Raw genomic sequence first — 57671 nt, 5'->3', positions numbered from 1 at the left:
CTCGTCCAAAGTTTTCAGCCGAGGCATGGCTTTGGCTGTAACCGCGGCGCACTTTTGGAGGATAGCCGCCTGTTTGTGCAAGCATTCGGGGAGCTCCTGGAGCTGATAGACCACGATGAGGTTCCCGGCTTCGTCAATCAAATCCATGCAGTCATCGAGCCGGTAAGCCAGTTCGCTGAGGTCGTCGCGATCCAGGGGGGTGACGAAAGTCTGGTTAATTTTGTTCATGAACGCGTGGGTCAAATCATCGGAGGAATTCTCTACCGCGTGTAAGTCGTTGCGCTCGGCGTCGCGCTGTTCGGGCGGGAGCGCCATCAGCTTTGCCAAGATATAGGCACCTTCAATCAGGTTACCGGCAATTTCGGTGAGCTGCTCGAAAAATCCCTCGTCTTTGGCGCGATGGAACAGGCCCATTTTTCACCCTTCTTTGTGATGGATTCGGCAAACCTGGCGACCCGGATAGACGGTTTCGATAGTCCCGGCGGGGCCTTCCTGGTTACCTCTGTTTACTCTATCCGTTTGGAACCAACATTGTAAAAACGGTGTAAATTCCTGGGTAAAGTCAGGGTCGTAAACGGTGGTGCCAGGAACTTTGTCAGGTTAAAGGGGAGTTAAAAAGTAAATTAAGTAAAATCTCGAGACAACGTCTTGCTGGTGTGGTAACTTAAATATAAGACATCGATGTCCGTAGAAGCCCCGGGCTCCATATACTGCCGCTACGAGCGGCCTTCGCGCCGACAGGCGCTTTACGGTTTCGGTGTCGTTGAAGGCTCCGCACGTCGGAGCCTTCAAAGTTTAACCCTCTCGGAACCGGTGAAATGGGCTGTTCCTGAGAACTGCCGAACTTATGAGAGAATCGGAACATGACTTCCCAGCCCAACGCGGAAATACCGGACCCTTCGCTGACCGATACGGTAAAAATTACGCGCCGCGTGCGGCGGGAGGAACACCAGGCCGAAAAGATTGAAAAGCTACCGAAAGTTCCCGAGTCCCTGATGGGGCGAGTTATCTGTGCCCACCCCGAGATTATTACCGCCCTGGCTGCTCTGGGGATGTCCCTGATTTTTGTGCTTCCTTCGGATTTCCTGACCGTAGCTGCGGCCATCGCGGTAGTGTGTTTCGCTTTTGGCTGGGCGCACCTGGCGCATCTTCCTGCCCCGCGGGCATCTTTCATCCTGTTGACCATCTTCGGGGTGTTGGCTTTGCTGACGGGGAGAATCTTTGAAGATTTCTCGATAGTGGCTGAAGTCGTGGGCTTGGGAGTCATTGGGGCTTTCATCGCGGAAATGGTACGTCGCCCCCGGCAGGATTTGCTGAACTCAGCAGCGGGTAACGCGGCCGGAATTCTTATCGTCTCCACCGCCGGGGCTTGGGTCATGCTGGAGTCGGAAGCGCTGTGGTATTTCCTGTTGGTGCCCGGGGCAGTTACCCTCATCGGAGGGTGTATCGGCATGGCGATGAGCGCCAACTGGCAGCTGAAATGGAGAGTTTTCGCGGGAATTCTGTTCTCGGTAATTTTCGGTTTGGCAGCCGGGGCAGCCATCCTCGTGATGGAAGGAACCGCGCGGGATCAGATGGTGCTCTTCGCGGGAGGACACCTCCCCAGCTTGACCGTGGCTCTGGTTTCCGGGCTGCTGTTGGGAGTGGTGTATGGAATCGCGTTCTCGTCACTGACCGTACTTTTCAGCGGTGACCTGGCTCCGTCAACAGTTTCGGCCGCGGTGAGTCAGGCTTTCATTCCGGTTTTGGCTGCGTCTGTCCCGCTCTATATTCTGGCGCGGCTTTTAGTAGGGGAGGGCCCTACACTTGCTTGAGGGATGTTTCTCACGTTTGCGTCCAAAGCGGTGAATAGGGGGTAAAAATGCAGGTGACGTACCCGAGTATCGAACGGACCTGGCCGGGAGCGGCCTTAGATGCGGGCTGGAATCATGGCCTCGAACTGCTCGAAGGCAGTGGCTACGCCAAGATTCCCTTGGGAGTGTTGAAAGTTTCCGGGTCGGATCGCTGGGCTTGGCTGAACTCTGTCAGCACCCAGGACTTTTCCAACTGGGAGCCTGCGGCGCCGCGTGAAGCCCTCATTCTCGACCCCACCGGACACATTGAGTTGAGCTTTTTCGCCGTCGATGATGGTAGTGCCGTGTGGATTTTGACTGAAGAGCCGGGGGGCGCCACTGAGTTTTTCCGCTCGATGCGGTTTCGTTCCCGCGTTGAGATTGTCGATGTGAGCGCGGACTTTGCGGTCTTGGGCTATCTGAAAACCGGGGACGAGGATTCTCGAGCAGCCCGGTTCTGGAGCGAACACAGTCGCGTGACTTGGGTTGATCCGTGGCCCGGTCCGGTGGGAAACACGACTGTCTTTACCGCTGCGGGCGTAAGACATCCGGGAGACGACCCCGCCGCCTCGCACCGCGAACTGGCGGTGGTTTCACGTTTAGACCTCCCGACGCTAGAGGCAAAAGCAACAGCGAGCGCGCTGGTGGAAGCAGACTGGGGTGCTTGGGAAGCCGTGAGAATTTCCCTGTGGCGCCCCCGTTTGGGCCGCGAGGGCAAGCCGGGGACCCTCCCTCATGAGTTGGACTGGCTGCGCGTCGCCGTCAGTTTGCAAAAAGGCTGCTATCCCGGTCAAGAAACCGTGGCGAAACTGACCAACCGGGGTCGTCCTCCGCGCCGACTCACATTCTTGGATTTAGATGGGTCACGTGAGGAGCTGCCGCCCATAGGTTCCCCCCTCACATTGGAGTCTGACGGCTCCGAAGTTGGGGTGCTGACCTCGGCGGCGTACCACCCTACGGACGGTCAAATCGGTCTGGGCTTGGTCAAACGCCAGGTTGACCCCGCGGAAATGTTGCTGGTGGAGGGGATGCGCGCCGCCCAAAGCGTCATCGTGGATCCGAGCGGGGAAAACCCGCGCCGCCTGGACGACAGCCAACTGGGCGGTTTACTGGGATTGAAAGCGAGGAAACAATAGAATGTCGACAATTTTCGCGACCATAAACTCGGTGCAAACGGTGCTGGTGCTGGGATTGGTCCTGGTCGTGGTGGGAATGAGCCTGTATGCCTTGATACACGCCCTGACCACCCCAGCCCAAGCTTTTCCGGCGGAAGGCAAACGAACTCGCAACTTTTGGGCTTTGTTGAACCTGCTGGCGCTGGTGATTTCCTTCCTGGGGCTGACGCCTAACGCTTTCGTCGGCTTGTTCGGGGTCCTGATGGCGCTAATCATTCCGGCCGTTTACCTGGCCGATGTGCGTCCCGCCGTGGCTTCGTGGCGCCGGCGGGGCAAGAACTCGCGAGGAACCGGCCAACGCCCCCCCACGCCCTGGTGAACTCGGGACAGACCGGACAAAACGGCACAGAACAGGAAAGGGAAAATCAATGCGGGCAGTGATTCAGCGTGTCACGGGCGCAAAGTGCATGGTTAACGGGGATGTTACCGGCGAATTTACGGGTCCCGGGCTGGTGGTGCTGTTGGGGGTCACGCATACCGATGGCACGGCACAGGTCGAAAAAATGGCGCGCAAGATTGCGAATCTGCGCATTTTTGACGCTCCCGGTGCTTACGATCCGGCTGGTGGGTCTGAGAAACTTTCCCAAGCGCGTGGCGCGGAAGTGTCCGCGATCCAGCTGGGTCTGCCGGTGCTGCTAATCAGCCAGTTCACGCTCTACGGAGACGCTCACAAGGGCAATCGACCCTCGTGGGTGGCGGCGGCACCGGGAGAGGTGGCCCAACCGCTGGTTGACGCGGTGGGGGCGGCACTACAGGACCAGGGTATGCGGGTAGAACAGGGAATTTTCGGAGCGGACATGAAAGTCAGTTTCACCAATGACGGGCCTTTCACGATTCTGTTGGAAGTGTGAATTAGCCGGTAGTGAACACGGTCGCGTTTTCGCGGCGCGGGGGCATAAATTGGTAGCGAGTATAAAAGGGAGTGCGTATGTTTGAAAGATTTACCGACCGAGCCCGCCGGGTGGTGGTGTTAGCCCAAGACGAGGCCCGCCGACTGAACCAAAACTACATCGGTACCGAGCACCTGCTGCTGGGTCTAATCCACGAGGGTGACGGTATCGCGGCGCGGGCTTTGGAAACGATGGGTATCTCGCTGGAGGCCGTGCGCGCTCAGGTCATTGAGATTATCGGTGAGGGCGAGCAGCCCACCACCGGCCATATCCCCTTTACTCCGCGCGCCCGCAAGGTGCTGGAGTTTTCTATGCGCGAGGCTCTGCAGCTGGGACACAACTACATCGGTACCGAACATATCCTGCTGGGGCTGCTGCGGGAAGGCGACGGGGTCGCCGCCCAAGTCCTCATCAAACTCGGTGCTGACCTGAACAATGTGCGCCAGACTGTAATCGAACTGCTCTCCGGTTACCAAGGCGGCCAGACTCAACAGAGCGGTCGCGATACTGTGGGCGTCGGTGGCGGACGGGCGGATAACCCCAACGCTGGGGGTAACTCGGCGATTTTGGACCAGTTCGGACGCAACCTCACCCAGGCAGCACGCGAGTCCAAACTTGACCCGGTCATCGGGCGCACCAAGGAAATGGAACGTGTCATGCAAATCCTGTCCCGGCGCACCAAGAACAATCCGGTCTTGGTCGGCGAACCCGGCGTGGGCAAAACCGCCGTGGTGGAAGGCCTGGCCCAGGGCATTGTCCGCGGCGACGTACCGGAAACCTTGAAAGATAAACAGATTTATTCCCTGGATATGGGTTCGTTGGTGGCGGGTTCGCGCTACCGCGGCGACTTCGAAGAGCGTCTCAAGAAGGTGCTGAAGGAAATCCGCACTCGCGGGGACATCATCTTGTTCATCGATGAGATTCATACCCTGGTTGGCGCGGGTGCGGCGGAAGGCGCGATCGACGCTGCCTCGATTTTGAAACCGATGCTGGCGCGCGGTGAGTTGCAGACTATCGGCGCCACCACCATTGACGAATACCGCAAGTACATTGAGAAAGATTCCGCTCTGGAACGCCGTTTCCAGCCAGTAAAGGTCGAAGAACCCAGTGTGGAAGAGACCGTTGCCATTCTCAAGGGGCTGCGGGACCGCTATGAGTCCCATCACCGGGTCATGATTACTGACGCGGCCCTCGCTTCCGCGGCGCAGCTCGCTGACCGCTACGTGTCAGACAGATTCTTGCCGGATAAGGCGATTGACCTGGTTGACGAGGCTGGGGCGCGTTTACGTATCAAGCGGATGACGGCGCCCCCGGAGCTGAAGGAAGTTGACGAAAAAATCGCCAAGGCGCGCCAAGCGAAAGAGGCCGCCATTGACGCCCAGGACTTCGAAAAGGCTGCGCAGCTGCGTGACGAAGAAAAGAATCTGACCGAAGAACGCGCGGCGAAGGAATCCCAGTGGCGCCAAGGCGAAGACACCTCCGAGTCGGTAGTTGACGAGGAACAAATCGCCGAGGTTTTGGCGATGGCCACCGGCATTCCGGTGTTCAAGCTCACTCAGGCAGAATCCTCGAAGCTGCTGCGGATGGAAGACGAACTGCACAAGCGCATCATTGGCCAGGACGAAGCGGTCAAAGCGGTGTCTCAGTCCATTCGCCGCACTCGTGCTGGTTTGAAAGACCCGAAGCGTCCCGGCGGCTCGTTTGTGTTCGCCGGCCCGACCGGGGTGGGCAAAACCGAGCTCGCCAAGGCACTGGCGGAGTTCCTCTTTGGAGACGAGAACGCCCTGGTCCAGCTGGATATGTCAGAGTTCTCGGAGAAGCATACGGCCTCTCGGTTGTTCGGTTCGCCTCCGGGCTACGTCGGCTACGACGAGGGCGGTCAGCTCACCGAAAAGGTGCGCCGCAAGCCCTTCAGCGTAGTGCTGTTCGACGAAGTGGAAAAGGCTCACCCGGACATCTTTAACAGCTTGCTGCAGGTGTTGGAAGAGGGTCACCTCACCGATTCGCAAGGTCGCCTGGTCGACTTTAAGAACACCATCATCATTATGACCACAAACCTCGGCACTCGTGAAATCAATAAGGGTGTGCTGACCGGTTTCCAGGCCAGCGGCGAGCTGTCCACGGACTATCAGCGGATGAAGGGCAAGGTTCAGGAAGAGCTGAAACAGCACTTCCGGCCCGAGTTCCTCAACCGTGTGGATGAAATCGTAGTGTTCCCGCAGCTTGAGAAGGGCGAAATCCTCCAGATTGTTGATTTGATGGTCGCCAAGCTCGACGACCGGATGCTGGATCAGGGCATGGCTTTACAGCTGACTCCCGCAGCGCGAGCTCTGCTGGCGCACAAGGGCTTCGACAAGACGTTGGGGGCTCGTCCGTTGCGTCGGGCGGTACAGCGCGAAATCGAAGATGTCCTGTCTGAAAAGATTTTGTTCTCTGAACTGCGCGAAGGTCAGACCGTCACGGTTGACGTCGAGCCGAAGTTCATCAAGCACGAATCTGCGGACAAGGTCAACGGGACGGATTGGGAGTTCACTGACGATGCCGAGTTTAAGTTTACCGGCGAGGACGGTCTGCCTGAAGGGCGGGCGCAACAGCGCCGCAAGCTCGAAGACGTGACCGCGGCAACGATTCGGGAAGCTGAACTGGCTGCCAAGGAAGCGGAAGAATCCCCGGAAAAGGAACCTGCTTCCTAGACTCTTTCGAAACCAACTCGCGGGTCCGCCTCGGCGGGCCCGCGAGGCGTTTAACCCCAACTTCGGGTCTGGTTCTTTTAGATTCGAATCAGTGATGGGTTCATGGTTGAGCGCGTTACGGGGTATATTCGTATGAGTTAACTATTTCGTTGCACAGCGTCAAGGGAGAGGCCGAACCTATGTCCACCGCTATCCACGATGAACAGTGGTTTGAGCGGGTATTTGCTGAACACAGCACGGCTATAGTGCGGTTCCTTTATCGACGCGGGGCCTATAGTGATGCCGAGGACTTAGCCGCGGAAGTTTTCACCGTGATGTGGAAGAAAAAAACCGAGGTTCCCGATGGCGCTGAACTGCCCTGGCTGTACAAAACCGCGGGCCTGACTTTGGCTAATTGGTATCGCAAAAAGAAATCCCTGCCCATGGGAGATAACCAGGAAAACCTGGACTCCACCGATTTTTCCGATCCGGCTCAACTCGTCGTGGAGGACCATGGGATGCGAGCGGCTCTGCTGAGCCTCAGTGAGCGCGATCGCGAGATTATCTTGGCGGTTGCTTGGGAAGGTTTGAGCGGCAATGCTTTGGCACAGTACTTGGGAGTGAGTCGTTCGGCAGCGGATGCGGCGTTATCGCGAGCACGGAAACGGCTGGAGGAAGCGATTGAAAAAAATACTTCTTAGGAAAGTGTAAGAAACGCCAGGCCGGTTACATGTATAGGTTGCAAGGTCGAAACTGCGCCGGGCCTGAGGACGGTTTCGACCAGCCAAGTTTTAATAAATAAGAACGACGAAGCGCGGTGATCACAACGATTATCGCTCAAAAAGAAGGACAGGGAAGTGGAAAACCACAAAAACGAGATGAGCGGGCTGGAAGCTCTGCGCTCACTCGACCCTGCCCAAAATCTGCCCGTAGATTTGGATTCTTTGCGCGCTAAGGTCGCTGCTCAGATGGAATCCGAAGGGTTGACGTTTGCAGTCCAACCGCCTGCACACGTGGTTGCGGTGGAAACCGCGGATACCCAAGCCCCGGTGGCGGAAGTCGTGTCTTTGGCGATGCGTCGTCACACGCTGGCAGTGCGGCGCAACTGGCTGGTTGGTTTGAGCGCGGCCGCGGCTGCGACGGTGGTTGGTTTCACTGGGTGGAGCGTGCTTTCCCCCGGCGAACCGGGTGAAGTGCCCAATCAGGACGACGGTGTCGTGATTACGGATGGGCCGATTATTACCGCCGCGGGTTCTGAGATTATGGTGCCCGGAGCTAGTCAGCGCTTGGAAAAGGTCGGCGATGTTGAGTTTGTAGCGGCGGGCAATTTTTCCACTGTTCCCACCAAAGCCCCGATTTCACGGGTGGGTAAGGGAGCCAGCGTTTCCGCTGATCAAGTTCAGAAGGTCGCGAATTCATTGAGTATGCGAGGTTCCGTTAAAAGGAACAGCTCCGGCTTTACCGTCACTGACACTAAAGGGGCGACTTTGACGGTCACTGTGGGGCAGCTGACCTCTTTGAGTTTTGATAACCCCTCCGCGGTGCGGATGGAATGTGTACCGGTGAAACCCGGAGATGGCACGGTGGAGTTGCCCAATCCCGACGCGACCCAGAATCCGACCGGGAACTCTACTCCCGACTCCGGCAAAACTCCGGCTCCGAATACCCCGACCACTCCCAGTACCACGCCGTCGGAACCTAGTGACCCGACTGAGCCGACCTCTACGCCGACTCCGAAGTGGACCCCAACTCCAACGGAGACCCCGACCGAGACTGTTCCCCCGGCGGTGCGCCCGGACAGTCCAGAACCGAGCCCTTCCAATACAAAAGGAGCTACACGCAACGTCGACACCGCTGACACCACCAACTTGCCTGGCGCAGTGGTAGAGATTGGTCAGCTGCAAGTGCTGGTGATAGTGACCCAAACCACGGATTCTTCCGGATCTTCGCCGGCAGAATCTGTCGATCCGCAGGCGACCAAGAATCCCTCGCCCGGCCCGACTCCTTGTGTAATGAAAGTGGCAGGAAACGCCCCCTCTTCTGAGAAAGCTATCGCCCAAGTTGAGAAAGTAGCGGCTTCCTTGGGAGCCACCGTGATGAGCAGTGCGGCGGGAACCACTCAGAAAGACGGTCTGACCACGGTGAGCGTCCCGGTTAAGATGCCCGGTCAGTCGCAGGCACAAAACTGGAAGGCTGTCGTTTCAGAATCCGGGGTGGCTTCGATTCGCGCCAATCTGGGTAAAGAAACAAAGATTGGCGAGTACAAGGTCATCTCTGAGGCTCAGGCTGTTCAGCGCCTCAATGACCCGAAGTATGGTCCTTTGGATGTGCGCAACCAGCAGGGGCTGCCAGCTACGATTGACGGTCGCATCGACTTGGTCAGTGCCCGGCTGATTAGCCAGCCAGTCAAGCAAAAGGACGGTTCCATCCTGGACATGCCGGTCTATCTGTTGACCGACGCCCAAGGGCGGGTCTGGACCGTCTCGGCAGTGGCGGAATAGGCCTCATACAAAACCTTTTATATCTGTTCCTTTCATTCAGCAGGTTCCTCTACCGTTTTCGGGAGGGGAACCTGCTGTGTTTTCCCGCATCCCCGTTTCACAGCACGGCTAGGGGGATGATTCAACCGGTGAGGACGTAATCGTACCCGGGCTTGGAACGCGGCTAGACCTGTGAGGGGACGCAAATAGGGCGGTGTGAGTGAGGAAGGAAATATTGCTAGGATAGTTTTGGCGCGTAGTGCGCAGATTGTTTCGAAAAAGTTGGAGGCTTAACACATGCCCAAATTCGTTTACCGTTTTGCAGAAGGCAACAAGGATCAAAAGGACCTGTTGGGTGGCAAGGGTGCAAACCTGGCGGAGATGAGCAACCTCGGGTTGCCGGTACCCCCGGGATTTACGATTACTACCGATGCCTGCCGGGCTTACCTGAAGGAAGGCAAAGTCCCGGAGGAAACTACCGTGCAGGTCACCAAGGCTTTGCGTGAGGTGGAAGAAACCGTTGGCCGTGAGTTGGGGGCGCCGGAGTATCCGCTGTTGGTATCGGTGCGTTCCGGCGCAAAGTTCTCTATGCCCGGCATGATGGAAACCGTTTTGAACGTCGGTCTGAACGACAAATCCGTGGAAGGCTTGGCAAAGATTGCCGGTAGCGACCGTTTCGCTTGGGACTCTTACCGTCGCTTGATTCAAATGTTCGGCAAGACCGTACAGGACATTGATGGAGACCTGTTCTCTGACGCGCTGGAAAACATGAAAAAGAACCGCGGAGCTAAGGCAGACACCGACTTGAATGCCAGTGACCTGAAAGAACTCACCGCGCAGTTCAAAGAAATCGTTGAGGAGCAAACCGGCAAGCCGTTCCCGCAGGATCCGCGCACGCAGATGGACATGGCGATTGAAGCCGTGTTCCGTTCCTGGAACTCTGAACGGGCCCGTATCTACCGTCGCCGCGAGCGGATCCCCCACGACTTGGGCACCGCAGTCAACATTGTGACCATGGTGTTCGGCAACATGGGCGAGGACTCCGGCACCGGGGTGTGCTTCACCCGTGACCCCTCCTCGGGCCGTCCAGGGGTGTATGGCGACATCCTCATGAACGCTCAAGGCGAAGACGTGGTGGCCGGTATTCGAAACACCGAAACCCTGAAAGACCTGGAGGGACACGACAAAAAGTCCTATGACGAACTGTTGGGTATCATGCGGAAGCTCGAAACCCACTACGAAGATATGTGCGATATCGAGTTCACCATCGAACGCGGCAAGTTGTGGATGCTGCAGGTGCGTGTGGGCAAACGTACCCCGGCCGCGGCTTTCCGAATCGCCACGCAGCTGGTTGACGAAGGCTTGATTACCACCGATGAAGCCCTGCTGAGGGTCACCGGTGAACAGCTGCAAAACTTGATGTTCCCGATGTTTGACATGTCCGGTAAGCCGGAGGTGTTCACCAAGGGCATGGCGGCGTCTCCCGGCGCCGCAGTGGGCAAGATTGTGTTTGATAACGATGCTGCCGAGGCCTCCGCTGATGCGGGAGTGCCGTGTATCCTGGTGCGTCGCGAGACGAACCCCGACGACCTGCGGGGCATGGTTGCGGCTGCGGGCGTTTTGACCAGCCGCGGCGGCAAGACTTCCCACGCCGCTGTGGTGGCTCGCGGTATGGGCAAGACCTGTGTGGTCGGGGCGGAAACCATCGTGGTTGACCAAGCCGCCAAGACTGCTACCGTAGGGGACACTGTCCTGCACGAGGGGGATGAAATCTCCATTGACGGCGGTACCGGCGAGGTGTTCCTCGGTGCTGTTCCGGTGCAGGATTCGCCTGTCACCACTTACCTTTCTCACGGTCTGCAGGCCGGTTTGGATGCTTCGGCCACCGAAGATGAGAAAGACTTGATTAAGGCAGTCGACCGCTTGATGACCCACGCTGATGAAGTTCGCCGCCTGGTGGTGCGCACTAACGCCGACACCCCGGCGGACACCCAGCGGGCTTTGGACTTTGGTGCGGAAGGCATCGGCTTGTGCCGTACCGAACATATGTTCCTCGGCGATCGTCGTCCCCTGGTAGAGAAACTCATTCTCTCCCCAGAAGGGTCCGAGGAACGTCAACGTGCCCTGGACGCCTTGGAGCCGCTCCAAAAGGGCGACTTTAAGGAAATGCTTAAGATTATGGACGGCAAGCATATGACCGTTCGTCTCATTGACCCGCCGCTGCACGAGTTCCTGCCGGACTTGACGACTCTGGAAATTAAGAACGCGGTGGCGAAAGCTCAGGGCGGGGCGCTCTCGGAGGAAGACCAACATATGTTGGAGGCCGTGCGCCGGATGCATGAGGAAAACCCGATGCTGGGTCTGCGCGGCGTCCGCTTGGGTATTTACCTGCCGGGCTTGTTTAAGATGCAGATGAAGGCGCTGGTTTCGGCGGCTTGTGAGCTAAAGAAAGACGGCTTGAATCCGCATCCTGAGATTATGGTTCCGCTGATTGGTTCCATTCGTGAGCTCCAGCTGGTGCGCGATGAAGCCGAAGAAATCATTGCCCAGGTTCAGGGCGAATACGGCGTTACCTTTGATGTTCCGGTGGGTTGCATGATTGAGCTGCCGCGCGCCGCCATGACCGCTGACACCATCGCCAAGGAAGCCGAGTTCTTTAGCTTTGGTACCAACGACCTGACCCAAACCACTTGGGGATTCAGCCGTGACGACGTGGAAGGCGTGTTCTTCCCGCAGTACGTGGAAGCCGGAATCTTCGGGGTCTCCCCGTTCGAATCCATCGATACCCACGGGGTGGGCCGCGTTGTCGCCGAAGGCGTGAAGCGCGGACGTTCCACCAAGCCGAATCTGCCGATGGGTATCTGTGGTGAGCACGGCGGCGATCCGATTTCGATTCACTTCTTCCACCAGGTCGGACTGGATTACGTGTCCTGTTCGCCGTTCCGGGTACCGGTGGCGCGTCTCGAGGCGGGTCGTGCTGCCGCGGAGCATCTGAAGTGGGACGAGTCCGCTACACAGGGCGTCGAGTAGTCCGTAGCATCCCTTTTAAATAAACCGCATTTTTGGTGCCGGGTTCCGTCAAGGGCCCGGTACCAGCGGTTTTAGTGAGGATGGGTTTTAATAACGCAAGACAATTGTTGAAAAAAGATTTTAGCTAGGTTAGGCTTAGTTTCGTGAAATTGTGTGAATGTCCTGTTGGGGTTCCCATGATTATGGTGGATTTGGGGTGCGATACCAGATTCTGTGGGCGGATTCACGAGCTGGGTCTGCGTCCGGGGACGCGTTTCACGGTCACGCAAAAGGGTGCTTTCGGGGGTCGTGTTTTGTTCGTACGCGGAACTCGGTTGGCGGTAGACCGCGGTTTTGCCCGGTCCGCCTTGGTGCGGCCCTGTATCCAGTTTGCGCAGAAGCTCGGTTTGGACCAGGAAAAGGCCGCCCTCGAGGCCGCGTTGGCTCTCCACGACCTTTCGCCGCAGTTCGAGCCACGTTTGGCGGTCTGCGGTATCACCGCAAACTGTGAGGGCTCCCCGAAAGATATCCCCGCGGCGGAAAACGGAGAGTAAACATCCGATGAGCTGCCCCAAATGTAATCCGCTGCCGCCCAAATCTGCTGATGGCTCAACCGCAACAGCCGCCACGCACGCACATCGTGTCTACCTGCCCAAGCGCGATACCACTAACGTGGTCTTGGTAGGAAACCCCAACGTGGGGAAATCTTCGCTGTTTAACGCCCTGACCGGAATGCATCAAACGGTCGTAAATGCGCCCGGAACCACGGTGGAAGTCTTTACCGGTTTCAATAAGTCGTTGGGCGTGCGGTTTATCGACACTCCCGGAACATACTCGCTGGTGCCCAACTCTCCTGACGAGTCTGTGGTGGTACAAACGCTGGCGGGACAGCCCGGTTCGATAACCGACATCGGACGCGACGACGGAGGAATCGACCTGGTCGTAACCCTCTTAGATGCCAGCGCGTTGTCGCGCTCCTTGTACCTGTTGGCTCAGGTAGCCCAGACCGGTCTGCCGGTTGCGGTCATCCTGACCATGCAGGACGTCGCCACTCAAAGCGACGAGGCTATTGATGCGGATAATCTTTCCTGTCTGCTGGGAGTCCCCGTGGCGACGGTGAACCCGCGTACCGGCGAAGGCCTGCGTGACGCGACGCAGCTGATTGCGTTGGCGTTACGGAATCCGACTTACCTCAGCGGTTTGCCCTGGGATAAACATGCTCCCGGCTATAACCCGGCGGCAGTCGTGGCGGCGAAAGCCTCGCTGTCCCAGACTTCCGAGTCGGTTGAGGCCAATGCGGAAAGTGGTTTATCGGTTGCCAATCTCTCCAACCCCTGCGGCGGGACAAATTGTCAACCGTGTCAACCTTCGGGTCGCCCTCTTCCAGAGCTAATCACCAAACCGATAGAAGAAACCCAGCGGGCGGCTTTGCTGTTTGATTGGATTGAAAATATCGAATCCGGTCTGCGTCAAGAACGTATCGAAGTTCCGCGGGCGACGCGTTCGGACAAAGTCGATCGAGTGCTGCTCAATCCTTTATCTGGAACACTACTTTTCATGTTGGCTATGTACGTGGTGTTCTGGCTGGCTAATACGTTCGCCGCGATTTTCCAAGACCCCCTGGAGGGGATTTTCGATGCTGTCGGCGGTTGGGACTTCACAATTCCTGCCAGATTGCTAAAGCTGCCATTTACCTCCATCGGAGTTCCCGGCCAGGATATTACAGTGTTTCATGCCCCGTCTCTAGCCGATGGGGTGTTGACTTGGTTGACGTGGATGGGCTGGGATAACCCGGTTCTGCAGGGTTTATTGGTAAACGGCTTGCTCACCGGCGTGGGGGTCGTACTATCTTTCGCCCCGCTGATGCTGGTCATGTTCGCTGCCATAGCCGTCATGGAGGATTCCGGCTATATGGCTCGTGTCGCTTTCCTGGGCGACCGCATGATGCGTGCCATTGGCTTAGACGGACGCGTCATTATGCCCTTCATCGTGGGCTTTGGCTGTAACCTTCCCACTTTGGCGGCGCTGCGTACCGTTCCGGATTCCCGTCAACGCATGATGGCGGTCATCCTCACCCCCTACATAACCTGTTCGGCACGCATGATTGTCTATATGTTTATCGCGCAGGTGTTCTTTGGTACTCATGCCACCGAAGTGGTGTGGTTGATGTACTTCCTTTCTATAGTCATGGTGGTCTTGGGAGGGCTGCTGCTGCGTCCGCTGTTCATGCGCGACTCTACCGGCGCGCCGCTGATGCTGGTTCTCCCCGCCTACCAGACTCCCCGAGGCATCATCTTGGCTCGTTCGGCTCTGCAGCGCACCTGGGCTTTCATCAAGGGCGCAGGCAAGGTCATCGTAGTGATGACCATCGTGATTTGGTTCCTAATGGTTACGCCCGTTACTGGCGAGGGCCGCTTCGGGGATTCCCTGCCGGCCAACGAATCTGCCTACGGAGTGGCGGCTTCGACAATAGCCCCAGTTTTTGCTCCCGCCGGTTTCGGTGACTGGCACCTAACGGGATCGCTGATAACCGGATTCGTCGCGAAAGAAACTATGCTGGGCGCACTAGCGGCCACCTACACCGATGCGGATATTTCCGACCAAGACGTAGCCGCCGCTCAAGACGAGGGGAATCCCACTCCGACGATGCGTGAACTGACCCGCGAAACGTTCATCGATTCCGCGGGCTCCGCAGCGGCGGCCCCCGTGGCCGCTCTGGCATTCCTGATTTTTGTTTTGACCTATACCCCCTGCCTGGCTACTGTCGCCGAACAGTGGCGTCAGCTCGGGGCGCGACGCGTCCTTGCGGCGGTAGGAGGACAACTGGTCATCGCCTGGCTGCTCGCGGTAGCAGTGTTCCAAGTTGGCCGCATTTTTGTCTGAGGTAAGCTTATGAACAGCGCCGATGGCCCTAAATCCCCAACGCCCGCTGCGGGCGGAGCACCACGGAGCGCACCCAGTGAATCTCGTGCCGCAATTTTTATCGACTCCCTGTGTCAAGGTTCCACGTTCCTAGCTGCGGTGGGACGCAGTGGGCTGAGTAGAGAACACGGACAGTTGCTCTTGGAGCATCTGCGCCGCACTGGACTGTTGGCAGACCGAAATAACTCGCTAAACGTGTCTTGTGCTCAGGGGGCTTGCGCACCGGGGGACCTGACCGCTGTGAGCAACCAGCAGCGCCTCCGCTGTGTCGGCTGTCCCTTAAGTCTGATTTAAATAAGGATATCTATCCAGGTAGTAAGCATCTGGGTGCAGATTTGCTTATTTGCTGAGGATGCCGGAGCGAGCTATCCAGGCTGCGACTTCCGCGAAAAACTCGGCGCGTTCCAAAGGCTGGGACAGGGTCAGGTCATGCAAACCGGACATTTGACGCAGCGTTAATCCGCCGCCCACCTGACCGTAGAGGGTATTAATCCGTTCTTCGATGAGATTGCCATTCAATACCGTGTCGGTGTGGCGAGCCGCCTCACTCCAGTCTACAAGTGCAGTTTTATAGAGGGTTTCCTGCTCAGAAGCATTGCCTTTGCCCAGAATAGCCTTTGACATGGTTGACCAATATAGGCGGTGTTTTAACAGGTTCTGATGCAGAGCTGACATTCCGGCAGATTTCCGTCTCTGAGCCATTAGCTGGTCAACCCGGGCAATCTCAGGATGATAAAAATCGTCCGGGTCATGCGCTGCGGTCAGGCACAGCACCGGCTGGTTGGAAAAACTAGCATGATCCACCAACCACTGCTGGGTGCTGAGGATGGCAGAGAGCCATCCAAATAGAATGGGTGCACCGTTGTTAATGCGCCATTGCGGGTTCGTCACCCAACCGTGCACCGACGGATCGTTTCTAAATGGAACCAAGCGACGAGGCAGGGGAGAACCGATAGTGGCATATCCCATCAGAGAATCTTGGTAAACCGTAGACCCGGGGCCGAGCATCGGTACGTGCAGTCCCCGCAGATACTTCGCAATGATGTTGCGCACCGTATTCCCACCGGGAATTCCCGATACGTCTTGCACTACCCAGGGAGAGATAAATATGAGGCCGTCATAGGCATTGTGGTGCCGGGATGCCCACCCGGAAACTACCGCACCCCCGTTGGAATGGCCCATCACGACTACAGGCAAATCAGGATGCTCCTGACGGGCGGTGGCGATGGCCCAATCCAACTCCCGGTCGTAGGTGGTGTAATCGTCCTCGTAACAGTTGAAGGGAATAATGCCCGACTGACGCGGCATATTGCGACCGTAACGGTGCAGGTCAATCGCGTAAAACGCGGCACCTAGATGGGCCATCATGCGGGCTAGGTGGGCTTGATAAAAATAGTCATTCCAGCCGTGGACATAGACGGCAATAAATTGCGGAGCTGAGGGTGCATCAAGCTCATCAACAACTTCAATTTCGCGACCCCGCAGCTCGGAAGTTAGGTAATCCTGCAGGTAATCCAGGTTTCGAGCGGGTGAATCGTCCCACTGTGCCGCCGCGTCAAAATGATTGTGGTAGCTCCCGGCACGCTGCTGCGGGCTAGCTGAGGGCGGGAGGATCCGGAAACTGCCTTGATTGAGACCCCCACCTGGTTTCACGTTAACCGGAACTACGCGGTCGGGCAACTGTGATTTTGGATCCTCTGCGGGAGTGTAGCGCACCAAGGTAGCAGAGCGCGGGGAAATCTGATCAGGTTCTAACTGGAGTTTAGCGGCGCCAAATCCGGGTCCCAGTACGTCAGGCAGGTATCGCATTCTCAAATTCTAACGCGACCGGTGTGGCGCGGCGGGACAATGGCTGATTTCCCAAGGCTGTGGCGCTAACACATTGTGGCCGAAGCGTTAGCTGACAGGGCGCTGAGTCAGCCCATCATTAGCCAGAGGAGTGACCTAAGCGGCGAGGAACTCACCGATGGCCTGGCCGACAGGTTCGTTTTCAATCAAGAAACCATCATGACCGGAATCGGAATGAATGATGACCGCCTCGCTGCGACGAGTCAGACGCGCCAGCTGCTGCGTTTGGGAAGGGTAAAACAGCCGGTCAGAGTCTACTCCCAAGGCCAGGACGCGAGCCTGCACCCGAGAGAGCGCGACTTCTAAACCGCCCCGGCCTCGCCCCACGTCGTGAGTCAGCATTGAGCGAGTCAGCGCCAGGTAGGACCCGGCATCAAAGCGTTTCGCCAACTTCACCCCGTGATAGTCCAGGTAAGACTGCACAGCCAAACGGCCTCCCGAGAGCGGATCTTCACGGTAGCCCGGATCGCGCCCGAACCGCTCCTGCAGTTCCTTGGGTGAACGGTACGTAGTGTGTGCCACTTCCCGCGCCAAAGCTAACCCACGGAATGGCCCCTGACCGGGGGGATTATCGTAATAGTCGCCGTTGCGAAAATTCGTGTCCAGTTCCAGCACGTGCATCTGCACATGGCACCAAGCAGCCTGTTCAGCGGTGGTGGCGCAGCCGGTAGCCACCGCCACCAGCCGCTCCACCTGTTCGGGATAAGTCACCGCCCACTCCAGTGCCCGGTGTCCCCCGTGCGAACAGCCGATGACCGCAAACCAGCGAGGAATACCGAGCTGATCCATGAGGATTTTTTCCGCCGCCACCTGATCGCGGGTCGTCAGCAGGGGAAAACGTGACCCCCAGGCGCGCCCGTTCGGGGCCAAGCTGGCGGGGCCGGTCGAACCTTGACAACCACCTAAAACGTTGGGACAAACCACAAACCACCGATTCGTATCCACCGCGGCACCGGGCCCGACGACCTCGTTCCACCATCCTGGTGTGACGTGGCCCGGCCCGTCTTCACCGTACACATGAGAATCTCCGGTGAGAGCGTGATTGATGAGGATAGCGTTGGACTTGTCCGCATTCAAAGTGCCGAAAGTTTCAAAGGCGAGCCGAGCGCCTGGCAGGGCTGACCCGCCCTCCAGCTTCAGCATTCCCAGTGCCGCAAACTGGCGGTTTCCTTTGGGGTCAGTGGGTTTCCAAGCTCCACTGACCGGTATCAACTCACTCGTTTCGGGCATCGCTATCCTTAGGCTCGACGGTTTTCAGGTTCAGGCTTCGAGTTTCGTGCGCACCGCCTTCGCGGCTCCGACCAGGTTCTCTAAGGTGGCCACCGTTTCGGGGTAGGCGCGGGTTTTCAACCCGCAGTCCGGGTTGACCCAAACTTGGTGGGGATCCAAAGCGGCGACAGCCTTTTCCAGCAGACCCACTTCCTCATCGAGTTTCGGCACCCGCGGCGAGTGAATATCCCAAATCCCCGGCCCCAGCCCGCGCTCGAAACCGTGCTCGTGCACTGCCGGCAAAATATCCATCTTGGAGCGGCTGGCCTCAATCGAGGTGACATCCGCATCCAGGTGATCAATCGCGTCCACTACCACGTTGAACTCGGAATAGCACAGGTGAGTGTGGATTTGCAGCTCTTTCGGTGCCCCGCCGGTGGCCAAACGGAAAGCCCCCACTGACCATTGCAAATATTTCTCCCGCCCGGCTGCGCGCAGCGGCAACAGCTCGCGGATGGCCGGTTCATCCACCTGCACGATTTTGATGCCAGCCGCATTGAGGTCGGCGATTTCAGCGCGCAGTGCCAACCCCAGCTGATCCGCAACCTCCGCACGAGACTCGTCGTCGCGAACAAAAGACCACGCCATGATGGTGACGGGGCCGGTCAGCATCCCCTTCATCGGCTTTGCGGTGAGGGATTGGGCATAAGTCGACCACTCGACTGTCATGGGGTGGGAACGCGTGACGTCCCCCCACAGAATCGAGGGTCGAGTACAGCGCGAACCGTAAGACTGCACCCAGCCGTGTTCCGTGGTGGCGAAACCTTCTAGGTTTTCGGCGAAGAACTGCACCATGTCGTTGCGTTCAGCTTCCCCGTGTACCAGCACATCCAAACCGAGATCTTCCTGCAGCTTCACGACCCGGGCTATCTCATTGCGGATTTCCTCATCATATTGAGCCTCGTCGATTTCGTGACGGCGGAACGCAGCCCGTGCCTGGCGAATCTCGGTGGTTTGCGGGAAAGAACCAATCGTGGTGGTGGGCAGCAACGGCAACTGCAGGATCTCGGCTTGTGCCGCCAAACGCTGCGGATAGGGGGCACGCGTCCGGTCAGCCGCCGTCACGGCCGCGGTAGCCTGACGCACCTCGGCTCGTTTCACTCCCGGATGGTTGGCGCGGGAAGCCAAGATTTCGGCATTTTCCGCCAACTCAGCGGCAATGGAACTGGGATCTGCCAAGCCTCGCGCCAAAGTCTGTACCTCGGCAATCTTTTGGTCCGCAAAAGCCAACCAGGAACGCACTTGTGGGTCCAGGGACGTTTCTCTGATCGCGTCGTGGGGGACGTGTTGCAGCGAAGTCGAGGTGGACACGCTGAGGCTCGGGACGACCAGGTGAATCGTCTGTAAAGTCTCGAGAGCCTGGTGCAAGTCGGTACGCCACACGTTGCGACCCGAAACGATGCCCGCCACCAGAGTTTTGTTCCCGAGAGTCTGCAGGTCCTCGCTGCTAGGTACCGGGCCGGCGACCAAGTCCAGACCGATGGCTTCCACATCGGTGGCGCTCAGCACGTTCAGCCCATCGAGACCCAGCGGCCCGTAGGGGGCGTTGACAATAATTTGGGGGCGATTGGTCAGTTTGCTCAGGAATTCGTAAGTCTTACGAGCCGCCGCCAGCACTTCCTCGCGGGAAGTGGACCAGGTGTCACACACCAAAGCCGGTTCATCAAGCTGCACCCAAGTCACTCCGGCCGCCGCGAACTGTCTGAGGAAAACCTCGAACACAGCCAACACCGCGTCTAGTCGCTGTAGCGGTTGGAAATGTGCCGGAGCGTCCGCACTGGGTTTGGCACCCAACAGGTAGGTAACCGGACCGATGAGGACTGGACGCAGCGCAGGGCCCCCAGCCTTGACCTGTTCCAGCCATGGATTAGCTACGGCGGAAATCTGAGTGTAGGGGCCGATTTCAGGAACCAGGTAGTGATAATTCGTGTCGAACCACTTGGTCATTTCCAAAGCGGGCTTATCATCAATACCCCGCGCCAAGGTGAACTCTCCGTCCACGTCCAGAGAACCGTCGGGGCGTACCAGGTTACCAAAACGCTGGGGTACGGCTCCCAGGGCGCAAGTCAGCGTCAGGACTTGGTCATAGAGCACAAAGTCTGCGGGATTTGACCCCGGTTCGTTCAATCCCAAATCTTTCAGGTGGTTGATTCGGGTCGCCAACTGTTGCTTTATCTGGGCATCGAAAGTGGCGCGGTCGATTTTTTGAGCCCAATAGTGCTCTAGGCTCCGCTTCAGTTCGCGGTTCGCGCCAATTCGTGGGTATCCCGCAACAGTCGCGGCGGGAAAAGGCTGCTTTTCAGTCATTTTCTAAAATTCCCTTCAGTAGGTTCTAATGTGTGTTTTCGTTGTTAAGTTCGGTTCGGTTGGTTTCATCGGGTTCTCCGTCTCAAGGGGAGATGCGGTGCATGGCGGCGTTCATCAGGCCGAGCAGGTCGTGTGAATCCTCCTGGTCCACGTGAGCAAAACCGCGAGAACGCAGGTGTTCCACCAGGTCCAAGACCGGCCGGGGCCGATTGAAAGTATAGAAGTGAATGCCGGGTGAGTTGGCTTCGATGAGGTCGTTGACGAAGTCCAGGGTAGCGCCCAAGCTCTCCAAGATTCTCTCGGCGGGATCGGTGATATTCGCTATGGTCTTAATCCTTTCCGGTACCGGGACCCCGGTGAGACCTTCCAGCCGCTGGAGGCGGCTGACATCTGTAAACGGAATAATTCCCGGAACAATGGGTATCGTCACGCCCTGGTACGTTGCCGACTGAACCAACTCGGCATAGTCCTGGGCTCGGTAAAACACCTGAGTGATAGCAAAATCGGCGCCGGCCGCCTGCTTTTCCACCAGAGCCTGAACCGCATCCGTGCGGGTTTGGATGCTGCCTGCCGGATAGGCGGCCACCGCGATACTGACGGCGTGAGCATCCCCGAGGTAATCGGCGGAAACCTCTCGAATCAGCTGCACGAGTTGGAACGCTCGGTCAAATTCGTCTGGTTCCGGTTTTCCCTGCTCATCCTCAGGCATATCGTCCCCGCGCAGCGCGAGGAAATCACGCACACCCAAGTCCATCATGTCCCGGATGATTCCCACCAGGTTCGCTCGGGTCTTTCCCACGCAGGTCAGATGGGCCAGGACGGGCCGTCCCGAACGCTTCAAAGCGTGCCACAGGACAGATTGTGAAGCGTCCGGTGATGTACCGCTCGTTCCAAACGTGACCGAGACGTAATCGGGACGAGAATCTAACAGCCGGTCTATGCCCGCCCATGCCTGGGAAGTTGGTCGGGCATTGCGCGGCGGGTACAGCTCATACGACACCCGCAGGTCACGCCCAGACCCGGCCTCGTGAGGCGCAGCGTTGTCCCCCCGAGGAGGCGAGACAGCGTGGCCAGGAGCCGCATAGAGGTCTTTGATAGTCATCAGTTTTCCTAAGCGAGTAATAGTTTCCTCCAGTTACGCGGCATTCGCCTGCCGTGCCGCGGCCAGACCGCGCTCAATGTCAGCCACGATGTCCTGGGGATCTTCAATGCCAATCGACAGCCTGACGGTGCCGGGGGTAATGCCCTGTGCCAGCAGCTCAGCTGTAGTCAGCTGGGCGTGAGTCGTGGAGGCCGGGTGAATCGCGAGGGAGCGCACGTCTCCGATATTAGCGACATTTGCCAACAATTCCAGGGAATTGATGAACGCTTTACCGGCTTCCAGACCGCCAGTCAGATCAAAGTTCAGCAGGGAACCGCACCCCTTCGGAGTATATTTTTGCGCCAAGGCATAGAAGGGGGAGGAGGGCAGCGAGGACCACCGCACCGTCTCTACTAAGCCACCGCCGACCTGGGACTCCAGGAATTCAGCGACTCGACGAGTGTTGGCAATGTGGCGTTCCATCCGCAAGCTCAACGTATCCACTCCCAGTCCTACTGCCCATACCGCGAAGGGCGAAGCTACGAAACCGAGGTCGCGCTGGCCTTCTACCCGCGCCTTCAAAATAAACGCCAGGTTCGCCCCCAACGCCCCTTGAACACCGAAATCACGGGCATAAACAACGCCGTGATAGGAGGGGTCGGGAGTGTTGAAACCGGGGAAACGCGGGGCCGCTTTCGCCGCGGCGTAATCGAAACGACCGGAATCAACCACGATACCGAGCATGGCTGAACCATGTCCGCCCAGATACTTGGTGGCGGAGTGCACCACGATATCCGCCCCGAACTCGATGGGACGGCACAGGTAAGGGGTGGGAACCGTATTGTCGACAACGAGTGGAACCCCGGCTTGGTGCGCGGTTTGAGCCAAGGGCTCCAGATCCAGCACGTCGCCCTGCGGATTAGGCACCAGCTCCCCGTAGTAAGCCGCCGTGTTCGCGTCCGTACGGGCCGCCCACTGGCTAATGTCACGAGGATTATCAACAAAACGTACCTCGATACCCAGGCGTTCCAAAGTGTGGCCCAACAGGTTGAACGTGCCCCCGTAAATCGAGTTTGAAGCCACCACATTTTGACCTTTCGATGCCAAAGTCAAAATAGCTAGCGTGATGGCAGCTTGCCCCGACCCGGTGGCAATCGCCCCGACCCCGCCTTCCAGTGCGGCAATCCGGGCTTCCAAAGCATCGTTGGTGGGATTGCCTAAGCGAGAATAGATGGGCCCCAGTTCCTGCAAAGCAAAACGGGCAGCCGCCGATTCCACACTCGGGAAGTGAAACGCGTTCGTGGCATAAATAGGCACCGTTTGCGTGCCCGTGGTCGGATCGCCGGTGTAGCCGGCATGAATTTGCAGAGTATCGAAGCCCCATTCGGGGTGGTCGACCCAGTTGGGTCCAATAGTGGTTTTAGACATCGTAGTTTCCTTTGCGTGAGTTATGGCTGTACAAACTTGTCCCCAAAAGATTTTTGGCTCTGACGGGCACGCAGGAACATGAAGATACGAATGCTCAGTACCGGACGCGGCACTGGACGTTTAGAGGCTGACGTGCACGTCAGCGAGGCATTCGTTTAGTCATGCTGTGATTGTAGCAACCTCGCGAACAAAAAGCGAAACCGGTGTTTCAAGATGCGGAATCAGACGATTCTAGTTGGTGGGAGCTTCCTGATTCGGTGGTGCGGCGCCAGCGGGAGGGGCAGTGGGAGGCTGGCTCTTTGGGTCGACGTTAGAGAAAGAGGTTTTCGCGCCGAGCAAACCGTTGATGAACATCTGTTTTGCTTGGATACTGGGACCGCCTTGAGAGTCAGGATAACCAGAGATGACCAGGGCATAAATAAACTCCTGATTATTGCGCACGAATGTCCCGGCCAGAGAATTCGTAATTCCTAACGTGCCGGTTTTACCGCGAACCACACCCGCGGCCAGGGTTCCCTGGTAAGCGTGCTCCAAAGTGCCATCTGTCCCCGCCACGGGGACATTGGTGGTAACAGAGTGCAGTTCAGGATGGTCTTTACGCATGGAAATCCGCAACACATCCGCAAGGACTCGGGCAGGTATCCGCGTGTCATAAGACAACCCTGAGCAGCCTTTCAGTTCAGTTTTGCCCAGGTCCAAGCCCAACTCTCGTAGCGACTCCATAACCGCTGTTCCAGAGGCGGCAAAAGTCGGTTTTGCGTTGCGGTGCAGCGCTACCAGCCGACCGAGGTTCTCTGCCAAAGTATTATCCGAAATCTTTAACATTTGCCGCTCCACCTGGGCGAGCGGGGCTCCTTGTGCGTAGGCAATCGGGGTCGGACCGTGACTGGTGGCAACCTCCGTGTTCACTTCCGGTAAAGGAGAGAGCGGGTCGAGGAGTTTCTTCGAGGCCAGTCCCGATTTCCCCACCTCGACTTTTGCTGGTCCCGCCCCGCCTAAACGGCCCAAGGCTTGCGCAAAAACCTGACCCGCGACCCCGGCCGCGTCCGGGTGATATCCCCTATTAGCGTTCGGATCAATCAGACCGGTATCGATGGCCATGCCTTGGATGGGACCGACCCAGCGGTTATCCCCCTCACGCCAGAAAGGAGAGGCTGTTTCAGAGCCAAACCAGGAGGTGTCCAATACCAACGTGTAGGGTTTGCCGTTCAGCAGGCTGCCCGTAGGGGATTTGTCTCGAGAGGCTGGTGCTTTGGGAGCAGAGGTTTTCCGTTCCTTGGTGGGGGAGGGCTGATGACCTGCGCTGGCTCGCTCAGATTCCCCTGGAGTTTGGGAGGAAAGTGCCACTATCGTGTCCGCCGCGAGAGTGTCTAGGCCGGCGTAGCCTTTGATGGAACGCGGGGCGTCCGCTCCCGACCCCAGCAGCACATCCCCGCCGGCGATTAAGTACAGTTTCCGCTTATCGTTGTCCCAGGCTACGACCGTGCGGGCCCGCGCCTCCGGGCCGAATTCGTGCAATGCTGCCACCGCGGTGAGCAGTTTTGTCGTAGAAGCGGCAGTTAGTGCGCTCTGAGGTTCGTAAGAGGCCAGTTCCACGCCATCCCGGTCGCCTACCCAAAAGGACAGCTTAGCGTTTGCGAGGCGGTAATCCGCGGCAAACTCACGCACCAGGGCTTTATACGTATTGGCGTCGAAGTTGGTGGATTTGGCAAAGAGCGGAATTTCGGCAGGTTCGGGGCTCACGGTGGGAGAGTCAGGGAAGGGAACCACTCGCGGCAGGGGGGCTTTGAAGGTCAGGAACCCCGGCACCAAGTCCGCTCCGTCAGCACCGACATAAGCGCCGCTAAGAACCAGGGCAACGGCGATTACCGCTGCTTTTGCTCGTCTTCTGGTGTGCACCGACCCCCCCGTCACACGGTTCTGCTATCTGGAAACAACCCTATCTAGTATAGAAGATGTCGCTTAGGGGTGCGGGTGTGGCACAATAGTTTACAGCGATGTTCACCAAAGCAGGTGACATCGTTGCAAAGCAACGCCAATCCGGAGACACCGGTGGCACAAAAAGTAAGGATGCCGAAGAAAATAATGGCTGAAGATTTTTTGACGTTCAATGTGACCATTGAGATTCCGAAGGGGAACCGAAATAAATACGAAGTCGACCACGAGACCGGTCGTATTGTTTTGGATCGAATGCTGTTTACCTCAACTCGCTACCCCGATGACTACGGTTTCATCGATGATTCCCTAGGCATGGATGGCGACCCGCTCGATGCCCTGGTTTTGCTGGAAGAACCAACGTTCCCCGGATGCGTCATCAAGTGCCGGGCGCTGGGGATGTTCCGCATGACTGATGAACACGGCGGCGACGACAAAGTCTTGTGTGTCCCCGCTACTGACCAGCGAGCCGCATGGCGTACCGAGCTGGAGGATGTTTCGGAGTTCCATCGCCTGGAAGTCCAGCACTTCTTTGAGGTTTACAAAGACCTGGAACCTGGCAAGTCAGTGGAAGGGGCTAACTGGGTCGGCCGGGAAGAGGCGGAGAAAGAAATTCAAGCCTCATGGAAGCGTTTCCGTGACAAAGAAGGCCCCGACGCGCATACTTACATTCACCTGTGAACGAATCACAGTGAGACCGGTCAACAGTTCGTTGGCCGGTCTGATGTTTTAGCTAACTTGTTTCGGGGGCGGCACCAAAGTTAGGTGACCGTGGCGTTTCCCCGGGGTGTCGGGTGCTCCGGGTGCGGTATCCCCCAATCCCGGCTGAGGTTCCCTCCTTAGGGGACCGCGATAGCCTTCGGGATGCACGCTCTGGCGGGGGGCGGGATTTTGCGCCGCTGCCTTCACCGCGTTAGCCAAAGCCATCAGTTCCTCATCGTTGGGCGGCGGGGGCGTAAAGGAATTCGTTAAATGGACGACCTCCCAGCCCCGTGGTGCCGTCAGTTTTTCAGCGTGTTCACGGCAAAAATCGTATGCTCCGGGATTCCGATGGGCGCTGAGTGGGCCAATGATTGCGCTACGTTCCCGATAGTCAAAAGTCATCGTCGCTACCGCTGGGTTGGGGCAGCTCGGTTTGGAACAACGGCGCGTATAAGTCACCTTCTCAGCATACAGCCGACCGGTGCCGGGGGCACTCAGGCTCGCTAGCTGACACCGATTCCGGGCCAGGATAGAGCCGGGATTGAGAGCTCGGCTCAGAGTGTTCGCGGCGATTTTGCGCGACATCCTCGACCCGGTTGCCACCGCGGGATAAGCTAGAGGCGATGAGTGAAAAAGCTGGAACCAACCGGGTTCGTGTTTTGGATTTGGGCGGCGAGATTCGCTGGGATGTCAGCAGCGGACCGCGGCTGCGACGTGCCTACGTGCGCCGCGATCGGCACGGCCGTGGCAATCGCGGAGTTTTGGTTCCGGCGATGCTGCCACGTTACCGAACCCGTCGGGAAACCTTTGACGAATTGGTCATTCAGGAAGTTCGTTCCCTGGTGGCAGTCTGCCCGGAACTAGCTACTATCCAGTATGGAGTGGAGGACGTCCCGCCTTCGGACCCGGCACCTTGGGAGAGCGAGTCAGTTGTCCTAGGTCGAGGATTCGGCGCTGACCCAGGCAAAAGTTTGCCCGCTCAAGTGGTGGTGTATCGCCGCCCCCTAGAGCAGCGTGCCCGCTCTACGGATGATTTGCGTTCTCTCATTCACGGGGTAGTGTTGGAGGAATCTTCCCAGCTCATCGGCAAACATCCCGAAGACATCGACCCGTATTGGTAAACAGCGTCTCAAATCTGTCCGCGGCGTTTTAACGAAATGTAGGCATCCGCCAAGTCGGGAGGCAGCTTTTCCGGGGTGGCGTTCAACAAATGCCCCCCTAGCAGAGGCAACAGGTTCCCGGCTTCCTCGTGTTCGTTCAGCTCCGCCATCGCCGCTGCCGACAGGAAAGCGTCAGAGGGATTGAATCGACTTAGTGACTGCTTGTCATCATTGAGGTTCCATTGGCCAGGCAGTTGAGCCAAACGGGTCAACTCGGGATCTAGAGAGTTCGCCACCAGGACGTGATGCCGAGAGGACAGCGCCTCTACCATCGGCATCAAGCCGGAACGTTCCGCCCCACCTTCCAAACCTGTCAAAATCACAACCAAAGAACGTTGCCGTAACCCGGAAAGTAAAGTGTGACTGAGCCCTGACCAGTTTGCTTCGGTGAGAGAAACCTGTAAATCGGCCAAGGCTTGAGCCATCTCGGTGATGAGTCCGACACCTCGAGCCGGTTGGATATGAAAACGAATCTGATTGTCGAACGCGATGAGATGTACCCGGTCCCCGGCACTGCCAGCCAATGCCCCGAGCAGCAGAGCCGCCTCCATAGAGGCATCCAGCCGGGGGTATTTATCAAGCCGCACCGCGGCACTGCGCGAGGAATCCAGGCAGATGATGACGTTGCGGTCGCGTTCGGGGCGCCAAGTCTTAACCACCGGGGTGCGCAGCCGCGCGGAAGAATGCCACTCGATGTCGCGCACGTCGTCGCCGGGAACATATTCCCGCAGGGAATCAAACTCTGAACCTTGCCCGCGTTGCATCACCAGGGAGTTGCCCTCCAAACGGCGTAACGTTTTCAGGCGGGAGGGTAGGTACTTGGCGCTGCGAAACTCCGGCAGGACTCTCACTTCCTGCACGATGGGGGCGGAGAACTGCCGGGCGCCCAGCCCCAAGGGTCCATAAGAGCGCACGGTGACGGCATCGCTGTGCAAAGTGCCTTTGCGTTGGGGGGTGAAGCTGGCCTGTAAAGTGGTCGAGCTTTGGGCGTCCAGCACCAGAAGCTGGCGGCGTGGCAGGGCTTGGAGCGAGGGCGGCCACGCGTCACGCATCTCGGCCCGGAATTTGCGTTTGGTGGGATTTTTCACGCTCACGGTGTAGGGCGTTTCGGTGCGTTGACGCAGCGTGTGGGGCAGGGAGCGGGTGATCTCCAGGTGGCGGGGACTGGGAGCAGCGATGACGTCAAACAGCGACACCAGCAGGCACACCAGCAGCCAGAAAAAGGCGCCAGTTTTCCAGTGAGTCAGCAGCACCAGCGGAATACCCAGCGCTATCAAGAACGCCAGGCGTTTGGAAACCGCCATTTTTCGCCTCCCCTGTATCTTTTCGACTGTGGAATCTGGGTTACGCTGCGTTTAGCGCGGTACCGGAGTCGTGGCCAGGACGCTGTCCAGGACGGTCTTGGCGTTGACGCCCTCCATTTCGGCTTCGGGACGCAGCCGCAAACGGTGGCGGAACGTGGGCAACACCAGGGACTTGACGTCGTCTGGGGTGACGTAATCGCGTCCCGACAACCATGCCCAAGCCCGGGAAGTCGACAGCAGTGCCGTCGCGCCACGCGGCGATACTCCCAACTCCACCTGCGGTAACACCCGAGTGGCTCGCACTAGGTCGACGATGTAGCCCAGCACCTCACTGCTGGCCTTAACTTCCTTGACAGCCTGGCGAGCCGCCGCGATGTCCTCAGCGTTGGCCGCCACGTTCACCCCCGCGGCATCGAGGTCGTGAGTGTTGAAACCGCTTAGGTGCAGCTGTAATACCTCCAACTCGGTTTCCCGTGTGGGCAAGGGCACATCGAGTTTTAGCAAGAACCGGTCGAGTTGAGCTTCGGGAAGGGGATAGGTACCCTCGTATTCCACCGGGTTCTGGGTCGCGATGACCGTAAACGGTTCTGGCAAAGAACGGCTCACCCCGTCGGTGGTGACCTGGTGTTCCTCCATGGCTTCCAGCAAGGCAGCTTGAGTTTTCGGAGGGGTGCGGTTTATTTCATCCGCTAGCAGCAAGTTCGTGAAGATGGGACCTTCCCGGAAAGTAAACGAAGACTCTTGGGCATTGAAAATCAGTGAACCGGTCAAGTCCCCGGGCATCAAATCCGGAGTGAACTGAACCCGCTTGTGGCTCAGGTCCAGCGACTTCGCCAAAGTTCGCACCAGCAGGGTCTTGGCGACGCCGGGGACGCCTTCCAACAGCACGTGCCCTTCCGCCAACAAGGCGATAACCAGCCCGGTTACCACCGCATCCTGGCCTTTCACCACCTTGTTGATTTCGGTACGCAACGCGATGAGCTTGCGCAAAGTCGGATCTTGCATATCCATTTAGCTTTCCTTTCGCGGATTTGTTTTGGTGAGTAAGTATAAGTCGTGCAATAGGTTTCCCAACCCGCGGGCGGTGACAGGCACCTCACCGTAGAGAAGGTCATAGACCTGAGTTTCGCCAACCCCGGTGTATTGCGATACTTCCCGCACCATGACCGGCGGGGTTGTCGGGGTCGGAATGTGCAAAGCCCTGCCTAGACGTCGGGCGGTGTATTCCCGAGCCTTGCGGGCCGCCACTGCCACAGCCCCGGACTTTTCGTACAGGCGCCCGCGACCGTAAACCGCCTCGGCGCCATGCACCACGACCGGTAACTCTTCGGGAACTACGCGACCCAAGCGGCGCCCTTGTGCCAACGTAAACACGAATGCTGCCACGAATAAATACACCAGGGAACTGAGGAAGAAATCGGGAAGGAGGGGCTGAGCCTTACCGTTCTGGTCAACACCCTGCTGGAACGTGGTGCCGTTGACCCAACCGACCCGCGGGCTGGAACTCAACAGATTCAACAGCAAAGCGGCATTACCGGACGCGGTGATGGTGTCGTTGCGCGCCAGGCTATCCTCGGAGAGTAAAGCTAGGCGGAAACCTTCAGGACGTTCAAACGACACATAGGCAAAAGCGTTGTCCTGCAACGGAAAGCACGCGGCTTCGGGCTGGCGCAAGGGACGGAGCGAGCCACGGCTGGAAGAAATGGTGCGGGCTGCCTTTGCGCTGGGAAAATCGCATTGAGCCTTGATTTCCTTGGGAGATCCCGCAGGTACGGATTGCACATAGGGGTCGAAACGTTTTCCTTGCGCCAAAGTTCCTATAATCAACAGATTTGTGGGAGTGTGCAGGATTTCCCGCAGGGTGGCATCGTCGATTTGGTTGGTATTGGTGATGACAACAGTGTCCTTGGAGCTGTAGGACCCGAGGTCGCGTACCGAATAAGCATCACTGACCAGCACACCTTGGTGGCGCAGTACTTCGGCCAGAGCCATCGCCCCGCTGCCCTTCGGGTTGCGGATCGAGAGATTGACATCATCGGTGGGCGCGCGCAGTACAGCGCTGAGAAAGGAAAAAACTGCCAGCAATACCAGACCGCCGATAACCCAGCGACCCCGAAAAATCGCTTCCGAGATACGCGGGGTGGCTGTAGGTGGGGTCGCGCTACTCATCAGACTGCGCCTCCCGCCGGTGCCAAAGCTTCCTGTGGCAAGACGGCGACGCCACCGCGGGCGTGGGAACGATTAGAAACGAAAGAATCCAGGCGAGAATCTAGGGAAATAAGCCTCTGCACCTGGGCGTTGTCCGACTGTCGTCGCCCATACCGTAGCGCGTTGAACACGCTGGCTGCCCAAGATAATTCCTCCGATTCTGCAGGAACTGCGCGGCTGAGAGCGGCGCTGCCTTCCCCGGCGGTGAGTCCGGGAGTGATTACCAGCAGTTCGTTGGCTTCACAAAGACGCAACAGGTGGCGGAATTGCTCCAAGAAAGCCGTTGAGTGGTCTCCGCGTGAGAGAGCATTTTTGGCTGCCGCCAGGTACTGCACCGCGTTGCGGTCATCCTCGAAAACCGCAGCCTCGTCAGCGAGGGTTGGCTTGATTTGCTCGTGGAACTTCCAGTTTCCGGTGAATAAAATCATGATGACGATGACCAGCACCGCTACTATCAGAGCGGCACTCAGCCACAGCCAAGAAGGCAAGATGGGATTGACGTTTGCGGACGAAAAATTGTCGGCAAACCACTCCAAGATTTTTTTCAGCAGGGAGGGGCGTTCCTGGTATACCGGTTTGGACAGCTCATCTTCGAGTGTATCGCGCCCCTCCCGGTCTGACACATCCGCCAACACTAGGCTGTACAAATCAACATGATGGAGCCACAAGCTCCCCAGTTGCGTTGAAATGTTCAGCATCCCTACCCAAAAGTCCTTTCTGCAGTGCTGCCGTCAGCCCCGCTGAGCCGCCTGGAGCAGGCTTACTGCCAGACCCTCGCGACGCATCCGCGTATCAACATAGAGCAGACCTAAAACTGCCCCATAGAACGGCATGGCCAATCCGGTAATGATGGTGCCTAAAATGGCGGAGAGAGACATCATTACCGAGAAATTCTGACTAACCATCATGGCCGCTGAGATAATCAGGCTGATTACAGCATTCATGCCGTAGGTCAGGAACGAAACAATGAGGGAAGTTAGCAAGATGACACCAAAAATTTTCCAGAAGCTACCTTTGGTCAGCTTCCAAGAACGTTTCAGGGCGGGGATGATGCCGATATCTTCCATGACGGCAGTGGGGATGGTAAAGGCTAGCTTGATATAGAACCAGGCGGAAAATACCGCCACGGCTGCGAGGGTGAGGAAAGTGAGACCCAGTAAGCCCAGAGATGCCCCGACATCTTTGATGTTAATCAGGAAAAACCCGCCTAGCGGAAGCAGACCCAGCCCCAGCAACAGGGCTGACCCCAAGATGAGCAACAGAGAATAGCCGACGATCCCCCAGACGTGGCCTTTCAAAGTTTGCCACGCATCAGCGACCGAGGGGCGGCGACCCAAAACCAACGGCCCCAATCCAGCCACGCAAACTCCCAAGGTCAAAAAGAGGACAAACATTTGGAGCAGACTCGTGATGACACTTATGAGCATCGTTGATTCCGTAAATTCCAGCAAACCGTCCAACGAGGCTTCCGTGCTGTCAAAATTGAAGTCGTTGGAAAGGTAGGTGTTGATGTCGGGAGTCAGTAAATAAAACAGCGCTCCCATTACCCCTCCAAGTACCGCCCAGAGAGCCAAAACCAGACCGAACATGACAGAAGGAGCTTGACGGATAGCAGAGAAAGCTCCGTTGTAAATATCCCCAAGGGTCAGCGGGCGCAGCGGGATAATTCCGGGCTGAACCTGCTGATAGTTCAAACCATAAGGGTCGAATCCGGTGTTGTTTGCCGGGTTTGTACCGTTGAAGCTGTTTGTACCGCTCGTTCCAAAGTTCGGAGCGGGGGCTTGCGGGGTGGCCGCAGCAGGGTACGGGGTCGGGAGGGGATTTGGGAAAGACTGTGGTTTGCTGGTGCTGTCCTCCGGAGTCAGCGTCCAGGAGCCAGTGTTGAAACTGCCGGGGGCGGCCGCGGTCGGCGGTGTAAATAGAGGTTGCTGCGGCACCGGGCTGCTCTGGCTCGGTACCGGGGCAGTTTCGCCAGGGTTGCTTCCGGGAGGAGTGCCTTGAGAGGAATAAGAGTTGTCGCTCATGATGCCTTTCCAATACATAGTTCACTTAATATTGCCACGACACGGCGCAGATGCGCTCGTTCAAACCGAAAAACCCTTTTAATGCCGAGCTTGGCTGCGGGTCTCCCCGCAAATCGCGAAATCGTGTCAAAATAGGAATATGAGTGCAAAAATCCTGGTAGTAGACGATGACCAAGCCCTGAGCGAGATGATTGGCATTATTTTGGAATCATCCGCCTACGAACCAAGTTTTTGTGCCGATGGCGCGAAAGCCGTGGACAAGTTCCGCGAAGTTGAACCTGACCTGGTGCTGCTTGACCTGATGCTGCCGGGAATGGACGGCATTGAGATTTGTCGCAAAATCCGTGAATTCTCTAATGTTCCCATCATCATGCTGACCGCGAAATCCGACACCACCGACGTGGTGGCGGGTCTGGAAGCGGGAGCGGACGACTACATTCCCAAACCTTTCAAGCCCAAGGAGCTGCTGGCGCGGGTCGCCGCGCGGTTGCGCAGTTTAGAAGCCGCTGAACATGACGTCCTGAAAGCCGCAGGGGTGGAAATCAACCTGGCCTCCCACGAAGTGAGTCGGGACGGAAAATCCTTGAACCTCACCCCCTTGGAGTACGACCTCCTGGTCGCCCTAGCCACGAAACCAGGGCGGGTGTTTTCCCGTGAAGAATTGCTGGAACAGGTCTGGGGACTGCGCCACGCCTCCGACACACGTTTGGTCAACGTGCACGTGCAACGGTTGCGGGCCAAGATCGAGCTGGATCCGGACAACCCGACTGTGATTCGCACGGTACGCGGGGTGGGTTATCGGATTGGGACTGAACCTCAGTGAGTTCCCCGCAATCTCTGACTTTTCGCCGGACGCGCCGACAGCGAAGAATCTCGCAGTTCTTCGGCAGCGCCACCCGCTATTTGGTTGGTTTTAATGAATCGACGTGGGTACCGGAACGGCTCCGGCGTTCACTGGCTCTGCGGATGGCCAGTATCATGCTGGTCGCGACGTTGGTGATTCTGTTCGCGGTAGGGATTTATGCTTCCACAGCCATCAAAAACGGTATCTTTCAAGAACGGTTGAATCAGGTGCTAGAAGAATCGGCCACCCAAGCGCGGTCGGCGCAAAATCGTTTCGACCAGGCTCCGGCCTCGACCGTGGAACAGGTACAGTCCCTCGCTCAGGACGTGGTCACCTCAATCTCCACCCTTACCTCCGGTTCCAGCGCCCCTGCCGTGCTGATTTTGCGCAACCCCAGCGAAACCTCCTCCTTTGTGATTAACGAAATCGCTACCCAAAACATGCGGGAAGTCATTACTTCCCAACTGCGTGAGGCGGTACAGCAAAAGAGCGGCCAGCACTGGCAGTCCATCGAAATTACGGACGCGCAGGGCAAGCGACATCCCGGTATCGCGGTAGGGGCTGCCGTGAGCCTGCCCCTAGCGGGGGCTCATGAACTCTACCTGGTGTACTCCCTGGCTGACGAGCAAGCGGCAATCAACCTGGTGATGGGGGTTTTAGGCGGTGGCGGTATCGCCGTTCTGGTGCTGGTGGCAGGTATGACCTGGGTGGTGGTCTATTCCGTACTGGTGCCGGTGCGCCGCACGGTGCGTACCGCGGAACGTTTGGCGGCTGGGGACTTGAACGCGCGCGTGCTCTCACAGGGCGAGGATGAAACCGCACAACTGGCAGATTCTTTCAATAAGATGGCGGATTCTTTACAGTCCAAGATCAATACTTTGGGTCAAATGTCCCGGCTGCAGCAGCGTTTTGTTTCCGATGTGTCTCACGAGCTGCGCACCCCGCTGACCACTATGCGAATTGCCGATGACGTCATCTATGACGCACGCGAAGAACTCGATCCTGCCGCCTTGAGAAGCGCGGAATTGCTGCATGACCAGATTGATCGTTTCGATGCCATGCTGGCCGATTTGCTCGAAATTTCGCGTATTGACTCCGGGTCTGCCCGGCTCGATTTTGAGATGGTGAATCTGAACAAGCTCGCTGAACAGGTCGTGGAGGACAACGCCGCTTTGGCTGAAAAGGTGGGGTGCCAGGTTATCCTTAACCCGCCAAAGTATCCTTGCGCAGCCGAGCTCGATACCCGCCGAGTGACCCGTATCGTGCGCAATCTGCTGGTAAACGCCATCGAGCATTCCGAGGGAAATCCGGTGGTAGTTACGACCGATTCCAGCGAAACCGTCGTGGCTTTGCGGGTTTCTGATCACGGGGTGGGGATGTCACCTGAAGTGACCAGCCGAGTATTTGACCGTTTCTATCGTGCTGACCCGGCACGAGCGCGGACCACGGGCGGTACCGGGTTGGGCTTGGCTATTTCTCTGGAGGACGCCCGCTTGTCCGGAGGCACCCTGCAGGCGTGGGGCAAGACCGGTTACGGTTCTTCTTTCCTGCTGACCCTGCCGCGGCGTCATGACATGGAGATGGGGGCGTCACCGCTGGACGTTACCGACTACGTGGAACCGACTCTGGATAGCTACGTTCCCCCTCGAGCCATCCCGGAACAGCCAGAAACCTCGACGAACGCGACCCGGACGCTTGGGAAAAATGGGGAGGAGCCATGCTAAACAAACGTCGAGCCCGGTGGTGGGGAGCTGTCCTCGTGGGGATTTCCGCCCTCAGTTTGGTCGGCTGCGCCGCGCTGCCGACTGCCGGACCGGTCAACGACTCCCAGGTAAGAGTCGGTTCCAACCAGCCGCTTTTAGGTTTGAGCGCCCCCGGGCCGGTTCCGAACGCAACTGTGGAACAAATCGTGACCGGTTTTATTCGCGCCTGCTCCGCAGGGTACTCCGATGATTTCACCGTGGCGCGTTCGTTCCTGGCTCCCAAAGCGGCGATGGATTGGCGCCCTGATGCCCAAGTAGAGATTTTCGACACGGATTCCGCCTTGGAAACCCGTCAGTTGGGCGATGGTTCTGTCGAAGTGACCGCCCGCGCGCTAGGCAGTGTCGACGAATATGGAAACTATACCGTGGCAGGTCCAACCGAACGGGTCCGCACCGTGTTTTCCCTGGTGAAGCCCGCTGACAACCAGTGGCGTATCGCGGCTCTGGAGGACGGGGTGATGCTTTCCCAATCGGCTTTCAGCTCGATTTACGCTTCGGCTCCGGTTTACTTCCTCACCATGGACGGGGGAGCCCTGGTTCCGGATTTGCGTTGGTATCCGCGTCGACGGTTGCCAACCTACCTGGTTAATGCGCTCTTGGCCGGGCCGCAAAATGCTTTCAAAGGGGCGGTTCGTTCCGCTTTTCCCACCGGCAGTACTTTGGCTGGGGGAGCGGTGGATGTCTTTGACGGGGTCGCCAACGTGTCTTTAAATGTCCCGGACGCTCTCAACGACCCCACCACGATCAATTTGGCCTACTGGCAGATGGAATCGACCCTGCGCGATGTTTCGGGTATCTCTACCGTCAGTTTGAGCATCGGCAAAGTTCCTTTGGAAAATACGAACCCCATCACCCAAAGCACCACGCCACAATTCCCCATCATGGTCAAGGACGGCAACGTGGTGCGTCTGAACTCCGGTGCCACCGAAGTCCTGGTTCCTGCCGGGGTGGTGACTTCCGGTGTCATCACGAACCCGGCTATTTCCACCGCCGGCGACGAAATCGTCTTTACAGGCTCCAGCTATCGCCGGCTCTATCTGTGGGCGCGCGGGGCGGTGACGCAGCTGTATAGCGGGCGGGAACTGTTACCTGCTTCCATCGATCGAAACGGCTGGATTTGGACTCTCGATACGGCTAATCCGCGCCAGTTTGTCGCGCTGCGTCCCGATGGAACCAGGGTGAGTTTGGAAGTACCGTGGGAAACCGGAGACCCCGTCCATGCTTTCACCGTCAGCCCTGACGGGACGCGGATCGCTTTCGTACACCACGTCGGTCAGGCCGACATTGTAAGTGTAGCGGTGGTAATCCGTGACGGGGCGGGGACTCCCAAATCTTTTTCCGCCCCCGCGGCTTTGCAGTCTGGAAACGAAGTTGTTTCCGCAATAGCGTGGCTGCAAGGAGATTCCCTGGTGTTGCTGACCGGTTCAGGAGACAACACCACCGTTCGAATCGCTCCGCTGTTCGGACCGATATCAACATTGCCGGGGGTTAAGAACGCGGTGGATTTGGCTGCCGGTGAGGAAGAAAATCAGATTTATCTGGTTACCGCGGGCGGTGACTTATACAAGCGTTCCGGCAGAAACTGGCAGCAAGTTCTAAACGGAGTCGCCGACCCGAGTTACCCCGGATAGCCTCGTTAGGGACGCGTTATGGTGGGTTTTTCGAGTTTATGGGATGCCGCAGGGGAACTGGGAAAGGTGCTGCTGCCTACGGAATGCGTGGGCTGTGGGGCATGGGACGAAGAAATCTGTGACACCTGTTTGGCGCAGATGCTGGGGTGTCCGTTTCCGTTGGAAATCCGCGAGGAGGAAGATAATGTAACAGACGTTCCAATATTTGCTGTCGCTAAATATGACGGTCCGATGCGGCGCGTAGTTCTGACTGGTAAGCACGATAAACGGCGAGATTTACGCCGATATTTCACGGCGGCTGGGCAATCGGCTGTGCAGGGCTTAATGGCGGAAGGTCTGCTGGTTATGGGTAAATTTGGAACGAATAGTACAATCCGTGAGGAGATGTTCGTCGTTCCGGCCCCTTCGACCCATCCCCGTGATCCTTCTGAGGTTGCCGCCGTCTTTGCCCGGGGCGCGGCGCGGGGATTGGTACGGGCGGGACTGTGCCGTCAGGCATCCGTGCTGGAAATCTTGGAACTGGCGCCAGGCTCCACGACCCAGGCCGATTTGGGGTGGGAGGCCCGTAACCTGAACCGGCACGGCAGAATGCAGATTCGCGGCAGCGCGGCGGTGGCGAAACGGGAACTTGCCGGCAAAGGCCTGCTGATAGTTGATGATGTCAGCGCTACCGGGGCAACTCTCAGAGAAATGATCCGTGTTTTGTCCGGTTTAGACGCGGCGGTGCTCGCGGGGCTGGTTTTCGCTTCATCTCGGCGCGAAACACCCCTATCGTCCCCACAGATTTGTGAAAAATAAGTGGAAGTCCTGCACGGCTTTGCGGTGTGCTCTAAAATATAAAGCACACGCAAAAATCGCAGGTGACACACCGGAGTGCACCCGCGTGAGAAAGAGGTGAGAACCGAACACTCCGTCCCAGCAAATGATAGTTGGAACCCAATTCTTAGCCTAAGGAGGCCCTCATGGAAATCACCGTGAAAGCACGTAATGCTGAAATCCACCCGAATTTTAGGGAATACATCGAGGAAAAAATGGCAAAGGTGGAGCAGCTGGCTCCCCGCACGCAGCGTGTCGATGTGGAACTTACGCATGAAAAGAATCCGCGACAAGCAGATACTGCGGAACGCATCGAACTGACTGTTCTCGGCAAAGGACCCGTGGTGCGGGCGGAGGCGTCTTCATCAGACCGTTACGCCGCTGTCGACATCGCCGCCGGGAAACTTTTTGAGCGTTTACGCCGAGCTCGGGATCGGGCTAAGGACCACCGTAAGTATGAGATTCCCCCGGATGTGGAACTGGACGTGCAGCTTCCGGAAACCGCCGCTGCTCCCGCCGCGAAACCGCCTTTGAAACTGGGCGAGTCTCGCGAGGAACAGTTGGGTGATTCCCCTGTAATCGTGCGCGAAAAGTTGCACGCGAGCCGGGCCATGAGTGTCGAAGAAGCTCTGGATGAGATGGAATTGGTGGGTCACCCGTTCTACCTGTTTATCGACTCCGAGACGACCCAGCCGGCGGTGGTTTACCACCGAAAAGGCTGGACCTATGGTGTGATTCGCTTAGACGCGTCCTGCACGCTGAACGATTGAGTTAGGACCGGACCCTGGGGCGCTGTCCCAGGGTTCCGCTTTTTTATTCGCGGTGAGCGGATGTGGCTGCCGCCAAGAACCAGAGTTTCGCCGCTCGCTTTCGCGAAAATAGCCGCTTTCAACTAAAATAGTCAAGGCTGAGTCATCACGGTCGGGACAATCTCCTGATAATCGTGGATAAAAGGCTTTTGACCTCAATGGATAGGCCTGTAAGGCAATCCCAAAAACCTGAAAAGGAAGGCAAAACGTGTCCTTACTTGATAAGTTCATGCGCATCGGTGAAGGTAAAGTTCTCAAAAAGCTGGTGAAAGTTGCTGATGCGGTGGACCAGCTTGAAGACGAATACCGGGAGCTGAGCGACAGCGAGCTAAAGGCGAAGACTGACGAGTTTAAGCAACGCCTGGAAGAGGGAGAGAAACTCGACGACCTCATGGTTGAAGCTTTCGCAACGGTGCGTGAAGCCTCTGATCGGGTGCTCGGCCTGCGTCACTTCCGGGAACAAATTATGGGCGGGGCGGCCTTGCACTGGGGCAACATTGCCGAAATGAAAACCGGTGAAGGCAAGACTCTGGTAGCCACGTTGCCGTGCTACCTGCGGGCTCTGAGCGGCAAAGGCGTACACGTCGTGACCGTGAACGACTACCTGGCGTCTTACCAGGGCGAATTGATGGGTCGTGTGTACCGTTACCTGGGTCTGAGCACCGGTATCATCATGGCTCAGATGGATCCGGAGGAACGCCGTAAACAGTACAACTGCGACATCACTTACGGCACCAACAACGAGTTTGGCTTTGACTACTTGCGTGACAATATGGCGCAGCGAGTCGAAGACCTGGTGCAACGGGAACACAACTACATCATCGTCGACGAGGTGGACTCCATCCTGATTGACGAAGCCCGTACCCCTCTGATTATTTCCGGTCCGGCTCAAGGAGACGTGAACCACTGGTACACGGATTTCGCCAAGATTGTCCAAGATTTACATGCCGGCGAAGATTACGAAGTGGATCAAAAGAAACGTACCGTGGGGGTTTTGGAACCGGGTATTGACAAAGTCGAGGACTACCTGGGTATCGACAACCTTTACGAGGTTGCCAACACGCCCTTGATTGGGTTTTTGAATAACGCCATCAAGGCTAAAGAGCTGTTCAAGCTGGATAAAGACTACATTGTGACCCCGGAAGGCGAAGTGCTGATTGTGGATGAGCACACTGGGCGTGTCCTGCCCGGGAGGCGCTACAACGAAGGGATGCACCAGGCGATTGAAGCCAAAGAGGGCGTGGAAATTAAAGCGGAAAACCAGACTTTGGCCACGATTACCCTGCAGAACTACGTGCGCCTCTACCCGAAAGGTTCGCGTGCCGGGATGACCGGTACCGCCGAGACTGAGGCCGCCGAGTTTAACGATGTTTACAAGATGGGCGTGGTGCCGATTCCCACCCACAAACCCATGATTCGCGAGGACAAAGACGACTTGGTGTACAAAACCGCTGAAGCGAAGTTCAACGCGGTCGTTGAGGACATCGAAGAAAACTATCACCGTGGTCAGCCCGTTTTGGTCGGCACCACCTCGGTAGAGAAATCCGAATATCTTTCGCACTTGCTAAACCAGCGGAAAATTCCGCACCAGGTGTTGAACGCGAAACAGCACGAACGTGAAGCCGCGGTCGTAGCGATGGCCGGCCGGAAGGGTCAGGTCACGGTCGCGACCAATATGGCTGGGCGTGGTACCGATATTATGCTGGGCGGTAACGCCGAATTCCTGGCGGTACAGGACTTGAAAGACCGCGGGCTGGACCCGGAGGAAAACTCCGAAGAATACGAGGCCGCTTGGCCTCAGGCTCTGAAGGAAGCCAAAGCCAAGGTGGCTCAGGAACATGACGAAGTTGTGGAACTGGGCGGGCTCTATGTTTTGGGCACGGAACGCCACGAATCACGCCGTATCGACAACCAGTTGCGAGGCCGTGCTGGACGTCAAGGTGACCCCGGTCGTTCTCGCTTCTATCTGTCGATGGAGGACGAGCTGATGCGGTTTGCCAACCAAGGTTGGCTGGGCAACATAATGCGTTCGGGGCTGCCCGAGGACATTCCCATGGAGTTTAAGATGGTTTCCGGCGCGATTCGTTCGGCGCAAACCCAGGTGGAGGGCCGCAACGCGGAAATCCGCAAGAACGTTTTGAAGTACGACGATGTGATGACTGAGCAGCGCGAAACTGTCTACGGGGAACGGGGACGAGTGCTGCGCGGGGAAGACCTGTCGGCCACGGTTGACTCCTTCATCGAGGGCACCATTGCGGATGCAGTTGCGCAGGCCACAGACCTTCCCGATACCAGCGACTGGGATTTAAAGACCTTGTGGGCGGGGTTAAAGAATCTGTACCCGGTGTCGCTTTCGGTGGAGGATTTGGAAAATGCCGTGGGCGGCAAATCTGCTTTGACCACGGATTTCATTACTGAACAGTTGGTTGATGATGCCAAGTTGCAATATGAGTTAGCCGGGAAGTCCTTGGCGGATAACCCCATTGCTCAAGCCCAGTTGGGCGATGAGCCCATTAAAGAGTTAGAGCGGCGGGTTCTGCTCTCGGTGGTGGATCGGCTGTGGCGCGAGCACCTGTACGAAATGGATTACCTGAAGGAAGGCATCGGGCTGCGGGCGATGGGCCAGCGCAACCCCCTGGTGGAATATAAAACCGAGGGCTACCTCATGTTTAGCGCCATGATGGGACGCATCAAGGAAGAGACTGTCCAGAATGTGTTTGGATATGTCAAGGCCTTTGTCGACGCTATGCAGCGGGCGGCAGCTGAAGAGGCCTCCGAGGCCGAATCCCAGGAGCAGGCGGAAGAAGAACCTACACCGGTCAAGGAAGCGCCTATCTCTAAGAGCGCGGCAAAAAAGAAAGCCCGCAACTTTAAGAAATCCGGGCGCAGAGCCGGTCTGAAATCGGTATCCGCGAATCGCACGGTTATGGGCGATACTGGGCATCAGGCGATGAACGCTCAAATTTCCTATTCCAGCGATGGCACGGTTGAGTCGGCTCCGCAGGGTAACCGGGCACAGCGCCGCGCGGCAAAACGGCGGGGCTAAGTTTCTCAGTTCAACCCAAGCGAATCGCGACAATTGTCCACTGATTGCAGCGGTTTTCCAAGGTTAGCGCGGCGGCACGAGTGCGCTGCCCATCGTTTAGCACGATGACTGCTTCGTGAGTTGTCGAGGAAGTCGCCCGACTGTGGGCACTGAGCACCCTTACCGGTGAAACCCGGCGTGACTTGCCTCCAATCAATCCGGGCTGCGGCTTTTGTTTAGAGACAACAGCGTTTCGCCGCTGTTCGAGGTAGCGATAAGCCTGTGGTGAGGCCCAGCGGGTCATCTGGGACAAAGGACGAATCCCCTCAATGATTTCCAGCCCGCAACGAGCCATTTGGGCGGCCCAAACGCGAGGGGAGTGTTGGACATCCTCGATGGAAGAGTTCTCCCGGGAGCTGGTGCGGGCTCGGTTGGTCAGACCCTTTCCGGTGTTCCCGGATTTTTCCGTTAGGCGCCGTGCCGTTAACGATTGCGCTGTCTGACCCTGTTGCGCATAAGTTGCCTGAACCAAACTCCGCAAGGACGGCTTGGCGACCTGACGGCGTTTCCAGGCGGGACCCACTATCGGTTGGAGCCGTTGGTTCTTCACGTGTGCGGTGGCGTGCTTCAGGTCATTCGGATCAGGCTGATGATGCTTGACTTCCTGTTGGAATCCCCGCTCAGTTTCCATCAGCCGATTCTCAGTGATACCGGCGATCCGTTGTGAGGGAGCGCCAGCAGGGAGTGGCATTGAAAGTTCGGAGCTGGGTGCCGCGTTGAGATCAGCGTGCGCCCCCCGAGGAGAGGCATTGGTTTCAGCAGCGTTAGGTTCAAGAAGTGTGGTTTCCATAGTTTTCCCTTTGGTAGCGAGTTTTATTTAGTTATTACACGTTTGATAACGTTTGATTCCTTATCATAGGGTCAGATAAGTTATTTTGTCAATATTTGATATTTTGAGTGTATTTACAGCATTTTTGATGCTTTGTAGGAGGCTTTGCTGTTGTTGCCACAGCGAGTGCGCTAGACTGGAGCGCGTGGAGCACGACGATTTTTTGGATGATCTCTCAGCTGATTTCGCTGCAAAACTGCGGGTGCAGCGCCAAGCGGAGGCTACCGAGCTGTCGGCGGCGGATGCCGCGGAAGTGACTCTATCCGGTCGTTTATTAGCCAGTGTAGGCACTACGGTCGAGATTCAGCTCATCAACGGGGAGTCGTTACGTGGCGAGGTCGCTGACGCCGCGGCGAATTGGCTGATTTTGCGCCTGCTGCGCATGGACATCTTGATAAGGTATCCAGCCATCGAAGTCGTTTCCGGCCTGGGACCTGCTCCGCGGTGGCCTACTTTGGTTGAGGCCAGAATTCCAGACACGGTGAAGCTGCGTGAGTTTGCCGCTACTCGCCGTGAGATTCAGTTCACTACCCGGAATCAGACTCTGAAAGGTTGTATTGAGCGAGTGGGCTCCGACTTTGTGGATATCGTCGATCACGGCCGCCATGAAGCCATTGCGCTCTCGGCGCTGCTCTATGTCTCTTGCCCGCGCTGAGGAAAACCTCTAGAGATAACCCCCTGTCTTGACCAGCTCTGGTGTCGGGGGGTGCCAAGAAATGGGTTTACTCGACCAAAGCCGCCCCGGAGGCGATTTTTTCCTCACTTTGGGCGTATTGACCCTTGATGTATTCCTCCATCGCAGATTCCTCGATGCGCCATAGACCGCGCCCGCCAATCTGGATAGCTTTGAGCTCTCCGTTGTTGATGAGGTTGCGCACGGCGCCGTGGGAAACCTTTAACATATCAGCAACATCAGCGATGGTGTAAAAATTATATTCCATGCAATCATGATACATCAAATGCTATAAAACCACCACAAAAACAGTCCTATGCTTCTATACTTTAATGATATAAAGCCTTTAAGCAGGTTTTCGGGGAGGTCTCGTATGCCTATTGGTTCGGAAATATCAAGTAAATCTCGGTACTTGAATCGGCGTACCGTGCTGGGAATTGCTCTGATGGTACTGGCTGTAATCCTGGTCATCGTTACGGTGCGTTTGGCCAGCCACCTTGAGGGTTACTTGGCGGCAAAGACAACGCTCGTTGCTGGACAAACCGTACAATCCGACGATGTTGAGGTTATTTCAGCAAATCCAGGTCGGGCGGCGGGGCAGTACCTGCGCGAAGGTGAGCTGAAGGAAGGCACAGTGGTCGTGCAAACTATTGCCGTGGGACAGTTGATCCCCAAAGCCTCACTGAGCCAAACCAAGCCCTACAATAAACGGATCGTTCTCAATCTCGCCGCGCCTCTGCCAAGCAGCGTGAAAAAGGGTGATTACCTTGAGATTTGGCAGCTCCCTGACGAAAAATCTGCCAGCGCGTTCAAGCGGGATACCCCGCTGGAAAATGCTCAGAAACTGGCGGAAAAAGCCGTGTTCTTGGCAGAGAAAAAGTCGGAAACGGCTCTGGGATCGAAGAATCAGACTAATGTGGAAATTAGTGTTCCGGAAGAGGACTTGTCGCCTATCCTCGCTGCTGTAGGTACGAAAACTCCGCTGATGGCGATACCGGTGTCATCATGAGTTTCATCGGGGTGGCGACCTGCCTGAATCCGGATTTGGAAGCGGATATTATCCGGACTATTGAGTCAGATTCCCTGCCTCTGCAAGTCATTCGGCGCTGCCGTGACGCCACGGAGCTGTTATCGATAGCCAAAGCGCATCTGGTGCAGCTGGTAGCGGTGGACACCGAGATGCTGGAACTGGAGGGTGCCACTGTCCAGGAGCTAGCCGCCGAAAACGTTGCCATCATTGCTTTTGCTCCGCTCGAAGACGTGGATCAGTTGAACAGTCGAGGGGGAATTTCGGTTTTAGCCAAAGCCGATCCCCGAGTGGAAGAACCTGAACAGAGCGAGGCGGCTCGTCTGCTGGGACAGATGATGTCCGCCCTGATACCTCCCCCGCCCCCCAATCCTCGTGAAGAATTCGGCACCGAAAATGCGGAATTGGTCGGTTCAATAGGTCAGATAATCGCTTTTTGGGGTCCGATGGGAGCGCCGGGAAAGTCTACGCTAGCTCTGAACATCGCCTCACGTTTACGAAATTTTGGTCGGGTCCTGCTGGTCGATGCCGATACAGTCGAGTCATCTCTGGTGCAGATGCTGGGGATTGCCTTAGACACTTCCGGGGTGGTGACTGGATGTCGTCTAGCGGAACAAGGAAAGTTGAAACCGGAAAGTTTCCCGCAGTTGGTGACGCGGGTGGGTTTCGGAGTTGACCTGTTGACCGGACTGACCAAGGCAGAGCGGTGGCGTGAGGTCGGCCAGCACGCGTTGTCAGCTCTTTTAGAGATGGCTCGGATTAACTACCGCTGGATTTTGGTGGATTTAGCGAGTGGTGCAGACGACCAGTCGGATTTGCTGGCGGCTATGGGGCCGACCCGTTACGGAGCTGCCTTAGGAGCTTTTGACGTTGCCGACTTGGTGGTGGAAGTCGGTCTGGCTGACCCGGTGGGGATTCGCCGGCTGCTGGTCAACCACAATTGGGCTCGTGAACAGGAACTTTGGAGCTGCCCGACGTTGGCGGTAGTGAATCGCGGGAGGGCTTCCGTGGGAGGGGCGAACTGGCGCAATTCCATAGTTCGTGTCGTGTCCGCTTCGGTTTCAAACCTGCCGGTGACGGTGGTGCGAGAAGCCGGAGAAGATTTTGACCGTGCTCTGGTGGCCGCTTGTGATGTGATGACGGCGAATCCTCGCGCTGCGGTTCTGGAGGACCTGGAAGGGCTGCAGAATGAAATTTTTAAACAACTCGGTTTGCTTCCCCGGCGCGGCTCGGGACGGAGCAGGATTCGGGAGAGCAAACTGTTGAAGTTTAAACGCGACGAACAGAAGGAACCAGAAAATGAGTGAAGCCCCCCAACGGACGAAAACGATTCGTGCCTACATCGCGCTGTGTCCCCAATCCCTACAGGACAAGACCTGGGAGGGTGCGCCGGTCACGGTCGTGGACGGGGCCTGGTGCGCCGCTGCCGGTTTTCCTGCTCCCAGCGAGCTGCACGGGGAGGACCGAGAGGTGGCGGAAGACGAGGCTTTACACGCCGCCGCTTTGAAATCTTTAGACACGCAAACCGAAAGCTCCCAGCCGCTCCGGGTGGTGGCGGTGGCGGAAGTCGCGGACACGGACCTGCGACCCTGCCACCCGGAATTGGCTGGAGGATACATCCTGACCAGACCGATTCAGTATTCTGAAGTGGTTTCCTACCACGTAGACGAACCGGCGGCTGGCGCAGAAGTGGCAAAACTAGCGCAGCTGCGCGCGGGGCAGGCCGCCCATGCGTCAGGGGCGGGGGAGTCCCCCCAGGACTTAGAGTTTCCGGAACTGTTGTGGTTCGACGGCTCCGAACTCGAGGTCCTGCGAGACTTCCTGGGCTTGAGCTAGACCGTATCTAAACCGTTGATTTGTAGGTAGGAGCCAATCTTGCGTTTCCCGCCTGGTTTCAGTTCCGTGGTGTTGCCGCTGTGGTAGTTTCGCACCTGAACCTGGAGGGGAATTTCCTCTTGCAGTTCACTGACGTGTGAGATGATTCCTACGCAGCGTCCTCCCTCCTTCTGCAGACTATGCAGCGTGTACATGACCGCCTCTCTGGTGTCATTGTCCAAGGTGCCGAAACCTTCATCGATGAAAATGTTTTCCAGAGTGATGCCGCCCCTTTCTCGTTGCACGACTTCGGAAAGCGCCAAGGCAATAGCGAGTGAACAGTAAAATTTTTCGCCCCCGGACAGCGACTTTGGCGGTACCACCTTGTCCTGAGCGCCGTTGTACATTTCGATGCCCAGTCCGTGATATTTCTGATTGCGGTCCGACTCATAGTTTTCGTTATGCCTGATTTCGTAGTATCCCCCGGAAACATCAGAAATCAACTGGTTAGCTACAAAAGTCACCTGTCCCAGACGCTTGCTCAAGTAGTAAGCGCTCAAAGTAGTTTTCATCGTGTTCTCCCCATTGAGTACTTGAGATAAACGTTCATAGCCGGCAATCTTTGACGCTTTTGCGTCCCATTCCTGTTTGGTCTGTTCGTACCTTTCCTTGTGGGTGCACAAATTTTGGTGGGAACTATCCAAAGACGCCGACTGTTGGGTGAGAGAGCTATACTCCTGCTTGCTGGCTTCGGTAGCTGCTCGAAGGCTCTCCAGGTCGGGAGGCTTGACTGCAGCTTTGTTTCGGTACACGTCGGTATCCAGTTTCGCGCGCAGTTCAGCTACTTCGTTACGGTGAGAAGAAACTGTATCTTGGTCAGTCTCCAGAAGCTGGCGAGGCTTGGCGTAGGTCTGAGCTTCGGCTACTGACTCGAAACCGTGGTCTGTCAATGACTTGCGCAACGTTTCATGAGCGCTAATCCACTCTTGGCGGATTGGCAGCCAGGAATCATAAAACTTGGCGAGCTGTTTGACCGCTTCCAGACTGTGCAGGTTCGTATCTAACAAGTCTTGCGGGTCGGAATCGGAATCAAAATCTGCCAACTCCGCTCGAATTTTGTCAGCAAGTGACTGAATATCCTCGTGGAGGTTTTCAACCTCCGCGCTTAATCCTGCTTCCTGTTTGATGAGCTTTTCACGCTCGGTTTGGTTTTGTTTGTCTGATTCTTCCAGTTCGGAAATTTTCTTTTCCAGCTTGGGTACTTGCTTGCTAGCTGCAGCGGATTCATTGACGGCCTTCTCGGCGTCAGCGAGGGCAGCAACCAAGGACTTTATATCCCGGCCCTGGAGCTGATCCGTAACTGTTTGCAATCTGGTGCTAATCTTAGTTTCCTTATTGTTTGCCTCAGAGAGCTTGTCGTGTGCTTTGTTGGCTTCGCTCACAGCCGCTTCATAGTCCTGAAAGGTTGTTTTGTCAGACGTTTCGGCTGCGGGATGCGGATGATCCAGAGAACCGCAGACCGGACAGGACTCCCCGTCCTGCAACTGTGCCGCCAAGCGAGACGCCGCGGTATCAGACCATTTTCGCAAAACGGACTCGGCGTTTTCCTGTGCCCGGTCGTAGCTTTCTTGCAGACGGGCAGCGTTTTTCGTGGCAGCTTTCAAATCCTTGGCTAACTTTTCAGCCGATTTTGCCCAATCGTGGTGCTCCTGAGCATTTTTCAGCTCTGTCTGCCGGCTGGGCAACCCGTCCGCAAGCTGCTTCTGTTCTCGCAGTATCTGGCGCTGTTTGTCCAGCGCTTCTGTGGTTTTTTTAGCAGTGTCGCTGAGCTGGCTAATCTGACTGCGCAGAGACTTCAGCTGTTCTTCCTTACTGTTGGCAGCGGTAGTTTTTTGACTCTGAAGGGAGAGATTGGCTTTGATGGCCTCTAGTCTCTTTTGGTTGTCATTAATCTTTTCGCTCATCTCATCGCGCAGGTCAGACAAATTTGTGCTGGGTTCCTCCCCTTCTAGCCAGGTTTGCAATTTTGTGTCCGACAGCTTGGATACTCGGTCCCTAAATTCGGCTAAATCCGTATCGTTATCGACCAGCTGTGTCAAAGAACCAAGAATACTGGCACGCTGGTGCTCGGCTGACCGGTAAGGTTTCTGCTCTGCCTTCTCGCTGTCCATGACGGCGTTGGCATGCACGGCTTTCTGGTTGCGTTGGTCCAGTTGTTCAATTTCGGTTGTCTTTTCGGAAAGTTCGGCAAGTCTTTCAGTCATCCGTCGTGCCTCTGAGATGACGCTCTGCTCGGTTTCCGCTGTAGTGAGTTTTGTCTGAGCTGCTTGGTATTTTTTCTGAGCTTGCTCGGCGGCGTCTGTAACCTTAGTGGCTTCTTCGCGCAAAATTTTGGCGGCGCTAGCAAAGAGGGGCTCTCCGGCTTGCTCCAAAGCAGAAATCGACTGAGCCGCCCCGTCTTTTGCCGCTGCAAATTCCTCCAAAGCTTCTTTCCAAGCGGTTTCATTTTCAACAGTAATCTCAATGTTGGAAAGATCCGCATACACAGTTGTGAGAAGCTCACCTAGATGCCTGGTGTACTCTTTGGTGGTTTCCTTGCCTTTCGAGGCACGATCCTTAGCGGCTTTTTCCATGGCAATAAAGCTTTCCGCCCCGAAAAGATTGGATAAAACCTCATGCCGTTCGGCAGCCCCTGCGGTCAGGAACTGCTGAATCTGACCTTGGGGAAGTATCACCGTCTGCAGAAAATGTGATTTCTCCAGGCCGAGGATTCTCACTACCTCTTTCGTGACGTCTCTACCTATCGCAATGGGTTCGGTAACGTTGTCAAAATCCGGGGTAGTTGACACCTTAAGCTGGGCTATGGATTGAGTGACAGTCTTACGCCCTGGCTTCGTAAAGGTTACCGTGCGACGCAGCTCATAGAACTTGTTGTGGGCGGAGAACACCAGCACGACCTCAGGAGGATAGTCCTTGTCCCAGTAGTAGGAGAGAATACGATCTGTTGCGGAATCTCTCTCACCGGCTACGTCTCCATACAGAGCGTAGACAATTCCGTCCAGGATAGTGGACTTTCCCGATCCGGTATTGCCCGTAATTAAGAACAGTCCCGACTCGGCCAATGCATCCAGGTCCAAGGTGGTGCGCTCGTAAAAACTCCCCACCCCTTCAAGAGTAAGTTTATGGAATTTCATTTCTCTGTCCCCCCAACGGTGTCTTCATATATTTCGGTTAGCAAAGCGAGGTCTTCCTTTGTGTCAATGCCACAGGTACGTAAGAATTCGGTGGCAATCTCTAACTCAGAAAGTTCCCGAAACTCTGCGCCAGATTGCAGCGTCCCGTTCAGAGTTCCCTGGGAATGAGTGAGCTTCAACATTCGCGGGAAAACCGCTTTCAGTCGGTTATAAGCGTTTGGTGGCAAGGTCGTTTCAGTCAGGTTGATGCTACAAAAGGCCTGATGCCAGGGCTGGTAGCGGGAGTCTTCCGGGTTCGTTAGGTCCTCGATACTGCCCTGTAGCCGTGTCACTTGATAAGGCAGTTCTAAGGGTAGCTTCTCGACCTTGACCTGGTGATCGGGGTCAACCTCGACTAAAAGGGTGCATTTCTCGTTGCTCTCACTAACCCGATAAGGCAGAGGAGACCCCGCGTACCAGGCCGTGACTTCAGTGCCATCTACCGGATACGCCCCGTGAATGTGTCCCAGAGCTAGATAGTTAATGCCGCGGCCTCCTTTCAGTCCACCGGCGATCTCATCCAACAGGGAAATCGGAATCGGATAGAGATTTCCCAGTGGTTCCACTTCTTTATCCGGATCTACCTGTGTTAGATAGTCATGAGCCATCGCGAGGACCGGCACGTCCGTGTTCCTCCGTTCCAGATCCCTCCCGATGCGGCGCAGTGCCGCGCCAAACAGTACTTCCGGTTTTCCCGCCAGCAACGGCGTCGGGTCGTCTTTGCTGGCGGGCTGCTTCAAAGTGTCATCGAGATGACGAACCCCGCCATTGTCAACCCACGTGGATAGCTCCGCGCGATCCTGGTAGGGAGACAGGTAGGGGATGGGGTAGACCAGCGCGCCGAGTTCACCGTCGGGTCCTGGAACCTCGATAGCGGTGCCAACCTGGGCAGCTTTCGTCACGATATTGACTTCCGGCAGAGTGAATCCCTTGGCAAAACCGAGCCGGGAGGCTCCGTCGTGGTTACCGGCAATGAGGATGATTCGAGTCATTTGTCGTGCCTCATTCAAAAAACCGGACAATTTGTCCAAATCCGCGTCGCCTGGATTGGGTTTGTCCAATACGTCGCCCGAAATCAGCAAAGCATCGGGATGGTGCGCTTCAATTTGCGCCAGGATTTGCCTCAGGAAGTTGTCCTGGTAGGAGGCCAGGTCATAGTTCATAAAGTCCCGGCCGAGATGCCAATCAGAGGTGTGAATAAACTTCATGGCTCAAGCATAAGAGCAACCCCGGGGGCGAAAATTTAAGAGTTTTAAAAACCCCGCAAATTAGTCTGTTTCTGAGCCGATATACTGCAAAACTTGGGAATGCAGACGGCCATTAGTAACTACTGCCCCCGGCCCGTTCACGCCATCCTCACCGGTGAGGGACGTGAACTTACCGCCAGCTTCGGTCACGATGGGATACAGCGCCCCCATGTCCCACAGATTCAAGTCCGGTTCCGCTGCAACGTCCACCGCGCCTTCCGCCAGCAGCATGTAGGACCAAAAATCGCCGTAGGCACGAGTCCTCCACACCTGCTGAGAGAGATTCATGAAGCCTCGCAAACGATGAGCCTCGGCCCATTCGCCGATAAGCGCGTAGGAAAAGGAAGCCTGATTCAGGTTAGAGATACGTGAAACTTGCAGCTGGCGTGCCGAGGAACGCGACCGGCCGGTCCACGCCCCACTGCCCGCGGCAGCCCACCACCTAAATCCTAGGGCGGGTGCGCTGACCACCCCCATCACCATCTTGCCGTCCTCCATTAGCCCAATCAGAGTAGCCCACACCGGGACCCCGCGGAGAAAATTCGCGGTGCCGTCAATCGGGTCGACGACCCATTTCCGGGCTGCTAAACCGGTGCTGCCTTCTTCCTCACCCACGATGGCATCCCGAGTTCGCGAATGTGACAGGTGTCGCCGGATGAGTTTTTCGGCGGCTTTATCCGCGTCGGTTACCGGCGTCAAATCCGGTTTATCGCTGACTTCCAAATCGGGAGCCAAGAAACGCTTGGTGGTCAGGGCGTCTACCTGGTCTGCCATAATCAGTGCTAACTGTAAATCTTCTTCCCAGCGACTACTCATGTTCTAAACCTATCCCTAGAAACGCTTAGAAACGGTCAACGGCGCGATTTTTCCATTAAGCTGAACCTATGCAAGCAACAGTTTGGCGGGCTCCCCGCGCGAAAGGTCCCGTTTTCGGTGCGGTGAGACTGCCGGGTTCCAAGTCTTTGAGTGCCAGAGAATTGTTGCTGGGTGCCCTCAGCGATACCGAGGCCTCTCTGACGGGAGTCCTGTTCGCTCGTGATACGGACCTCATGGTGCAAGCACTGCGCTCACTGGGGGCGATTATCGAGCCGTGGCCCCCAGTTGTGGACCAACCGGTACAGATTACGCCTCTGGCCCAACTGTGGTCGCAGTCAACTTCCGCAGTTTCTCCGGGCGGTTTGCGGGATAATGCACCCGTTACGGTGGATTGCGGTTTGGCTGGAACTGTCATGCGCTTTATCCCCGCCGTGGCGGTGGCGTTGGGGCGCGCCGTGCGGTTGGTCGCCGATGCGCAAGCAAATACGCGCCCGATGCGGCCTCTCTTGGATGCTCTGACTCAGTTCGGAGCCCATATCGAGTACGAATCCTCGGATGGGAGCGTATTTCCCTGTACGATTTATCCTCCCGTAGGGCGCCTTGCTGCGGAAGTCACCATAGACGCTACGGCTTCCTCGCAGTTCGTATCAGCCCTGTTGTTGGCGGCTCCGCTGCTACCCGGCGGCTGTACCGTTCGTTCCAAAACTGCGGCGCTGCCTTCGCTGCCGCACATTGAGATGACCTTAAAGTGCCTGTCTCAACACGGAGTTACCGTTACACCGGGCAGCTCCGAGGATAGCAATCCCTTCTGGCACGTGGCCTCAAAACCGGTTATCGGCCAGGACGTCCTCATCGAACCGGATCTCTCCAACGCCGGACCGTTCTTGGCTCTGGCAGGTATTGCGGGGGGGCGGATTTCTATCCCCACCTGGCCCGCGGAAACCACTCAAGCAGGAGCGTCCTGGCTGGAGATTTTGCCGAGAATGGGCCTGCACGTGGAGTGGAACTACGGGGTGTTGACGGTTTCTAGTCAGGGTCCGCTGTGGCCCATAGACGCCGATTTTACCGCGGTGGGCGAGCTGGTTCCCACCGTGGCGGCTTTGGCCGCTTTTGCCCCTGGAACTTCCCGATTGCGGGGTTTGCACCACCTGCGGGGTCACGAGACAGATCGTCTCGAAGCGCTCCGCACCGAACTCACGACCGTCGGGATTCCCTGCGAAATAACCCCTGAGGACGACCTCGTGATTACCGGTGTCAGCCCCTCCCGGCTTGTGAACCAAGACCCGGAATCTCCCCCGCTGTTGCTGCACAGTTACGGGGATCATCGACTAGCGACCTTTGCGGCACTCCTGGGATTGTACTATCCGGTACAAATCGATGATATTGGTGCCACCACCAAAACTCTGCCCGATTTCACAAAAATGTGGGAACACCTGTTGGGAGCAGCCTCTTGAGTCGCCGCGACATTGGCACCGATGATCCGCGAGTACACGTGCGCCCGGGGAAGGGCAGCCGCCCCCGCACGAAGAAGCGCCCCAGTTTTGCGCACGCTGAGCCCGGTATGGTCGTCGCTGTGGACCGGGGCCGGTTTACGGTAGCGATTAGCGCAGACCGCATGGTGCAAGCCGTTAAGGCGCGGGCGCTGGGGCGAAAGGGCGTCATCGTGGGGGACCGAGTGGGCGTAGAAGGAGACACTTCCGGCACTCCTGACACTTTGGCGCGCATCGTCACCTTGGAGGATCGCCAAACCGTCCTGCGCCGCAGCTTTGACGAATCCGAGGCAGGAGCGCGAGAAAAACTCATCGTTGCCAACGCCACCCAGATGCTAATCGTGGTCGCAGCGCGTGACCCGGAACCAAAACGCGGCATGATTGACCGCGCGATAGTGGCGGCTTTGGACGCGAAGGTCACCCCGCTGCTGGCGGTAACGAAAACGGACTTGGATTCTGCCCAGGAACTTATCGCAGACTACGAAGCTATTGGAATCACAGTGTTTGCCCTGAACAAACACCTCTACGAACCTGTAGTTCTGGCGCCACCGCTGGGAGAGACCAACCCGCAGGCCCCGCCGCCTGACCCGGTCGCCCCAGGACTGGTGGCGCTCACGAAACAGTTAGCCGGTGAAATCACGGTCCTGCTAGGCCACTCGGGGGTAGGGAAATCTACCCTGGTGAACGCGCTGGTTCCGGGCGCAAATCGGGCGACCGGGACAGTCAACGCAGTGACCGGCAAGGGCCGACACACTTCGACCTCGGCGGCTGCCTTACCGGTGGCTGCACAAGGGTGGCTCATCGACACTCCCGGAGTGCGCTCCTTTGGTTTGGCTCATGTTGATGCGGCGGGATTGCTGCGCGGATTTTCGGAACTTTACGCGATAGCCCAGGACTGTCCGCGAGGCTGCACCCACGGTGTGGACTCTCCGGATTGCCTACTGGACGAACACCCGGAACTAGCGCTGCGTTTGGCGTCTTTCCGGAGCCTATTGACCGAGATTCCGTCAGCCTACTGAAAAGGGAAAGTCCGCAAATTCCCAAGGATAACTAGAACTATAGTAAATCTTTGTCAAGGTCTGAGAAATAAGGTGAAATTCCTAGGCTAAAAGTCCTAAATTAGGAGCACAACGGAAAAAATTTCCAATGACCTTGAAAGGGAAAATATAGTGGCCGAGACACAGTCGTCGAATAATTCAGCCTCCGAAGAAGTTATTGCTCAGCTTCACGCCCAATACCTCGCGGATAAAAGTTCAGTTCCCCCCGAATGGCAGTCGTATTTTCAACAGATGGAAAGCCTGGGATTGCTGCCGGGAGCAACCGCTGGCACCACCTCTGAACACGCAGAAGGCGGCGAAACAGCTAAACCTGTTGAGGAATCCCGTCCTGCCGGACTTGATGCCCAACACTCTGACCGCCCGCCGCTGCCGCGTTCAGTCGTTCACGCTCCGACTTCGCCCTACGCCGCAATGGTGGCAAAGCAGCACTATGATGCGGCAAGGTCTGCCTCTAAAGGTGAGGACCGTTCGGAACGGCTGAAGGGTGTCTCCGCCGCGATTGCGAAAAATATGGACGCTTCGCTGTCAGTGCCGACGGCGACGTCTTACCGTCAGATTCCGGCGAAAGTGCTGATCGAGAACCGTGCCCAGATTAATGACCACCTGAAGCGGACGCGCGGCGGCAAAGTGTCCTTTACCCACTTGATTGGCTACGCCATTGTGGAAGCCTTGGTGGAAACCCCCGATGTCAACGTGCGTTATCGCCTGGAGGACGGCAAGCCGCACATTGACCATTTCGCGCACGTTGGTTTTGGACTGGCGATTGACTTGCCGAAGGACGATGGTTCGCGTCTGCTGGTCACGCCCGTCGTGCACAATGCCGACACCCTGTCTTTTGAAGAATTCGTCCACGCTTACGAAGAACTCGTGAAAAAGGCTCGTGACGGCAAACTGGGAATGGAAGACTATTCCGGCTGCACGGTGACGCTGACGAATCCGGGAACCTTGGGAACCCTCATGTCATCGCCGCGTTTGGTACAGGGCCAGGGTTGCATCATCGGGGTCGGGGCGACGAATTACCCGGCAGAGTGGGCCGGTGCCTCCGACGAACAGCTGGCCCAAGCCGGTATCGGCAAGATTATGCATATGTCCTCCACCTATGACCATCGGGTCATTCAAGGAGCCTTGTCCGGCTCTTTCCTGGGGCTAATCGAAAAGAAACTCAAGGGTGAAGACGGATTCTACGAACGTGTCTTTGATTCCATGAAGGTGCCTTACGAACCTTTCAGCTGGGCGCGTAACAACGATTACAGCGGGGAAGGGGAGTTGTCCAAGGACGCGCGGATTGCGCGGTTTATCCACTCTTACCGTTCCCGCGGGCACTTGATTGCGGATATCGATCCTCTGGATTATCGGGTACGTCGCCACCCAGACTTGAAACTCGACGCCTATGGGCTTTCTATCTGGGATTTGGATCGGTACTTCCCGGTGGGACAACTGGGCGACAAACACAACGTCAACATGAAGCTGCGCGACATTCTGACCCAGATGCGCGATACCTACACTCGTACCGCGGGCATTGAATATATGCACATTCAAGACCCCGAACAGCGCAAGTGGATGCAACATGAGATCGAGCGCCCCTACGAACCGCCGAGCAAAGAAGTTCGTCACGCCATCATGAACCGTTTGAACGCGGCGCAGGCTTTCGAGGACTTTTTGCAAACCAAGTATGTGGGCCAAAAGCGCTTCAGCTTGGAGGGCGGTGAATCGCTAATCCCCCTGATGCTGCGGATTATGGACGATGCCGCCCACGACGGCTTGGCCGGGGTGACCATCGGGATGGCGCACCGTGGTCGGCTGAATATGCTGGTGAATGTGGCCGGCAAAACCAACAACCAGATTTTCGCCGAATTTGAAGGCAACATGAATCCTGGTTCAGTTCAGGGCTCCGGGGACGTGAAGTATCACCTGGGCACCGAATCCATCTACGAGTCTTACGAAGGCAAGACCACCAGCGTCTATATCGCGGCTAACCCCTCCCACTTGGAGGCCGTGAACCCGGTGGTCGAAGGCATTGTCCGGGCGCAACAGGATAAAGTCGGTATCGAGGGCGACTACGGTTACCTGCCCGTGCTGATTCACGGCGATGCAGCTTTCATCGGTCAGGGTGTCGTCTATGAGACGCTGAACATGAGCCAACTCAAGGCCTACACTACCGGCGGGACGGTGCACATCATCGTGAATAACCAGATTGGTTTCACGACTTCCCCGACCAATGCCCGTTCCACGAACTACTGCACTGACTTGGCTAAGGGCTTGCAGGTGCCGATTTTCCACGTGAACGCCGACGATCCTGAGATGGTCACGAGGGTGGCTGGTCTGGCCTACCGTTTCCAGCAAAAGTTCCACAAGGACGTCATCATTGACCTGATTTGTTACCGTCGCCGCGGACACAACGAGGGCGACGATCCGTCGATGACTCAGCCGGTGATGTATCACCTGATTGATAGTCATCCGACCACCCGCACGGTTTACATGAATAACCTGATTGGTCGTGGCGATCTCTCGGATGAGGAAGCGAAAGCGGAAGTGGAGGATTACCACCAGAAACTCGAAAAAATATTTGAGGAAACCAAGGAAAAGGGCTACACCCCGTCGCGGCAAGGCGAGCAGGGCGGCAACGACTGGGATTGGATCCTGCCCGCTGCTCAGACCGACGAGTCCGACGACATGATTGCTTGGACCTCAGCTATCTCGCAGGATGTGGTGGAAACCATCGGGGACGCGCACGTGGATTACCCCGAAGGCTTCACCATGCACCCCAAGGTTCAAAAGCTCTACGAAAAGCGTCAGCAGATGTCTCGCGAAGGCAACATCGACTGGGGCTTCGGCGAGCTGTTGGCGTTCGGGTCGATTCTGATGGAGGGCGTTCCCATCCGGATGTCCGGTGAAGATGCCCGCCGGGCGACTTTCGTGCAACGTCATGCGGTTGCTCACGATTTTAAGACCGGTGAGGAATGGACCCCGCTGGAATTCTTAAGCGACAGACAGGGCAAGTTCATGATTTACGACTCGTCCCTGTCCGAGTACGCGCCGATGGGATTCGAGTATGGCTATTCGGTGGAACGCCCTGAAGCTCTCACTATCTGGGAGGCACAGTTCGGCGACTTCTCGTTTGGTGGCCAGACCATGATTGACGAGTTCATCTGTTCGGCTCAACAGAAGTGGCATCAGCACTCCTCTCTGGTGCTGTTGCTGCCCCATGGTTTTGAGGGTCAAGGACCTGACCACTCCTCGGCGCGTATCGAACGCTGGCTGAGTCTGGCTGCCCAGGACAATATGTGGATTGTCCAGCCCTCCACTCCGGCTAACCACTTCCATATGTTGCGTCAGCAGGCCTATCGTCGGCCGCGGACCCCGCTGGTTGTCTTTACCCCCAAACAGCTGCTGCGTTTGAAAGCGGCGGTGTCTTCGGTCGAAGATTTCACCTCTGGTCAGTTCCAACGGGTCATCGGCGACCAAGGCAATCTGGATCCCAACGCGGTGACTCGCGTGCTAATCTGCACCGGCCGGTTGTATTACGACTTGGCGGCCGAACGCGCCAAGACCGGGGATAAAACCACCGCAATCGTGCGTTTGGAACAGTACTACCCGCTGCACGAGGACCTGAAGCCGATTTTGGCACAGTACCCCAACGCTGAACTGGTGTGGGCGCAGGACGAGCCGGAGAATCAGGGGGTCTGGACCTTCCTGAAGATGCACCAGGATGCCTTCATCGGTGACCGTCCGATTCGTGTGGTGTCCCGCCCGGCGATGGCCGCCCCCTCTACCGGCTTGGCTTCCGTACACAAGAAGCAGGCCGCTGACCTGGTGTCGCGCGCTTTCGCCCGCTAAGAGCAGTCATAGTTTTCCCCGGAAGATTGGTTTCTTCCGGGGAAAACTGCGTTTTGGGTCTTTCAGCCTAAAAGACACCGAGGGTGCGGGAAGTTTTCACTGTCCCGCACCCGCCGTTCAAGTTTTAAGCATTGGGGCGTTTGCCGTGATTAGCGGCACTCTTGGACCGCGCCCGACGCTTGCGACCGCGTTTCGACATAACAGCCTCCTTCTCAGGTTGGTAATCAACCTGCCTATTTTCACATATTCCCAGCTTTCCCGCAAACCCGCGGCGTCCCTGTCGGCCTGGAAGTGCAGGGTAGCTAACTGATTTTACGAATCTCAATCATGATACGTTCCCGCAGTTCAACCGGGGCTTCACAGTGGCAGGATTGCCGCAGCAGCGTGATGTAGCGTTCCACACGCAGAGATTCCTCATGGCAGTTCGGGCAGTGGCGCAAATGCTCATGGAA

Annotated in this window: 45 protein-coding genes (2 of these 45 only partly in view); 25 read left to right on the top strand and 20 right to left on the bottom strand. The window is 57.0% G+C overall.

What is annotated here, in order from left to right; translation table 11 throughout:
* Positions 1-414: the 5' portion of a DUF47 family protein gene (locus tag RQ935_RS03975; RefSeq protein ID WP_311497307.1), read on the bottom strand. The gene continues 207 nt to the left of window position 1, outside the view; the window shows 414 of its 621 coding nt (coding positions 1-414); its start codon is at positions 412-414; its stop codon lies off the left edge, out of view.
* Between the two features lie 449 nt (positions 415-863).
* Between RQ935_RS03975 and RQ935_RS03970 the strand changes: the two genes are divergently transcribed.
* From RQ935_RS03970 to feoB, 10 genes are all read left to right on the top strand, one after another.
* A complete protein-coding gene (locus tag RQ935_RS03970) occupies positions 864-1814 on the top strand; it encodes a beta-carotene 15,15'-monooxygenase (RefSeq protein ID WP_311497306.1) in 951 nt (316 codons plus the stop codon).
* 47 nt (positions 1815-1861) lie between these two features.
* Positions 1862-2968 (top strand): folate-binding protein, encoded by a 1107-nt coding sequence (locus RQ935_RS03965; protein WP_311497305.1) that lies wholly within the window; start codon positions 1862-1864, stop codon positions 2966-2968.
* Between the two features lies 1 nt (position 2969).
* Complete coding sequence (locus tag RQ935_RS03960; protein ID WP_311497304.1) at positions 2970-3326, top strand: DUF2516 family protein; 357 nt, start codon at positions 2970-2972, stop codon at positions 3324-3326.
* 49 nt (positions 3327-3375) lie between these two features.
* Positions 3376-3858: a D-aminoacyl-tRNA deacylase gene (gene dtd / locus RQ935_RS03955; protein ID WP_311497303.1), complete on the top strand. Its 483-nt coding sequence runs from the start codon at positions 3376-3378 to the stop codon at positions 3856-3858.
* A gap of 77 nt (positions 3859-3935) precedes the next feature.
* Positions 3936-6590 (top strand): ATP-dependent Clp protease ATP-binding subunit, encoded by a 2655-nt coding sequence (locus RQ935_RS03950; protein ID WP_311497302.1) that lies wholly within the window; start codon positions 3936-3938, stop codon positions 6588-6590.
* A gap of 179 nt (positions 6591-6769) precedes the next feature.
* Positions 6770-7270 carry a sigma-70 family RNA polymerase sigma factor gene (locus tag RQ935_RS03945; RefSeq protein WP_311497301.1) on the top strand — a complete coding sequence of 167 codons (501 nt, stop codon included), beginning with the start codon at positions 6770-6772 and terminating at the stop codon, positions 7268-7270.
* 156 nt (positions 7271-7426) lie between these two features.
* Positions 7427-9070: a hypothetical protein gene (locus tag RQ935_RS03940; protein WP_311497300.1), complete on the top strand. Its 1644-nt coding sequence runs from the start codon at positions 7427-7429 to the stop codon at positions 9068-9070.
* Between the two features lie 276 nt (positions 9071-9346).
* The gene (ppdK, locus tag RQ935_RS03935; RefSeq protein WP_311497299.1) at positions 9347-12079 is read left to right on the top strand and encodes a pyruvate, phosphate dikinase; all 2733 of its coding nucleotides are present in this window, start codon (positions 9347-9349) and stop codon (positions 12077-12079) included.
* A 143-nt stretch (positions 12080-12222) separates the two neighbouring features.
* Complete coding sequence (locus RQ935_RS03930) at positions 12223-12612, top strand: FeoA family protein (RefSeq protein WP_311497298.1); 390 nt, start codon at positions 12223-12225, stop codon at positions 12610-12612.
* Positions 12613-12619: 7 nt separating this feature from the next.
* A complete protein-coding gene (gene feoB / locus RQ935_RS03925) occupies positions 12620-14941 on the top strand; it encodes a ferrous iron transport protein B (RefSeq protein WP_311497297.1) in 2322 nt (773 codons plus the stop codon).
* A gap of 378 nt (positions 14942-15319) precedes the next feature.
* Here the strand turns inward: feoB and RQ935_RS03920 are convergent, their stop codons facing one another.
* The 6 genes from RQ935_RS03920 to RQ935_RS03895 form a co-directional block, all read right to left on the bottom strand.
* Positions 15320-16789, bottom strand: coding sequence for an alpha/beta fold hydrolase (locus tag RQ935_RS03920; protein WP_311497296.1), 1470 nt, complete (start codon positions 16787-16789; stop codon positions 15320-15322).
* 135 nt (positions 16790-16924) lie between these two features.
* The gene (locus RQ935_RS03915; RefSeq protein WP_311497295.1) at positions 16925-18058 is read right to left on the bottom strand and encodes a homoserine O-acetyltransferase; all 1134 of its coding nucleotides are present in this window, start codon (positions 18056-18058) and stop codon (positions 16925-16927) included.
* A gap of 30 nt (positions 18059-18088) precedes the next feature.
* Positions 18089-20404 (bottom strand): 5-methyltetrahydropteroyltriglutamate--homocysteine S-methyltransferase, encoded by a 2316-nt coding sequence (metE, locus tag RQ935_RS03910; protein WP_311497294.1) that lies wholly within the window; start codon positions 20402-20404, stop codon positions 18089-18091.
* Between the two features lie 82 nt (positions 20405-20486).
* Positions 20487-21506 carry a methylenetetrahydrofolate reductase gene (locus RQ935_RS03905; protein WP_311497293.1) on the bottom strand — a complete coding sequence of 340 codons (1020 nt, stop codon included), beginning with the start codon at positions 21504-21506 and terminating at the stop codon, positions 20487-20489.
* A gap of 33 nt (positions 21507-21539) precedes the next feature.
* Complete coding sequence (locus RQ935_RS03900) at positions 21540-22913, bottom strand: PLP-dependent transferase (RefSeq protein WP_311497292.1); 1374 nt, start codon at positions 22911-22913, stop codon at positions 21540-21542.
* 231 nt (positions 22914-23144) lie between these two features.
* Positions 23145-24812, bottom strand: a complete 1668-nt coding sequence (locus tag RQ935_RS03895; protein ID WP_311497291.1) for a D-alanyl-D-alanine carboxypeptidase — start codon at positions 24810-24812, stop codon at positions 23145-23147.
* Positions 24813-25013: 201 nt separating this feature from the next.
* Between RQ935_RS03895 and RQ935_RS03890 the strand changes: the two genes are divergently transcribed.
* Positions 25014-25529, top strand: a complete 516-nt coding sequence (locus tag RQ935_RS03890; protein ID WP_311497316.1) for an inorganic diphosphatase — start codon at positions 25014-25016, stop codon at positions 25527-25529.
* Between the two features lie 48 nt (positions 25530-25577).
* On the opposite strand, the gene RQ935_RS03885 is transcribed toward RQ935_RS03890, so the two are convergent.
* Complete coding sequence (locus RQ935_RS03885; RefSeq protein ID WP_311497290.1) at positions 25578-26135, bottom strand: DUF3499 domain-containing protein; 558 nt, start codon at positions 26133-26135, stop codon at positions 25578-25580.
* A gap of 38 nt (positions 26136-26173) precedes the next feature.
* On the opposite strand from RQ935_RS03885, the gene RQ935_RS03880 reads away from it, so the two are divergent.
* Positions 26174-26671 (top strand): metallopeptidase family protein, encoded by a 498-nt coding sequence (locus RQ935_RS03880; RefSeq protein ID WP_299293468.1) that lies wholly within the window; start codon positions 26174-26176, stop codon positions 26669-26671.
* 8 nt (positions 26672-26679) lie between these two features.
* Here the strand turns inward: RQ935_RS03880 and RQ935_RS03875 are convergent, their stop codons facing one another.
* The 5 genes from RQ935_RS03875 to RQ935_RS03855 are packed head-to-tail and all read right to left on the bottom strand — an operon-like array spanning position 26680 to position 32246.
* The gene (locus RQ935_RS03875) at positions 26680-28014 is read right to left on the bottom strand and encodes a DUF58 domain-containing protein (protein ID WP_311497289.1); all 1335 of its coding nucleotides are present in this window, start codon (positions 28012-28014) and stop codon (positions 26680-26682) included.
* 51 nt (positions 28015-28065) lie between these two features.
* Positions 28066-29025 (bottom strand): MoxR family ATPase, encoded by a 960-nt coding sequence (locus RQ935_RS03870; RefSeq protein WP_311497288.1) that lies wholly within the window; start codon positions 29023-29025, stop codon positions 28066-28068.
* Positions 29026-30183 carry a DUF4350 domain-containing protein gene (locus RQ935_RS03865; protein ID WP_311497287.1) on the bottom strand — a complete coding sequence of 386 codons (1158 nt, stop codon included), beginning with the start codon at positions 30181-30183 and terminating at the stop codon, positions 29026-29028.
* Complete coding sequence (locus tag RQ935_RS03860) at positions 30183-30920, bottom strand: DUF4129 domain-containing protein (protein ID WP_311497286.1); 738 nt, start codon at positions 30918-30920, stop codon at positions 30183-30185. Before RQ935_RS03860 ends, RQ935_RS03865 begins: the two co-directional genes overlap by 1 nt.
* Before the next feature lie 33 nt (positions 30921-30953).
* Positions 30954-32246, bottom strand: coding sequence for a glycerophosphoryl diester phosphodiesterase membrane domain-containing protein (locus RQ935_RS03855; RefSeq protein ID WP_311497285.1), 1293 nt, complete (start codon positions 32244-32246; stop codon positions 30954-30956).
* 139 nt (positions 32247-32385) lie between these two features.
* Between RQ935_RS03855 and mtrA the strand changes: the two genes are divergently transcribed.
* The 6 genes from mtrA to secA all read left to right on the top strand — a co-directional run bounded on the left by mtrA (position 32386) and on the right by secA (position 41155).
* Positions 32386-33069: an MtrAB system response regulator MtrA gene (gene mtrA / locus RQ935_RS03850; RefSeq protein WP_299293451.1), complete on the top strand. Its 684-nt coding sequence runs from the start codon at positions 32386-32388 to the stop codon at positions 33067-33069.
* Between the two features lie 80 nt (positions 33070-33149).
* Positions 33150-34814: an MtrAB system histidine kinase MtrB gene (gene mtrB, locus RQ935_RS03845; RefSeq protein WP_311497315.1), complete on the top strand. Its 1665-nt coding sequence runs from the start codon at positions 33150-33152 to the stop codon at positions 34812-34814.
* Positions 34808-36484 carry an LpqB family beta-propeller domain-containing protein gene (locus RQ935_RS03840; RefSeq protein ID WP_311497284.1) on the top strand — a complete coding sequence of 559 codons (1677 nt, stop codon included), beginning with the start codon at positions 34808-34810 and terminating at the stop codon, positions 36482-36484. The genes mtrB and RQ935_RS03840 overlap by 7 nt, the downstream gene beginning before the upstream one ends.
* An 18-nt stretch (positions 36485-36502) precedes the next feature.
* Positions 36503-37282, top strand: a complete 780-nt coding sequence (locus tag RQ935_RS03835) for a phosphoribosyltransferase family protein (RefSeq protein ID WP_311497283.1) — start codon at positions 36503-36505, stop codon at positions 37280-37282.
* A gap of 164 nt (positions 37283-37446) precedes the next feature.
* Positions 37447-38070, top strand: coding sequence for a ribosome hibernation-promoting factor, HPF/YfiA family (gene hpf, locus RQ935_RS03830; RefSeq protein ID WP_311497282.1), 624 nt, complete (start codon positions 37447-37449; stop codon positions 38068-38070).
* A gap of 247 nt (positions 38071-38317) precedes the next feature.
* The gene (secA, locus tag RQ935_RS03825; protein ID WP_311497281.1) at positions 38318-41155 is read left to right on the top strand and encodes a preprotein translocase subunit SecA; all 2838 of its coding nucleotides are present in this window, start codon (positions 38318-38320) and stop codon (positions 41153-41155) included.
* 10 nt (positions 41156-41165) lie between these two features.
* Here secA and RQ935_RS03820 read toward each other — a convergent pair whose 3' ends face one another.
* Complete coding sequence (locus RQ935_RS03820; protein WP_311497280.1) at positions 41166-41984, bottom strand: Rv3235 family protein; 819 nt, start codon at positions 41982-41984, stop codon at positions 41166-41168.
* A 184-nt stretch (positions 41985-42168) separates the two neighbouring features.
* On the opposite strand from RQ935_RS03820, the gene RQ935_RS03815 reads away from it, so the two are divergent.
* Complete coding sequence (locus tag RQ935_RS03815) at positions 42169-42678, top strand: hypothetical protein (protein WP_311497279.1); 510 nt, start codon at positions 42169-42171, stop codon at positions 42676-42678.
* Positions 42679-42745: 67 nt separating this feature from the next.
* Here the strand turns inward: RQ935_RS03815 and RQ935_RS03810 are convergent, their stop codons facing one another.
* On the bottom strand, positions 42746-42964 hold the full coding sequence (locus RQ935_RS03810) for a helix-turn-helix domain-containing protein (RefSeq protein WP_297722843.1): 219 nt from the start codon (positions 42962-42964) through the stop codon (positions 42746-42748).
* A gap of 105 nt (positions 42965-43069) precedes the next feature.
* Between RQ935_RS03810 and RQ935_RS03805 the strand changes: the two genes are divergently transcribed.
* The 3 genes from RQ935_RS03805 to RQ935_RS03795 are packed head-to-tail and all read left to right on the top strand — an operon-like array spanning position 43070 to position 45559.
* Positions 43070-43705 (top strand): SAF domain-containing protein, encoded by a 636-nt coding sequence (locus RQ935_RS03805; RefSeq protein ID WP_311497278.1) that lies wholly within the window; start codon positions 43070-43072, stop codon positions 43703-43705.
* On the top strand, positions 43702-45030 hold the full coding sequence (locus RQ935_RS03800; protein WP_311497277.1) for an ATPase: 1329 nt from the start codon (positions 43702-43704) through the stop codon (positions 45028-45030). Before RQ935_RS03805 ends, RQ935_RS03800 begins: the two co-directional genes overlap by 4 nt.
* On the top strand, positions 45023-45559 hold the full coding sequence (locus tag RQ935_RS03795) for a DUF6912 family protein (protein WP_311497276.1): 537 nt from the start codon (positions 45023-45025) through the stop codon (positions 45557-45559). The genes RQ935_RS03800 and RQ935_RS03795 overlap by 8 nt, the downstream gene beginning before the upstream one ends.
* Here the strand turns inward: RQ935_RS03795 and RQ935_RS03790 are convergent.
* Genes RQ935_RS03790 through RQ935_RS03780 form a run of 3 tightly spaced genes read right to left on the bottom strand, consistent with a single transcriptional unit; the run spans position 45556 to position 50834 of the window.
* Positions 45556-48732: an SMC family ATPase gene (locus RQ935_RS03790; protein ID WP_311497275.1), complete on the bottom strand. Its 3177-nt coding sequence runs from the start codon at positions 48730-48732 to the stop codon at positions 45556-45558. The genes RQ935_RS03795 and RQ935_RS03790 overlap by 4 nt on opposite strands.
* Positions 48729-49979 carry an exonuclease SbcCD subunit D C-terminal domain-containing protein gene (locus RQ935_RS03785; RefSeq protein ID WP_311497274.1) on the bottom strand — a complete coding sequence of 417 codons (1251 nt, stop codon included), beginning with the start codon at positions 49977-49979 and terminating at the stop codon, positions 48729-48731. The genes RQ935_RS03790 and RQ935_RS03785 overlap by 4 nt, the downstream gene beginning before the upstream one ends.
* Before the next feature lie 60 nt (positions 49980-50039).
* Positions 50040-50834, bottom strand: coding sequence for an inositol monophosphatase family protein (locus RQ935_RS03780; RefSeq protein ID WP_311497273.1), 795 nt, complete (start codon positions 50832-50834; stop codon positions 50040-50042).
* A gap of 68 nt (positions 50835-50902) precedes the next feature.
* Between RQ935_RS03780 and aroA the strand changes: the two genes are divergently transcribed.
* The 3 genes from aroA to RQ935_RS03765 all read left to right on the top strand — a co-directional run bounded on the left by aroA (position 50903) and on the right by RQ935_RS03765 (position 57219).
* Complete coding sequence (gene aroA, locus RQ935_RS03775; protein WP_311497272.1) at positions 50903-52288, top strand: 3-phosphoshikimate 1-carboxyvinyltransferase; 1386 nt, start codon at positions 50903-50905, stop codon at positions 52286-52288.
* Positions 52285-53343, top strand: coding sequence for a ribosome small subunit-dependent GTPase A (locus RQ935_RS03770; protein ID WP_311497271.1), 1059 nt, complete (start codon positions 52285-52287; stop codon positions 53341-53343). Before aroA ends, RQ935_RS03770 begins: the two co-directional genes overlap by 4 nt.
* A gap of 150 nt (positions 53344-53493) precedes the next feature.
* Positions 53494-57219, top strand: a complete 3726-nt coding sequence (locus RQ935_RS03765; RefSeq protein WP_311497270.1) for a multifunctional oxoglutarate decarboxylase/oxoglutarate dehydrogenase thiamine pyrophosphate-binding subunit/dihydrolipoyllysine-residue succinyltransferase subunit — start codon at positions 53494-53496, stop codon at positions 57217-57219.
* A 124-nt stretch (positions 57220-57343) separates the two neighbouring features.
* Here the strand turns inward: RQ935_RS03765 and RQ935_RS09800 are convergent, their stop codons facing one another.
* A complete protein-coding gene (locus RQ935_RS09800) occupies positions 57344-57418 on the bottom strand; it encodes a 50S ribosomal protein bL37 (protein WP_370446369.1) in 75 nt (24 codons plus the stop codon).
* A 103-nt stretch (positions 57419-57521) separates the two neighbouring features.
* Positions 57522-57671: the 3' portion of a zf-HC2 domain-containing protein gene (locus RQ935_RS03760; protein WP_311497269.1), read on the bottom strand. 126 nt of this gene lie beyond the right edge of the window; only the last 150 of its 276 coding nucleotides appear in the window; its start codon lies beyond the right edge, outside the window; the stop codon is at positions 57522-57524.

It is taken from the genome of uncultured Mobiluncus sp. (assembly GCF_963511525.1).
In the GTDB taxonomy this organism is placed as follows: Bacteria; Actinomycetota; Actinomycetes; order Actinomycetales; family Actinomycetaceae; genus Mobiluncus.
This window is presented reverse-complemented; position numbering and strand designations above follow the sequence as displayed.

Coding starts and splice junctions, on each gene's coding strand:
- RQ935_RS03790 (WP_311497275.1), bottom strand. CDS start 48,732: ATGAAATTCCATAAACTTACTCTTGAAGGGGTGGGGAGTTTTTACGAG.
- hpf (WP_311497282.1), top strand. CDS start 37,447: ATGGAAATCACCGTGAAAGCACGTAATGCTGAAATCCACCCGAATTTT.
- RQ935_RS03915 (WP_311497295.1), bottom strand. CDS start 18,058: ATGCCCGAAACGAGTGAGTTGATACCGGTCAGTGGAGCTTGGAAACCC.
- ppdK (WP_311497299.1), top strand. CDS start 9,347: ATGCCCAAATTCGTTTACCGTTTTGCAGAAGGCAACAAGGATCAAAAG.
- RQ935_RS03950 (WP_311497302.1), top strand. CDS start 3,936: ATGTTTGAAAGATTTACCGACCGAGCCCGCCGGGTGGTGGTGTTAGCC.
- RQ935_RS03885 (WP_311497290.1), bottom strand. CDS start 26,135: ATGTCGCGCAAAATCGCCGCGAACACTCTGAGCCGAGCTCTCAATCCC.
- RQ935_RS03960 (WP_311497304.1), top strand. CDS start 2,970: ATGTCGACAATTTTCGCGACCATAAACTCGGTGCAAACGGTGCTGGTG.
- RQ935_RS03965 (WP_311497305.1), top strand. CDS start 1,862: ATGCAGGTGACGTACCCGAGTATCGAACGGACCTGGCCGGGAGCGGCC.
- RQ935_RS03835 (WP_311497283.1), top strand. CDS start 36,503: ATGGTGGGTTTTTCGAGTTTATGGGATGCCGCAGGGGAACTGGGAAAG.
- RQ935_RS03900 (WP_311497292.1), bottom strand. CDS start 22,913: ATGTCTAAAACCACTATTGGACCCAACTGGGTCGACCACCCCGAATGG.
- feoB (WP_311497297.1), top strand. CDS start 12,620: ATGAGCTGCCCCAAATGTAATCCGCTGCCGCCCAAATCTGCTGATGGC.
- RQ935_RS03970 (WP_311497306.1), top strand. CDS start 864: ATGACTTCCCAGCCCAACGCGGAAATACCGGACCCTTCGCTGACCGAT.
- RQ935_RS03870 (WP_311497288.1), bottom strand. CDS start 29,025: ATGGATATGCAAGATCCGACTTTGCGCAAGCTCATCGCGTTGCGTACC.
- RQ935_RS03880 (WP_299293468.1), top strand. CDS start 26,174: ATGAGTGAAAAAGCTGGAACCAACCGGGTTCGTGTTTTGGATTTGGGC.
- RQ935_RS03905 (WP_311497293.1), bottom strand. CDS start 21,506: ATGACTATCAAAGACCTCTATGCGGCTCCTGGCCACGCTGTCTCGCCT.
- RQ935_RS03820 (WP_311497280.1), bottom strand. CDS start 41,984: ATGGAAACCACACTTCTTGAACCTAACGCTGCTGAAACCAATGCCTCT.
- RQ935_RS03780 (WP_311497273.1), bottom strand. CDS start 50,834: ATGAGTAGTCGCTGGGAAGAAGATTTACAGTTAGCACTGATTATGGCA.
- RQ935_RS03860 (WP_311497286.1), bottom strand. CDS start 30,920: ATGCTGAACATTTCAACGCAACTGGGGAGCTTGTGGCTCCATCATGTT.
- RQ935_RS03840 (WP_311497284.1), top strand. CDS start 34,808: ATGCTAAACAAACGTCGAGCCCGGTGGTGGGGAGCTGTCCTCGTGGGG.
- dtd (WP_311497303.1), top strand. CDS start 3,376: ATGCGGGCAGTGATTCAGCGTGTCACGGGCGCAAAGTGCATGGTTAAC.
- metE (WP_311497294.1), bottom strand. CDS start 20,404: ATGACTGAAAAGCAGCCTTTTCCCGCCGCGACTGTTGCGGGATACCCA.
- RQ935_RS03920 (WP_311497296.1), bottom strand. CDS start 16,789: ATGCGATACCTGCCTGACGTACTGGGACCCGGATTTGGCGCCGCTAAA.
- RQ935_RS03875 (WP_311497289.1), bottom strand. CDS start 28,014: ATGGCGGTTTCCAAACGCCTGGCGTTCTTGATAGCGCTGGGTATTCCG.
- RQ935_RS03855 (WP_311497285.1), bottom strand. CDS start 32,246: ATGAGCGACAACTCTTATTCCTCTCAAGGCACTCCTCCCGGAAGCAAC.
- RQ935_RS03805 (WP_311497278.1), top strand. CDS start 43,070: ATGCCTATTGGTTCGGAAATATCAAGTAAATCTCGGTACTTGAATCGG.
- RQ935_RS03810 (WP_297722843.1), bottom strand. CDS start 42,964: ATGGAATATAATTTTTACACCATCGCTGATGTTGCTGATATGTTAAAG.
- mtrA (WP_299293451.1), top strand. CDS start 32,386: ATGAGTGCAAAAATCCTGGTAGTAGACGATGACCAAGCCCTGAGCGAG.
- RQ935_RS03785 (WP_311497274.1), bottom strand. CDS start 49,979: ATGAAGTTTATTCACACCTCTGATTGGCATCTCGGCCGGGACTTTATG.
- RQ935_RS03945 (WP_311497301.1), top strand. CDS start 6,770: ATGTCCACCGCTATCCACGATGAACAGTGGTTTGAGCGGGTATTTGCT.
- RQ935_RS03795 (WP_311497276.1), top strand. CDS start 45,023: ATGAGTGAAGCCCCCCAACGGACGAAAACGATTCGTGCCTACATCGCG.
- aroA (WP_311497272.1), top strand. CDS start 50,903: ATGCAAGCAACAGTTTGGCGGGCTCCCCGCGCGAAAGGTCCCGTTTTC.
- RQ935_RS03865 (WP_311497287.1), bottom strand. CDS start 30,183: ATGAGTAGCGCGACCCCACCTACAGCCACCCCGCGTATCTCGGAAGCG.
- RQ935_RS03800 (WP_311497277.1), top strand. CDS start 43,702: ATGAGTTTCATCGGGGTGGCGACCTGCCTGAATCCGGATTTGGAAGCG.